Source organism: Kribbella sancticallisti, assembly GCF_039530625.1.
Lineage (GTDB): Bacteria > Actinomycetota > Actinomycetes > Propionibacteriales > Kribbellaceae > Kribbella > Kribbella sancticallisti.
Genome location: NZ_BAAAOS010000020.1, coordinates 455,327 through 509,188 on the forward strand (window position 1 = coordinate 455,327; position 53,862 = coordinate 509,188).

65 protein-coding genes and 1 pseudogene (2 of these 66 only partly in view) are annotated in these 53,862 nt (G+C 67.9%); 32 read left to right on the plus strand and 34 right to left on the minus strand.

Features of this window, described 5'->3' with window-relative positions; translation table 11 throughout:
- Positions 1 to 205 carry the start of an arsenate-mycothiol transferase ArsC gene (locus tag ABD255_RS18810; RefSeq protein ID WP_344215610.1) on the minus strand. Its footprint begins 515 nt before the window's first position, so the window shows 205 of its 720 coding nt (coding positions 1-205); its start codon is at positions 203 to 205; the stop codon falls past the left edge of the window.
- A 177-nt stretch (positions 206 to 382) separates the two neighbouring features.
- Here ABD255_RS18810 and ABD255_RS18815 point away from each other — a divergent pair, with 177 nt between their 5' ends.
- The 3 genes from ABD255_RS18815 (at position 383) to ABD255_RS18825 (ending at position 2,097) form a co-directional block, all read left to right on the plus strand.
- Complete coding sequence (locus tag ABD255_RS18815) at positions 383 to 691, plus strand: Rv3488 family transcriptional regulator (protein ID WP_344215612.1); 309 nt, start codon at positions 383 to 385, stop codon at positions 689 to 691.
- Between the two features lie 132 nt (positions 692 to 823).
- Positions 824 to 1,234, plus strand: coding sequence for an APC family permease (locus ABD255_RS18820; protein WP_344215614.1), 411 nt, complete (start codon positions 824 to 826; stop codon positions 1,232 to 1,234).
- A complete protein-coding gene (locus ABD255_RS18825; protein ID WP_344215616.1) occupies positions 1,159 to 2,097 on the plus strand; it encodes an APC family permease in 939 nt (312 codons plus the stop codon). The genes ABD255_RS18820 and ABD255_RS18825 overlap by 76 nt, the downstream gene beginning before the upstream one ends.
- A gap of 140 nt (positions 2,098 to 2,237) precedes the next feature.
- Here ABD255_RS18825 and ABD255_RS18830 read toward each other — a convergent pair whose 3' ends face one another.
- Positions 2,238 to 3,773, minus strand: coding sequence for a CehA/McbA family metallohydrolase domain-containing protein (locus ABD255_RS18830; RefSeq protein WP_344215618.1), 1,536 nt, complete (start codon positions 3,771 to 3,773; stop codon positions 2,238 to 2,240).
- Positions 3,774 to 3,997: 224 nt separating this feature from the next.
- Here ABD255_RS18830 and ABD255_RS18835 point away from each other — a divergent pair, with 224 nt between their 5' ends.
- The 3 genes from ABD255_RS18835 to ABD255_RS18845 all read left to right on the plus strand — a co-directional run bounded on the left by ABD255_RS18835 (position 3,998) and on the right by ABD255_RS18845 (position 6,160).
- Complete coding sequence (locus ABD255_RS18835) at positions 3,998 to 4,414, plus strand: hypothetical protein (protein WP_344215620.1); 417 nt, start codon at positions 3,998 to 4,000, stop codon at positions 4,412 to 4,414.
- 103 nt (positions 4,415 to 4,517) lie between these two features.
- Positions 4,518 to 5,243, plus strand: a complete 726-nt coding sequence (locus ABD255_RS18840) for a DUF3105 domain-containing protein (protein WP_344215622.1) — start codon at positions 4,518 to 4,520, stop codon at positions 5,241 to 5,243.
- Positions 5,240 to 6,160 carry a cation diffusion facilitator family transporter gene (locus ABD255_RS18845; protein ID WP_344215624.1) on the plus strand — a complete coding sequence of 307 codons (921 nt, stop codon included), beginning with the start codon at positions 5,240 to 5,242 and terminating at the stop codon, positions 6,158 to 6,160. The genes ABD255_RS18840 and ABD255_RS18845 overlap by 4 nt, the downstream gene beginning before the upstream one ends.
- Before the next feature lie 63 nt (positions 6,161 to 6,223).
- Here ABD255_RS18845 and ABD255_RS18850 read toward each other — a convergent pair whose 3' ends face one another.
- From ABD255_RS18850 to ABD255_RS18870, 5 genes are all read right to left on the minus strand, one after another.
- Positions 6,224 to 6,778, minus strand: a complete 555-nt coding sequence (locus tag ABD255_RS18850) for a vitamin K epoxide reductase family protein (protein WP_344215626.1) — start codon at positions 6,776 to 6,778, stop codon at positions 6,224 to 6,226.
- 34 nt (positions 6,779 to 6,812) lie between these two features.
- Complete coding sequence (locus tag ABD255_RS18855) at positions 6,813 to 7,436, minus strand: DsbA family protein (RefSeq protein WP_344215628.1); 624 nt, start codon at positions 7,434 to 7,436, stop codon at positions 6,813 to 6,815.
- Positions 7,437 to 7,469: 33 nt separating this feature from the next.
- On the minus strand, positions 7,470 to 8,717 hold the full coding sequence (locus tag ABD255_RS18860) for a hypothetical protein (RefSeq protein WP_344215630.1): 1,248 nt from the start codon (positions 8,715 to 8,717) through the stop codon (positions 7,470 to 7,472).
- Entirely contained in the window at positions 8,717 to 9,184 is a 468-nt protein-coding gene (locus tag ABD255_RS18865) for a hypothetical protein (RefSeq protein WP_344215631.1), read from the minus strand. Before ABD255_RS18865 ends, ABD255_RS18860 begins: the two co-directional genes overlap by 1 nt.
- A gap of 118 nt (positions 9,185 to 9,302) precedes the next feature.
- Positions 9,303 to 9,731 (minus strand): hypothetical protein, encoded by a 429-nt coding sequence (locus ABD255_RS18870; protein WP_344215633.1) that lies wholly within the window; start codon positions 9,729 to 9,731, stop codon positions 9,303 to 9,305.
- An 85-nt stretch (positions 9,732 to 9,816) separates the two neighbouring features.
- Here ABD255_RS18870 and ABD255_RS18875 point away from each other — a divergent pair, with 85 nt between their 5' ends.
- Genes ABD255_RS18875 through ABD255_RS18885 form a run of 3 tightly spaced genes read left to right on the plus strand, consistent with a single transcriptional unit; the run spans position 9,817 to position 11,768 of the window.
- Entirely contained in the window at positions 9,817 to 10,188 is a 372-nt protein-coding gene (locus ABD255_RS18875) for an ArsR/SmtB family transcription factor (protein ID WP_344215635.1), read from the plus strand.
- Positions 10,185 to 10,955 (plus strand): cation diffusion facilitator family transporter, encoded by a 771-nt coding sequence (locus tag ABD255_RS18880; protein ID WP_425554460.1) that lies wholly within the window; start codon positions 10,185 to 10,187, stop codon positions 10,953 to 10,955. Before ABD255_RS18875 ends, ABD255_RS18880 begins: the two co-directional genes overlap by 4 nt.
- 3 nt (positions 10,956 to 10,958) lie before the next feature.
- Positions 10,959 to 11,768: a methyltransferase family protein gene (locus tag ABD255_RS18885; RefSeq protein WP_344215636.1), complete on the plus strand. Its 810-nt coding sequence runs from the start codon at positions 10,959 to 10,961 to the stop codon at positions 11,766 to 11,768.
- Here ABD255_RS18885 and ABD255_RS18890 read toward each other — a convergent pair.
- From ABD255_RS18890 to ABD255_RS18905, 4 genes and pseudogenes are all read right to left on the minus strand, one after another.
- Entirely contained in the window at positions 11,750 to 12,118 is a 369-nt protein-coding gene (locus tag ABD255_RS18890; RefSeq protein WP_344215638.1) for a hypothetical protein, read from the minus strand. The two genes, ABD255_RS18885 and ABD255_RS18890, sit on opposite strands and share 19 nt — an antisense overlap.
- A complete protein-coding gene (locus tag ABD255_RS18895) occupies positions 12,115 to 12,537 on the minus strand; it encodes a MerR family transcriptional regulator (protein WP_344215640.1) in 423 nt (140 codons plus the stop codon). Before ABD255_RS18895 ends, ABD255_RS18890 begins: the two co-directional genes overlap by 4 nt.
- Positions 12,538 to 12,736: 199 nt before the next feature.
- Positions 12,737 to 12,946 (minus strand): annotated as a pseudogene (locus ABD255_RS18900) (organomercurial lyase MerB); the annotation flags it as partial.
- 131 nt (positions 12,947 to 13,077) lie between these two features.
- Positions 13,078 to 13,668, minus strand: coding sequence for a TetR/AcrR family transcriptional regulator (locus tag ABD255_RS18905; protein ID WP_344215642.1), 591 nt, complete (start codon positions 13,666 to 13,668; stop codon positions 13,078 to 13,080).
- A gap of 149 nt (positions 13,669 to 13,817) precedes the next feature.
- Here ABD255_RS18905 and ABD255_RS18910 point away from each other — a divergent pair, with 149 nt between their 5' ends.
- Positions 13,818 to 14,012 (plus strand): hypothetical protein, encoded by a 195-nt coding sequence (locus ABD255_RS18910; RefSeq protein ID WP_344215644.1) that lies wholly within the window; start codon positions 13,818 to 13,820, stop codon positions 14,010 to 14,012.
- The gene (locus tag ABD255_RS18915; RefSeq protein WP_344215646.1) at positions 14,003 to 14,521 is read left to right on the plus strand and encodes a DUF2269 domain-containing protein; all 519 of its coding nucleotides are present in this window, start codon (positions 14,003 to 14,005) and stop codon (positions 14,519 to 14,521) included. The genes ABD255_RS18910 and ABD255_RS18915 overlap by 10 nt, the downstream gene beginning before the upstream one ends.
- A 29-nt stretch (positions 14,522 to 14,550) precedes the next feature.
- Here ABD255_RS18915 and ABD255_RS18920 read toward each other — a convergent pair whose 3' ends face one another.
- Genes ABD255_RS18920 through ABD255_RS18930 form a run of 3 tightly spaced genes read right to left on the minus strand, consistent with a single transcriptional unit; the run spans position 14,551 to position 16,844 of the window.
- Entirely contained in the window at positions 14,551 to 15,105 is a 555-nt protein-coding gene (locus ABD255_RS18920; protein WP_344215648.1) for a hypothetical protein, read from the minus strand.
- A 37-nt stretch (positions 15,106 to 15,142) separates the two neighbouring features.
- Positions 15,143 to 15,400, minus strand: coding sequence for a hypothetical protein (locus ABD255_RS18925; RefSeq protein WP_344215650.1), 258 nt, complete (start codon positions 15,398 to 15,400; stop codon positions 15,143 to 15,145).
- A 1-nt stretch (position 15,401) separates the two neighbouring features.
- A complete protein-coding gene (locus ABD255_RS18930) occupies positions 15,402 to 16,844 on the minus strand; it encodes an MFS transporter (protein ID WP_344215653.1) in 1,443 nt (480 codons plus the stop codon).
- A gap of 53 nt (positions 16,845 to 16,897) precedes the next feature.
- On the opposite strand from ABD255_RS18930, the gene ABD255_RS18935 reads away from it, so the two are divergent.
- Positions 16,898 to 17,482 carry a TetR/AcrR family transcriptional regulator gene (locus tag ABD255_RS18935; protein WP_344215655.1) on the plus strand — a complete coding sequence of 195 codons (585 nt, stop codon included), beginning with the start codon at positions 16,898 to 16,900 and terminating at the stop codon, positions 17,480 to 17,482.
- Positions 17,483 to 18,149: 667 nt separating this feature from the next.
- The gene (locus ABD255_RS18940) at positions 18,150 to 18,584 is read left to right on the plus strand and encodes a hypothetical protein (protein WP_344215844.1); all 435 of its coding nucleotides are present in this window, start codon (positions 18,150 to 18,152) and stop codon (positions 18,582 to 18,584) included.
- Here ABD255_RS18940 and ABD255_RS18945 read toward each other — a convergent pair.
- Positions 18,509 to 18,823, minus strand: a complete 315-nt coding sequence (locus ABD255_RS18945) for a DUF305 domain-containing protein (RefSeq protein WP_344215657.1) — start codon at positions 18,821 to 18,823, stop codon at positions 18,509 to 18,511. The genes ABD255_RS18940 and ABD255_RS18945 overlap by 76 nt on opposite strands.
- A 105-nt stretch (positions 18,824 to 18,928) precedes the next feature.
- Positions 18,929 to 19,165 carry a hypothetical protein gene (locus ABD255_RS18950; RefSeq protein ID WP_344215659.1) on the minus strand — a complete coding sequence of 79 codons (237 nt, stop codon included), beginning with the start codon at positions 19,163 to 19,165 and terminating at the stop codon, positions 18,929 to 18,931.
- A 183-nt stretch (positions 19,166 to 19,348) separates the two neighbouring features.
- Here ABD255_RS18950 and ABD255_RS18955 point away from each other — a divergent pair, with 183 nt between their 5' ends.
- Genes ABD255_RS18955 through ABD255_RS18965 form a run of 3 tightly spaced genes read left to right on the plus strand, consistent with a single transcriptional unit; the run spans position 19,349 to position 21,784 of the window.
- Positions 19,349 to 20,209, plus strand: a complete 861-nt coding sequence (locus tag ABD255_RS18955; RefSeq protein WP_344215661.1) for an alpha/beta fold hydrolase — start codon at positions 19,349 to 19,351, stop codon at positions 20,207 to 20,209.
- Positions 20,206 to 20,655 (plus strand): hypothetical protein, encoded by a 450-nt coding sequence (locus tag ABD255_RS18960; RefSeq protein WP_344215663.1) that lies wholly within the window; start codon positions 20,206 to 20,208, stop codon positions 20,653 to 20,655. The genes ABD255_RS18955 and ABD255_RS18960 overlap by 4 nt, the downstream gene beginning before the upstream one ends.
- A 4-nt stretch (positions 20,656 to 20,659) precedes the next feature.
- Positions 20,660 to 21,784 (plus strand): FAD-dependent monooxygenase, encoded by a 1,125-nt coding sequence (locus ABD255_RS18965; protein ID WP_344215665.1) that lies wholly within the window; start codon positions 20,660 to 20,662, stop codon positions 21,782 to 21,784.
- A 179-nt stretch (positions 21,785 to 21,963) separates the two neighbouring features.
- Here ABD255_RS18965 and ABD255_RS18970 read toward each other — a convergent pair whose 3' ends face one another.
- Together ABD255_RS18970 and ABD255_RS18975 are read right to left on the minus strand one after the other, a co-directional pair.
- A complete protein-coding gene (locus ABD255_RS18970; RefSeq protein WP_344215667.1) occupies positions 21,964 to 22,245 on the minus strand; it encodes a heavy-metal-associated domain-containing protein in 282 nt (93 codons plus the stop codon).
- Positions 22,246 to 22,289: 44 nt separating this feature from the next.
- The gene (locus ABD255_RS18975; protein ID WP_344215669.1) at positions 22,290 to 22,580 is read right to left on the minus strand and encodes a metal-sensitive transcriptional regulator; all 291 of its coding nucleotides are present in this window, start codon (positions 22,578 to 22,580) and stop codon (positions 22,290 to 22,292) included.
- Positions 22,581 to 22,748: 168 nt separating this feature from the next.
- Here ABD255_RS18975 and ABD255_RS18980 point away from each other — a divergent pair, with 168 nt between their 5' ends.
- Genes ABD255_RS18980 through ABD255_RS19000 form a run of 5 tightly spaced genes read left to right on the plus strand, consistent with a single transcriptional unit; the run spans position 22,749 to position 28,693 of the window.
- Positions 22,749 to 24,371: an ABC transporter substrate-binding protein gene (locus ABD255_RS18980; protein ID WP_344215671.1), complete on the plus strand. Its 1,623-nt coding sequence runs from the start codon at positions 22,749 to 22,751 to the stop codon at positions 24,369 to 24,371.
- The gene (locus ABD255_RS18985; RefSeq protein WP_344215673.1) at positions 24,368 to 25,381 is read left to right on the plus strand and encodes an ABC transporter permease; all 1,014 of its coding nucleotides are present in this window, start codon (positions 24,368 to 24,370) and stop codon (positions 25,379 to 25,381) included. Before ABD255_RS18980 ends, ABD255_RS18985 begins: the two co-directional genes overlap by 4 nt.
- Positions 25,378 to 26,226, plus strand: a complete 849-nt coding sequence (locus ABD255_RS18990) for an ABC transporter permease (RefSeq protein WP_344215675.1) — start codon at positions 25,378 to 25,380, stop codon at positions 26,224 to 26,226. Before ABD255_RS18985 ends, ABD255_RS18990 begins: the two co-directional genes overlap by 4 nt.
- Positions 26,223 to 27,923, plus strand: a complete 1,701-nt coding sequence (locus ABD255_RS18995; RefSeq protein WP_344215677.1) for an oligopeptide/dipeptide ABC transporter ATP-binding protein — start codon at positions 26,223 to 26,225, stop codon at positions 27,921 to 27,923. The genes ABD255_RS18990 and ABD255_RS18995 overlap by 4 nt, the downstream gene beginning before the upstream one ends.
- 14 nt (positions 27,924 to 27,937) lie before the next feature.
- Complete coding sequence (locus ABD255_RS19000; RefSeq protein ID WP_344215679.1) at positions 27,938 to 28,693, plus strand: (2Fe-2S)-binding protein; 756 nt, start codon at positions 27,938 to 27,940, stop codon at positions 28,691 to 28,693.
- Positions 28,694 to 28,776: 83 nt separating this feature from the next.
- Here ABD255_RS19000 and ABD255_RS19005 read toward each other — a convergent pair whose 3' ends face one another.
- Together ABD255_RS19005 and ABD255_RS19010 are read right to left on the minus strand one after the other, a co-directional pair.
- Positions 28,777 to 30,267: a multicopper oxidase family protein gene (locus ABD255_RS19005; protein ID WP_344215681.1), complete on the minus strand. Its 1,491-nt coding sequence runs from the start codon at positions 30,265 to 30,267 to the stop codon at positions 28,777 to 28,779.
- Positions 30,268 to 30,390: 123 nt separating this feature from the next.
- Positions 30,391 to 31,434 carry a C40 family peptidase gene (locus ABD255_RS19010; protein ID WP_344215683.1) on the minus strand — a complete coding sequence of 348 codons (1,044 nt, stop codon included), beginning with the start codon at positions 31,432 to 31,434 and terminating at the stop codon, positions 30,391 to 30,393.
- Positions 31,435 to 32,440: 1,006 nt separating this feature from the next.
- Between ABD255_RS19010 and ABD255_RS19015 the strand changes: the two genes are divergently transcribed.
- On the plus strand, positions 32,441 to 33,607 hold the full coding sequence (locus tag ABD255_RS19015) for a PLP-dependent cysteine synthase family protein (protein WP_344215685.1): 1,167 nt from the start codon (positions 32,441 to 32,443) through the stop codon (positions 33,605 to 33,607).
- Positions 33,604 to 34,872, plus strand: coding sequence for an MFS transporter (locus ABD255_RS19020; RefSeq protein WP_344215687.1), 1,269 nt, complete (start codon positions 33,604 to 33,606; stop codon positions 34,870 to 34,872). The genes ABD255_RS19015 and ABD255_RS19020 overlap by 4 nt, the downstream gene beginning before the upstream one ends.
- Positions 34,873 to 35,426: 554 nt before the next feature.
- Here ABD255_RS19020 and ABD255_RS19025 read toward each other — a convergent pair.
- From ABD255_RS19025 to ABD255_RS19060, 8 genes are all read right to left on the minus strand, one after another.
- The gene (locus tag ABD255_RS19025) at positions 35,427 to 36,065 is read right to left on the minus strand and encodes a DUF305 domain-containing protein (RefSeq protein ID WP_344215689.1); all 639 of its coding nucleotides are present in this window, start codon (positions 36,063 to 36,065) and stop codon (positions 35,427 to 35,429) included.
- 56 nt (positions 36,066 to 36,121) lie between these two features.
- Positions 36,122 to 36,562, minus strand: a complete 441-nt coding sequence (locus ABD255_RS19030; RefSeq protein ID WP_344215691.1) for a DUF6153 family protein — start codon at positions 36,560 to 36,562, stop codon at positions 36,122 to 36,124.
- Positions 36,563 to 36,652: 90 nt separating this feature from the next.
- Complete coding sequence (locus ABD255_RS19035) at positions 36,653 to 37,885, minus strand: L,D-transpeptidase (protein WP_344215695.1); 1,233 nt, start codon at positions 37,883 to 37,885, stop codon at positions 36,653 to 36,655.
- The gene (gene murJ / locus ABD255_RS19040) at positions 37,882 to 39,483 is read right to left on the minus strand and encodes a murein biosynthesis integral membrane protein MurJ (protein ID WP_344215697.1); all 1,602 of its coding nucleotides are present in this window, start codon (positions 39,481 to 39,483) and stop codon (positions 37,882 to 37,884) included. The genes ABD255_RS19035 and murJ overlap by 4 nt, the downstream gene beginning before the upstream one ends.
- Positions 39,480 to 40,667, minus strand: a complete 1,188-nt coding sequence (locus ABD255_RS19045) for a lipid II:glycine glycyltransferase FemX (RefSeq protein WP_344215699.1) — start codon at positions 40,665 to 40,667, stop codon at positions 39,480 to 39,482. The genes murJ and ABD255_RS19045 overlap by 4 nt, the downstream gene beginning before the upstream one ends.
- Positions 40,668 to 40,763: 96 nt before the next feature.
- Complete coding sequence (locus ABD255_RS19050; RefSeq protein WP_344215701.1) at positions 40,764 to 41,189, minus strand: hypothetical protein; 426 nt, start codon at positions 41,187 to 41,189, stop codon at positions 40,764 to 40,766.
- Positions 41,190 to 41,454: 265 nt separating this feature from the next.
- Positions 41,455 to 42,279: a cytochrome c biogenesis CcdA family protein gene (locus ABD255_RS19055; protein ID WP_344215702.1), complete on the minus strand. Its 825-nt coding sequence runs from the start codon at positions 42,277 to 42,279 to the stop codon at positions 41,455 to 41,457.
- Entirely contained in the window at positions 42,276 to 42,920 is a 645-nt protein-coding gene (locus tag ABD255_RS19060; RefSeq protein ID WP_344215704.1) for a TlpA family protein disulfide reductase, read from the minus strand. The genes ABD255_RS19055 and ABD255_RS19060 overlap by 4 nt, the downstream gene beginning before the upstream one ends.
- A 231-nt stretch (positions 42,921 to 43,151) precedes the next feature.
- Here ABD255_RS19060 and ABD255_RS19065 point away from each other — a divergent pair, with 231 nt between their 5' ends.
- Both ABD255_RS19065 and ABD255_RS19070 read left to right on the plus strand, forming a co-directional pair.
- On the plus strand, positions 43,152 to 43,535 hold the full coding sequence (locus tag ABD255_RS19065) for a BlaI/MecI/CopY family transcriptional regulator (RefSeq protein WP_344215706.1): 384 nt from the start codon (positions 43,152 to 43,154) through the stop codon (positions 43,533 to 43,535).
- On the plus strand, positions 43,532 to 44,479 hold the full coding sequence (locus ABD255_RS19070; RefSeq protein ID WP_344215708.1) for a M56 family metallopeptidase: 948 nt from the start codon (positions 43,532 to 43,534) through the stop codon (positions 44,477 to 44,479). The genes ABD255_RS19065 and ABD255_RS19070 overlap by 4 nt, the downstream gene beginning before the upstream one ends.
- A gap of 73 nt (positions 44,480 to 44,552) precedes the next feature.
- On the opposite strand, the gene ABD255_RS19075 is transcribed toward ABD255_RS19070, so the two are convergent.
- The 3 genes from ABD255_RS19075 to ABD255_RS19085 all read right to left on the minus strand — a co-directional run bounded on the left by ABD255_RS19075 (position 44,553) and on the right by ABD255_RS19085 (position 47,801).
- On the minus strand, positions 44,553 to 46,748 hold the full coding sequence (locus tag ABD255_RS19075; protein WP_344215710.1) for a copper-translocating P-type ATPase: 2,196 nt from the start codon (positions 46,746 to 46,748) through the stop codon (positions 44,553 to 44,555).
- A gap of 180 nt (positions 46,749 to 46,928) precedes the next feature.
- Entirely contained in the window at positions 46,929 to 47,288 is a 360-nt protein-coding gene (locus ABD255_RS19080; RefSeq protein ID WP_344215712.1) for a DUF2752 domain-containing protein, read from the minus strand.
- Between the two features lie 327 nt (positions 47,289 to 47,615).
- The gene (locus ABD255_RS19085; RefSeq protein WP_344215846.1) at positions 47,616 to 47,801 is read right to left on the minus strand and encodes a hypothetical protein; all 186 of its coding nucleotides are present in this window, start codon (positions 47,799 to 47,801) and stop codon (positions 47,616 to 47,618) included.
- A 117-nt stretch (positions 47,802 to 47,918) separates the two neighbouring features.
- Between ABD255_RS19085 and ABD255_RS19090 the strand changes: the two genes are divergently transcribed.
- From ABD255_RS19090 to ABD255_RS19100, 3 genes are all read left to right on the plus strand, one after another.
- Positions 47,919 to 48,443 (plus strand): DUF3152 domain-containing protein, encoded by a 525-nt coding sequence (locus tag ABD255_RS19090; protein WP_344215842.1) that lies wholly within the window; start codon positions 47,919 to 47,921, stop codon positions 48,441 to 48,443.
- 178 nt (positions 48,444 to 48,621) lie between these two features.
- The gene (locus tag ABD255_RS19095; protein WP_344215714.1) at positions 48,622 to 49,080 is read left to right on the plus strand and encodes a MarR family winged helix-turn-helix transcriptional regulator; all 459 of its coding nucleotides are present in this window, start codon (positions 48,622 to 48,624) and stop codon (positions 49,078 to 49,080) included.
- The gene (locus ABD255_RS19100; RefSeq protein ID WP_344215716.1) at positions 49,073 to 49,591 is read left to right on the plus strand and encodes a hypothetical protein; all 519 of its coding nucleotides are present in this window, start codon (positions 49,073 to 49,075) and stop codon (positions 49,589 to 49,591) included. Before ABD255_RS19095 ends, ABD255_RS19100 begins: the two co-directional genes overlap by 8 nt.
- A 95-nt stretch (positions 49,592 to 49,686) precedes the next feature.
- On the opposite strand, the gene ABD255_RS19105 is transcribed toward ABD255_RS19100, so the two are convergent.
- Together ABD255_RS19105 and ABD255_RS19110 are read right to left on the minus strand one after the other, a co-directional pair.
- Positions 49,687 to 50,181 carry a universal stress protein gene (locus ABD255_RS19105; RefSeq protein ID WP_344215718.1) on the minus strand — a complete coding sequence of 165 codons (495 nt, stop codon included), beginning with the start codon at positions 50,179 to 50,181 and terminating at the stop codon, positions 49,687 to 49,689.
- 69 nt (positions 50,182 to 50,250) lie between these two features.
- The gene (locus tag ABD255_RS19110) at positions 50,251 to 50,841 is read right to left on the minus strand and encodes an MFS transporter (protein WP_344215720.1); all 591 of its coding nucleotides are present in this window, start codon (positions 50,839 to 50,841) and stop codon (positions 50,251 to 50,253) included.
- A 381-nt stretch (positions 50,842 to 51,222) separates the two neighbouring features.
- On the opposite strand from ABD255_RS19110, the gene ABD255_RS19115 reads away from it, so the two are divergent.
- Complete coding sequence (locus ABD255_RS19115; RefSeq protein WP_344215723.1) at positions 51,223 to 51,627, plus strand: thioredoxin family protein; 405 nt, start codon at positions 51,223 to 51,225, stop codon at positions 51,625 to 51,627.
- The gene (locus ABD255_RS19120; RefSeq protein ID WP_344215725.1) at positions 51,627 to 52,580 is read left to right on the plus strand and encodes a DMT family transporter; all 954 of its coding nucleotides are present in this window, start codon (positions 51,627 to 51,629) and stop codon (positions 52,578 to 52,580) included. Before ABD255_RS19115 ends, ABD255_RS19120 begins: the two co-directional genes overlap by 1 nt.
- A 148-nt stretch (positions 52,581 to 52,728) precedes the next feature.
- Here ABD255_RS19120 and ABD255_RS19125 read toward each other — a convergent pair whose 3' ends face one another.
- Complete coding sequence (locus tag ABD255_RS19125; RefSeq protein ID WP_344215727.1) at positions 52,729 to 53,259, minus strand: carboxymuconolactone decarboxylase family protein; 531 nt, start codon at positions 53,257 to 53,259, stop codon at positions 52,729 to 52,731.
- Between the two features lie 193 nt (positions 53,260 to 53,452).
- Between ABD255_RS19125 and ABD255_RS19130 the strand changes: the two genes are divergently transcribed.
- Both ABD255_RS19130 and ABD255_RS19135 read left to right on the plus strand, forming a co-directional pair.
- On the plus strand, positions 53,453 to 53,665 hold the full coding sequence (locus ABD255_RS19130) for a metal-sensing transcriptional repressor (RefSeq protein WP_425554462.1): 213 nt from the start codon (positions 53,453 to 53,455) through the stop codon (positions 53,663 to 53,665).
- 117 nt (positions 53,666 to 53,782) lie between these two features.
- Positions 53,783 to 53,862, plus strand: the beginning of a protein-coding gene (locus tag ABD255_RS19135; RefSeq protein ID WP_344215729.1) for a F510_1955 family glycosylhydrolase. The gene runs 877 nt beyond the window's last position; 80 of the gene's 957 nt are visible here — the first part of the coding sequence; it begins with the start codon at positions 53,783 to 53,785; its stop codon lies beyond the right edge, outside the window.

Here is a 53,862-nt window from a genome sequence, read left to right on the forward strand (position 1 = left end):
GGTCGATCGACCAGCGCTCGGCGAGTGGGACCAGGTGATGCCTGATGTGGGCGGTGCGGGCCAGCAGGTCGTACGACTCGATGGTCACCAGCTCGCACTCGTCCAGCGGGATCGCCCCGTCGTAGAACTCGAAGACGTGCTGGGCGGCGCGACGCAGTTGCGAGGAGGTGTTGAGCAGTTCGAAGTCTTCGAGGTTCCTTGGCACGGTCGTCCTCCCGGAACGGGCAGTCAGCCGGCAGGTGACTGCCGGCTCAGATATCGGCACCCGATGTCGTTTCACGATATCCGGACCGCAGCAGCCGTGGGAGACGGAGCTGTCGAGATTTTCGAGCCGGGCGTACGATCGGATTCCGATATCGGTTTCGTCAGTAAGGAGGCGGCAGTGCGGGAGTTCCAGCGGGGTGCAGTGCGGTTGCACATCTTGCATCACGCGGCCGAGGGCGAGGTCCACGGCGCGTGGATGACCGAGGAACTGGCCGGCCATGGCTACCAGATCAGCCCCGGCACGCTCTACCCGACGCTGCACCGACTGGAGGCCGACGGGCTGCTGGTGTCCGAACAACGGATCGTCGACGGCCGCATGCGGCGGGTCTACCGAGCCACCAAGGCCGGCCGGAAGGCGCTGGCGGAGGACCGTAGGGCGCTTGCGGAGCTGGCCCGCGAAGTCCTTGGCGACGACACCGAGTCCTGATCTCCGGCCGGCCTGGGCGGCCGGCCACTCCATCCCAGGGCGGTCGACGGCGGTGCAGGGGGTGACGTATCGTCTTCCGATATCGGATTCCGTTGGGAGTTCGGTTGCGCCTGACGACCTACGGAGCGAGCCATGAGCAAGCCGTCGACCGCCGCGGGGACGCCGGACGAACTCGACCGGCGGTTGGGAGTGCCCGACGCCGTCGTCATCGGTCTGGGGTCGATGATCGGTGCCGGTATCTTCGCCGCCCTTGCCCCCGCGGCCGATGCGGCCGGCTCCGGGCTGCTCATCGGTATGGCGCTCGCCGCCGTGGTCGCCTACTGCAACGGCACCTCCTCGGCGCGGCTCGCTGCCCGCTATCCGGCGTCGGGTGGCACCTATGTCTACGGCCGTGAACGCCTCGGTGATTTCTGGGGCTATTTGGCGGGCTGGGATTCGTTGTCGGCAAGACTGCCTCCTGCGCGGCGATGGCTCTCACTGTCGGTTCCTACGTTTGGCCGGACCAGGCCCACGCGGTCGCGGTCGCCGCGGTGGTGGCGCTGACCGCAGTGAACTACGGCGGGGTACAGAAGTCAGCCTGGTTCACCCGGGCCGTCGTCGCCGTGGTCCTGGCGGTGCTGGTCGCCGTGGTGGTCGCAGCTCTCAGCTCCTCTGCGGCAGACGCGGCCCGGCTCGACATCGGGGACGACGCCACCTTCGCCGGGGTGCTCCAGGCGGCAGGTCTGCTGTTCTTCGCCTTCGCCGGCTACGCCCGCATCGCCACCCTCGGCGAGGAGGTCCGCGACCCCGCGCGCACCATTCCCCGGGCCATCCCGCTCGCGCTCGGCATCACCCTGGTCGTCTACGCCGCCGTCGCCGTCGCTGTTCTGATGGTGCTCGGGTCCGGCGCCCTTGCGGATGCCGCCGCGCCGCTGTCGGACGCCGTCCGGGCCTCGGGCGCCGACTGGCTCGTGCCGGTCGTGCGCGTCGGCGCGGCCGTCGCTGCGCTCGGTTCGCTGCTCGCTCTGATCCTGGGTGTTTCCCGAACGACACTCGCGATGGCTCGTGACCGGCACTTACCGCACGCCCTGGCCGCGGTCCACCCGCGGTTCAAGGTCCCGCACCGGGCCGAACTCGTGGTCGGCGTCGTCGTGGCGGTGATCGCCGCGACGGCGGACGTGCGTGGCGCGATCGGTTTCTCGTCCTTCGGCGTGCTTGTCTACTACGCCATCGCCAACGCGTCCGCCTGGACGCTGAGTCCGGACGAGGGCCGCCCGGCGCGGATCATCCCCGCCCTGGGGCTGACCGGCTGCCTGGTGCTGGCCTTCGCCCTCCCGGCCACCGCGGTGATCGCAGGCGCCGCGGTGCTGGCCTTGGGGGCCGCCGTCTACGGCGTGCGCCGAGCCGTAGCCGCCCGCAAGTCGTAACACCCCGTTGGATCATCACCCGGCGTGCTGTACTACGCGTCCGGCTCAGCACTTGAGCCCCTGCAGCACAATCTCCCGTACGCCGTCTTCGTTGCCGTCGGCCCGCTTCAGCGATGGTGCGTCAGCTCACCGTGTCGTGTTCAGGCGACGTTGACGAAGATCGGGTTCGAGTAGAACCACAGATCCTCCCACGGGCTCTCTTTGCCGTCGGCGGCCGGTTCGGCCTCGTCCGTACTCGTGCCGCGGACCCGGATGTAGCTGCTGGCGGTGACGTCGCGCAGGGTGTGGCGAATGACGTACTCGCCGCCGACGCGGCGGAAGTCGCTCTTGCCGTAGCGGGCGACCACTCGCGTGGTGGGGTTGGTGGCGGCGTCGCGATCGGTCACAGGTCCGGTGATCTCGCCGACGATCAGGTCGACCCGATTCACCTCAGGCCGGTCTCCGTTCGCGTTCGTGCCGGTGAGCGGCCGGAAGCGGATCTCGACGACGACGTCGTTGTTCCGGCTGTCGGTCACGCTGAGCTGCTGTCCGACGGTGGCGACGTGCCGACCGTGCGTGGCGGCGATGTCGAGGCCGGTGACGAGGTCGCCGGTGGTCACGAAGATGCGCCCGGTCCGAAGCCCGTCCATCACGTCGCCGTAGTCCTGCCGCGCGTGCACGTACGTCTTCGAGTACTCGCCGGGCCAGAAGTCCGACCCACCACGGGTCCAGTGCACGTGCGAGTCGGAGGTGGCGGTGATCCACCACCGACGGCCCTCGCCCAGGAGCGAGTCCCACAGGCCGCCGACGATGGCGGTCATCTGGTCGTAGCCGCCGTGCGTCGGGTACCTGCCGTAACCGCCGCGAGCACCGCCCGACAGCGGGCCGGCCTGGTGGCCCGGTGCACCTTCGAAGCCGACGTACACGTCCGGCGCGGCGTCCTGGTTGTTCCGGAACTCCCGCGGAGTGTCCTGGCCCCACACGCCCAGTCCGGTCGCCGAACGAGAGGCGTGGTGGGCGATGACCAGCGGCTTGCCGGTGAGGTTCTTGGCGTAGTTGAGGAACTCGACCATCTTCGCCTCGGTGTCCCGGGCGGGGTCGCGGGGGAACGGATCGTGCTTCGCGAAACGCGACTCCAGGTCGTACAGCAGCTGAGCCTCGTTGTCGCGGCGCGGAATCATCAGCGTGTGATGATCCATCGCCGGCGCGTCGAACTCCATCCCCCAGAACTGCAACACCTCGGGAACCAGGCGGCGCGACTTCAGCAGATCGGGATACGCCAGCTCGAGGTTGACCTTGGAGTGCGTCGGGCCGCCGTGGTCGGTGCACATCACCCAGGTCAGGCCGAAACTCTTCGCCATGATCGCGTTGGTGACGATCGGGTAGACCGCGTCCGCGCCCTTGTGGAACACCGGCGGGGTCCTCGTGGTGTCGAACTCACCCGAGTACTCCGAGTGAATGTGGTGGTCACCGGCGCGCCAGACCCGGCCACGGCCGGAGGATCCCGCGGTGTGTGAAGGAGCGGCTGCGTGAGCGGTGACCGGCAGAGCAGTCGCGGCGGCAAGGGTCGCGCCGGCCCCGCCGACCTTCATCAACTGCCGGCGCGAGAGCCCGGCCACGGCACGGTCGCCCGGGTCGGCCATCTCGAAGTCGACGTGCTCGTGGCTGTGGTCAGGATCGTGGTCGTGGTCGCGCATGGCAGCTCTCCTACACGGAAGCGGACGGATGCAGCCATCCGAACCGCGTCCCGTGAACGTGGGCTGAACTGCCGTAGATCGAGCACCGAACGGCGCTCGTCCGGTCTGGCGACCCGCCCCGGATGCCCGTCGGCCGAGCCCGGACCGGCATCAGGCGCTTGGTCACTGCCCGGCCTCCTGCCGACACGCTTGCGTGGCGGCCGACGATCCGTAAGCTGTGCGACGTGACCAGCTCGGACCGTGCCGCTCTGCGTCGTACCGTGACGCATGTGCTCGCTGGGCTGGTCGCCGCGGCGCTGGTTGTCTTCGGTCCGCAATGCGTCGAGGTCGCTGTGCCCGCCATCGGAGCATCGGCCGTAAGCACCGCGCCGGCATCCTTCGCCATCGTGGAGGCGGATGCTCCGGACGCCGGGATGCACGCCGGCTGGCATCGCAGCGACGGTGACCGCTCCGCCGGAGATCTCCTGTCGGCCTGCCTTGCGCTGCTCCTGGTGGTCCTGCTGGGCGCCGCCGCACTCCCGCGCCGGCGGCTGCTTCCCGCTCCGCTCTCGACGGCGGGGGCATCGATCGCCCCCATACGCCGGCACGGGATCTGGCGGCCCTGCCGCACGCCGGCAGCATTGGGTATCGCTCGCATATAGGGCGGCGCCGTCCACCGCCGGGCCGTCGTACGGCGGATTCGCCCCCTCGCTCCTGAGCACGGTCGCCGTAGCGACCGCGTGTACCCACCTTGGACGGTTATCCATGAACAAGTCGAGCAGAAACAGCAGCCGCGAACGGAAGCGGCTGATCGAACAGATGCAGCAGTCCCAGGCCCGCGCCGACCGGAGGCGGACGATCTTCGTGGTAGCGGCCGCGATCGTCGTCGGACTGGCGATCGTCGCCTATCCGGCTGTGCGCCTGGTCCAGGACAGTCGCGACCGCAACGCGTCCACGGCTGAGCTCGGGGTCGCCGCCGACGCCGCGGGTTGCGACGCGGTCGTCGAGGACAAGACCCAGGGCAACCTGGACCACAAGCCGGACGGGACCCCGCTGACGTACGCCGTCTCGCCGCCGTCGTCGGGGCCGCACTACCAGGTGCCGGCGTCGTTCGAGCGCAAGTTCTACACCGCGTCCGACCGCCCGGCGATGGGCAACCTGGTGCACAACCTCGAACACGGTTACACGATCCTCTGGTACAGCGAGAAGGTCGCCGCCGACAGCGACAAGCTCCGCACCGTCGAGAAGATCGCGAAGTCGTACAGCTCGTCCGATCTGAGCGGGAAGTTCCTAGCCGCGCCGTACCAGGCCAAGGACGGCGGACCCGCATGGCCGGCCGGAAAGGATTTCGCCTTGTCGCACTGGGGCGGCGGCCCGCCGGAGGCGCAGAAGGGATACCGTCAGTACTGCGCGGACATCAGCGGAGCCGCCGTCAAGCAGTTCACCGACAAGTACCCGGCCACCGACGCACCGGAGCCGAACGCAGCATGAGCGGACACGGCCACGGTCAGAGCGAACTCACCGCCACCGGACGCCACCGCGGAGCCCTGATCGGCGCGCTGCTGTGCTCGCTGGCCATCCTCGTGGTCGAAGTGATCGGTGCGGTCGTGTCCGGCAGCCTCGCACTGCTCGCCGACGCCGGGCACGTGCTGGCGGACTCCGGTGGTGTCGCCCTCGCGCTGGGCGCGACTGTACTGGCGGCCCGCCCCGCACGGGGCAGGCGTACTTTCGGCTGGGCGCGCGCCGAGATCCTCGCCGCCGCCCTCAACGGCCTCATCCTCACCGGAATCGGGATCTACGTGCTGACCGAGGGTATCCGGCGGCTCATCAACCCCAGTGAGGTCGAGGCCGGCTCGATGGGAATCTTCGCGGCCGTCGGCCTCTTGGGCAACTTGGCCGGCATGGCGTTCCTGTTCCGTGCCCGCGGCGCCAGCCTCAACCTGCGAGGCGCCTTCCTGGAAGTTGCCACCGACACCGCCGCCTCCGTCGGCGTACTCGTGGCCGCGATCGTCATCGCGACCACCGGTTTCCTCCGAGCCGACCCGCTGGTGTCGGTCGCAATCGGCATCCTGGTCATCCCGCGGGCACTGCGGCTGCTCCGCGATGCCGCCCGGGTGCTCCTCGAAGAAGCGCCGGCCGACCTGGACCTGGAGGAAATCCGCCGACACATCGTGGAGATCGAACACATCTCCGACGTTCACGATCTGCACGTCCACACGGTCACGTCCGGGCTGCCCGTGCTCACCGCGCACGTGGTCGTCGACGACGGGTGCTTCCAGGACGGCCACGCCCCACAACTGCTGGACAGGCTCCAGCAGTGCCTCGCAGCCCACTTCGACGTCGAACACTCCACCTTCCAACTCGAACCGGCCGGCCACGCCGACCACGAACACCCCCGCCACGCCTGAGTCGTCGGCGAACCCCGAAATCGAGTCTCAGGGCCGACCGCCGCGCTGCCTGCGCCAGTGGTCCTAGAGAACCGTGCTCCAGTAGCTCCAGAAGCGTTCGGTGATCAGCGTGAGGATGACCACGAACCATACGGTCAACACGACGGAGTGGTAGCGCGTGATGACAGGCTTTCGCAGGTTGTGCAGAGTGACGTACCAGAAGATCGGGATCGTGACTGCCCAGACGGCCATGCAGTACGGGCACAAGGCACCGATGCGGTACAGGCTCTGGAAGATCAGCCAGTGCACGAACACCGCGCCGAAGGTCACTCCGAGCTGGAGGCCGATCCAGAACCACCGCCGGAATGCCGCGCCCGCAAGGAGCGCGGCACCGACGGTCGTGACGATCGCGAACCCGGCGATCCCGAGCAGCGGGTTCGGTACGCCGAACGCCTCGGCCTGTGGCGTCGACATCACCGACCCGCACGACAGCACCGGGTTGATGCTGCACGACGGCACGTACGACGGATCGCGCAGCAGCTCCATCTTCTCGACTGTCAGGACGACCGCGGCCGTCAGGCCGACGGCACCACCGATCAGCAGCAGCCAGGCCAGCGCCCGAGACGGCTCCCTGGGCACTGACACCGGGTGGCGCGGAGCCGCAACGTCCGGGCTATTCGAGAGCGGCATCGATGCTCGCCTTGAGGTCTTCGATGGACTCGGGTTCGAGCTTCGCGCCGTTCAGGAAGAACGTCGGCGTGCCGCTCACCCCGAGCGCCTGACCGTCGGCGGCGTCCTTCTTGATGCGCTCCAGCGTCGCAGGGTCGTTGTACGCCTTTTCCCAAGCGGCCATGTCTAGCCCGAGCTCCTTGGCGAAGCCGCGGAACCGGTCGTCGGCCGGGACCTGCTGCTCGCCCCACTCAGCCTGGGTCGCGTACATCTTCTGGTACATCTGCTCGAACTTGCCCTGCTTCGAGGCGGCCTCGACTGCACGCGCGGCGCGCTCGGCGTTGAAATGACCCGGCAGCGGGAAGTAGCGCACGACGAACGTCACCCTCCCGGCGTAGTCCTTGCGAAGCTGCTCCACGGCAGGGAACGCCGCACGGCAGGCCTCGCACTCGAAGTCGAGGAACTCCACGAACGTGGCCTTGCCGTCGGCCGCCGTACCGAGCCGATGACTGTCCGGCCGCACCATCCGTTCACTGACGCCCGCCGCAGCCGCCGGCTCTTCCTGCTCACGACCACTGACCGCGAGCAGCACTCCGACGACGACAGCGAACGCAACCGCAATACCCACCGAAATCCTGGCGTTGGTGCTCATACCGTTCCTTTATTGAGAGAAGAGGAGGAGAAGGCCGCCGGTGGTGTAGGCGACCATGACGATCAACAGCGGGATCTGCCCGACCAGGGCCCTCGCGCGCGGGAAGAGCGCGACCGCGCGGTCGTGGGCGGACACGACGCCGAGCAGGTGCCCGATCACGACGGCACCGACCTGGATGCTCGCGATCAAGCCGGTGAAGTTCACAATGTCGTCGTTCACGCCGAGCAGTCCGGTACCGAAGACGTTGGCGCCGTTGCTCAATGGATCGCTGAGCAGGATGACCGTGCGCTGACCCTCCAGCCACAACAGCGTGAAGTAGTGCGCAACGACGTACCCGAGCACGATCGGCACCACCGAGTGCGCGAACAGTCCCGGCAGAGCGGCGCGTGAACTGCCCGACATGCGGCCGGCCAGGATCGTCGCCGAACTGTAGGTGATGAGCACGAACAACACGAACGCAACCAGCGCGGCCGGCCCAACAGCGTCATCGAGTACCCGGAGTTCTGCGCCCACGCGATCCAGAACGTGGAGCTGGAGACGACTGTCGAGATTCTCGAGCGGACGCCGTACGACGATCGCGCCGTCGCGCCGGCCCCACACCGACAGCTTCGCCATCAGCGTCGCGTACGCCTCGAACGGATCGGCCGCCGCGAACCAGGCCTGCCCGAACAACACCGCTCCGAACCCGATGAGCACGACGTACAGCGCCAGCCACGACTGGACAACGACCAGCGTCGCCAGGTCCGGCGCCACCAGCTCGAGCCATGCGAAGGCGAGAATCCCGCCCGCGGCGGGCCAGACGCCGACCCGCGGCGAGAGCGTGAACAGGCCGCGCGCCGGATCCTGACGCAGCAGACGGCAAGCGAGCAGATGCAGGGTCCGCAACGGATTCAGTGTCCGCCATACCGGGCCGAGGAGCAGCGACAGCGGCACCAGGCCGACCCAGACGAGGATGTAGAAGAACCCGAAGATCGGGTTAGTCAGCCGATCTGCCCCGAACAGCAATGCGACCCCGGCGTACCCGAACAGCGCCAGCCCGAACCCCCGGACAGCCCAGCGGAACCAGCCCGCGTCGATCGTGCGCGTCACCGCTGCCGGCAGCGCGCGTCCGGCGGCAGCTCCACGGTACTTCGGGCTACGCCACGCCAGCCCGAGAATCACGAACGACAACGTGATCGCGACCGCGGCCCCACCGACCGCCAGTTCGAGTGGCACGGGCAGGTCCTGACGGCCGCCGATCCCGTGCAGCGGGAGCATCAGGCGACCTGCAGGCGGAAGGCGAGCTTGGCGCTCTCGTGCGTCTCGACCTCGAACGAGCCCTTCATGTCCGCCGTGAACAGCAGCGACACCGTCTTACCCGGCTCCAGGTCGAGCGTCTTGTCATAACCGTGCACGTGCAGCGAGTCCGCCACGTCACTGGTCGCGACCAGACGCACGGTCTGTCCCGCCTTGGCCTTCACCACTGTCCCGCCTGCGGTAGCGATCTTGCCTTCCTTGATCGTCACCTCGACGTTCACGCCCGCCACCGCCACCGTCGGCGCGGATGCAGTCGGCTTCGCGGCCGGCGTGCTGGCCGGGCTCGTCGGGTTGGCCGCCGGAGCGGAACTGCTGGACGCGGGCACCGATGGGGCGGCTGCCGGGGCGCCGCCACCGCAGCCGGCGAGCGACAGGCCTGCCAGGGCCGTCACAGCCAGAACGAACGTGCGAGAACGAGTGATGGACATGAGACTCCACAGGAATGCGAGGTGCGAACAGGTGGACCGGCGAAGCACCCGTCGGCAACGGCCGACGGCATGGCGAGGCGAGCACGAATGGCTCAGCCAGTTGTGCAGGTACGCCGGACTAAGTCCGCAGTACGCAGAGCTGTGTCAACGACGGAGCAGTCGGCCAGGGCGGATCAGCCGCACCGAGTCGGATCCCCCCGCGCCAGAGGTCCCCGATGCCGTAGGCAACCAGTCGCACGGCGCGCACGGCCAGCGCCAGCAGAAGTGTCAGGGAGGCACCCAGGAGGCCCACCACGAGCAAGTGCGCGTGGTGCCCTGCCGACGGAAGCGCCGACGGAACGTCGTTCATGTCCAGGTGCAACGGGCCGACCAGATCGGCCGACGGCACGACGACGGCATGCGCTGCAGCAGTCAGCGTGTCGCCCGGCTCGGAAGCCGAACCGTGGAACGCGCACACGGCGACCACCGCTGCGAGCAAGGCAAGGCCTTGCACTAGCCGACGCCGCATCCCTCCGAGCCCGTCCATGGTGCCGACCAGAGTAGCCAACCCCAATCCACACGCAGGCGAGTCCCCCACCTGCAGCACCGGAGACGCACTTCCCCTCTGCGCCCACTGGCGCTAACATCGCCATATGGCGATGACAACGCGGATTCAGGACCCTGCCGTCGACGAGACAGCTGCTCTCTCGGTGGCGGCTTGTTTGTTCCACGGCTTCAGTGATGCCTCCCGCCTGGCCATCGTGCGGCACCTCGCGCTTGGCGAGCACCGGGTCGTCGACCTCACCGAACACCTCGGACTGGCGCAGTCGACGGTCTCGAAACACCTGGCGTGTCTGCGCGACTGCGGCCTCGTCGAGTCCCGGCCCCAGGGCCGAGCGTCTCTGTTCCGGCTGACGCACCCCGATGCCTCGCTCGAACTCCTGACCGCCGCTGAGCGGCTGCTCGGGCTGACTGGTGACGCCGTCGCGCTCTGCCCCGTCTACGGCCAGGAGGCCCAGCGGTGAGCGACCGGCGCCACACCCCCGATCAGCCGCAGATCCACGCGCTTCAACTCGAGCCGGTGCGGATCACCCCACCACCAAGCTCCTGGACGACCGATCCGGAGCAGCGCCGCAAGCTGAGCCGTCGCGCACAGCTGCTCGCAGGGGCATCGGTCACGTACAACGTCATCGAAGCGATCGTCGCGATCAGCGCCGGCCTCGTCGCCGGCTCGGTAGCCCTGGTCGGCTTCGGCCTCGACTCCGTCGTCGAGGTGTCCAGCGGGCTCATCATCTTGTGGCAGTTCCGGCACCGCCTCCCCGAGACCAGAGAACGGCAAGCCCTGCGACTGCTCGCCTTCTCGTTCTTCGGCCTGGCCGCCTACGTCACCTTCGAATCCCTCCGAGCCCTGATCGGCGGCAGCGATCCCGACACCTCACCCGTCGGCATCGGGCTCGCCATCGCCTCACTGATCATCATGCCGTTCCTGTCCTGGGCACAGCGCCGTACCGGCAAGGCCCTCGGCTCCAACGCAGTCGTCGCCGACTCCACCCAAACGCTGCTGTGCACCTACCTGTCCGCCGTACTCCTGATCGGACTGGTGCTCAACGCCACACTCGGCTGGGGCTGGGCCGACCCCATCGCCGGGCTGATCATCGCCGGTGTCGCAGTCCGCGAAGGCATCGAAGCCTGGCGCGGCGAAGGCTGCTGCTCACCGATCGCCAGTACCGACGGTCACGTCGGCTGCCGTTGCAGCGACGGCACCTGCAACGACGGCTGCTGCAAGGACTGAGCCATGGCATACCTCGCGCTGGCACTGTTCGCCGTCTACTTCCTGACCGGATTCGTACTGCGAACCGTGCTCCAACTGCGCCAGACCGGTGACTCCGGCTTCCGCGGCCTGTCCGGCCGGCCGGGCTCCGCACGCTGGTGGGCCGGCGTCTCCTTCGGCATCGCACTGCTGTGCGGCCTCCTCGGCCCGGTCACCGCACTGGCCGGACTCGAACCTGTCCCCGCACTCGACCGCCCTCTGATCAAAGCCGCCGCGACGATCGCGACCGTCACCGGCATCGCCGCAACGCTGGTGACCCAGTACTCGATGGGCACAAGCTGGCGCATCGGCGTCGACCAACGCGAGACCACCGACCTGGTCACCTCGGGACCGTTCGCCTTGGTACGCAACCCAATCTTCACCGCGATGGCGCTGACCGGCACCGGCCTGGCGCTCATGACCCCGAACTGGATCGCACTCGCCGGCATCGCAATACTGATCCTCGCCCTGCAACTCCAGGTCCGCGTCGTCGAGGAACCGTACTTACTAACCACCCACGGCCAACGCTACCGGCACTACGCCGCCGAAACCGGCCGCTTCCTTCCACGCATGGGCCGACTCGACACAACGTACCCGCGGCCCGCCGGTGCAACGCAGTCCACCCGGACTGGTTCTCGCTCGCACTACGCCATCATCAAAGCGGACCCGAGGCTTCGCAGACAACCAGCTGCTGACACAGCTTCCGGTCGAGGAGCAGGTCCCCCCGCCGTTTCGGTCCGCTTCACTGATACCGGTCAGCCGACGCCACGTGGCAGTCACCCGCGAGCGCCCTGAGCACCGCACCTGGCGGCCTCGGTATCGGCTGCGGGAACGTCGACCGGCGTGGTTGCCGCAGTGATCGCGGCGCGGAGTTGCTCGGTGCTGGGCGCGGGCACGATCCGGCCTTGGTCGTCTCGGTAGAGGCGGCAGGACACGGTGCAGTCGCAGTGGTCGGGGGCGGAGAACGGGTCGACGCCGTTGATCAGCAGGGTGGGTGAGCCGGCCATGCCTGCCGCGGCGGCCTCGGTGTCGGTGCTGATCTCGCGGGTCGTGACGGGCAGGTCGGTGGCTGTGTGCAGCCGTTCGAGCATCGGTGCCAGGTTGGGACAGTCCGGCACGTGCAGCACTTGCAGGTCGAGCTTCATTCGCTCCTCCTCGCGAGTTCGCCGGATGGCTGGTTCTGGATGGCTTCGAGCAGCGGGCAGTGCCGGTCGGAGCGCGGTAGGTCGCAGGTGTCGATCAGGTCTTCGAGGGATGCGTTCATCCGCTGCAGGTCGGCGATCCGCGCGTCCAGGTCGGCCTTGCGGGCTTCGGCCAGGGCACGGGCGGTGTCGCAGCTGTCAGGTCCGCCGGTGTCGAGGTGAAGGAGTTCTTCGATCTCGTCTAGCGTGATGCCGAGTTCCTGGGCGCGTTTGATGAACCGCAGCAGCCCGACCGCATCCACGGGGTAATCGCGGTAGCCGCCCGGGGTGCGCGGCGGCTGCTCGAGGAGACCGCGGCGCTCGTAGTAGCGCAGGGTTTCGCTGTTGACTCCGGCCTGTTCGGCCAGCTGACTGGTCCGCATACCCTCGATCATCAACCCTGGACCCAACTACGGAGTCAAACGGCCGCCTGCGTCCAGCCGAGCTCGATGGCTGCCTGCCGGGTGGTTGCCGTAGAAGCACCGGGAACAACAGCGCGTCGCTGGCGCAGAACGCATAGACGGTCTGGCCCGCGAAGGTGAAGCGGCGCGCGGTGGGCCGCAGCGTGAGCCCGAACCCGGCGAGCCGGCCGTGTTCGTCGTAGTCGAGGCCCGGATGCCGACCGAGTTCCCTGCGGACCTCATCCGAGCTCCAGCCTCCGGCCGCCGCGATTTGTTCGATACTGACGGGTTGTCCGGCGGCGAGCAGCCGGTAGAGGTGCGGGAGCAGGTCCGGGATTCCGAACTGGAGACGGATCAGGGCAGCGAGGTGGTGTGCGTGGTCGGTGAACATGTCGATCGGGTCCTTCTTGGGAGTCGATGGACGTTTGACTCCAGCGTTGACTCCGTACCCGGCTCCAGAGTCAACCCCTAGGCGGACAGGCACTTTGCCGAGGTACGGCGAGGTCCGCGGGCGCGACCAGATCAGTGGGCAGAGGAGGGGCTGAAGCCCAGTCCGTCCAGGGTGACGGCTACCAGGCGCTTGACGGCGGCCTGCGCGCGGAGGTTGCCCGCGGCACCGAGGGCGTGGAGGCAGTACGTGGTCAGCTCGGCGGGAGCCACGTCGTTGCGCAGGTGGCCGGCGGCCGCGGCGTCTGCGATGAGTTCTTCGAACAGGGTGGCGAGGTGCTGCTGAGCGTGGTCGACCTGGTGACCGCGATGCAGTAGTGCCGCCAGCTCTTCGGTGCCGTGCTGAGCGCGGTGGTGGCAGATGTTGGCGTAGTGCTCGACGGCACTTCTCAAGCGTTGATCTGCCTTGGTGTGCTGGTCACGAATTTCGATCAGCCGGGCGAGGTGGCTGTCGACGTGGCGTTGGTGCTGGGCGGCCAGGATTGCCTCGACGTCGGGGAAGTACTTGTAGAGCGTCGCTCGGCCGATGCCGGCCCGCTCGGCGACCTGCGTCATCGTCACGGACAGGACTCCGTGCTCCGTCGCCAGCGTCCAGGCACTGTCGAGGATCGCCTCCCGCACGGACCGGCGGTGCGCGTCGATCGTCTCGTTCCACAACTTCGGCACCCTCGAAGCATACGCCGCGACTCTTCCTACGACACCATGTCTTAGTGTAGGCATGGTGTATCGAAAAATTTGGAGGGCGCATGGATAGCGATCCGCGTTCGCCCGGCGAGGCTCATGGTCCTCGACCGGGATCGGCAAGGCCACCGGGTGTGCCGCGCTGGGTGAAGGTGTCCGTGGTGGTCGCCGGTGTTGTGCTGGTGCTTCTGCTGGTGCTGATGCTCGCCGGAGTCGGCGGCGAGCACGGCCCCAGGCGGCACAGCGGGCTTGGTAGTGCGCAGGCCGGCGCGGTGGTCACCACGAGCGATTTCAGTGAGCCGGCCAGCGGGACGCGTTCGTGGCGCTGAGTCCGGGTCTCCGCAAAGGCGTGCTGACCGTTCACGTGGTGACGTCGGTCGGCTGGTTGGGCGCGGTCGTCAGCTACCTCGCGCTGGACGTGACAGCCGCGACGAGCACCGATCCCGAGACGGTGCGGGTCGCCTACTCGGCGATGGCGCTGCTGACAGCCGATGTCATCGTTCCCCTGGCCGTGACATCGGTGGTGGTGGGCATCGTGAACGCACTCGGCACCTCGTGGGGCTTGGTTCGGCACTATTGGGTGATCGTGAAATTGCTGCTCACCGTCTTCGCCACCGTGGTGTTGCTGGTCGAGAGCCGCACCGTCGCTCAGTTGTCCCGCTCAGCAGCCGACAGCCCCACTCCCGGTGAGCTGCCGTCGACGTTGCCGCACTCCGTCGGCGGTGTTGCGGTCCTCCTGACCGTCACGATGTTGTCCGTGTACAAACCGAAGGGCCTCACCCGGTACGGGTGGCGCAAGCAGCAGCGCTGCGACCGTCCGCAGGCCACACGTGGTTGATGCTGCTCGATTCGATGCCCGGACCACGGTCATGGGTTTTCAAGCAGTTGCCGTCTCCACGGAGGCACGACCAGCGACAGCGTAGCCACAAGCGCGGCGGCGGCAGCGATCGTGGTCGCGGTCCAGAACGGAGCGTGGTCGGCCGCCGCGCCGGCGAGTGCGCTCCCGGTGGCGAAGCCGAGCCAGTTCGCTGTCGTCAGGGCCGCGAACGCCTGGGACTGGGCGTGGTCGGGGGTGTGGTTGGCGATCAGGAGCGCTTCGATGGCGTCAGCCGGCCCGGTGGCGGCACCGACGAGCAGCAGAAGAACGACGGAAACGATCATTCCGGGACCGGTGCCGACGGCAACGATCAGGACGCCGTACAGGCCGAGCGCGACAGCGAGCTGGGTTGGAAGTGATCCGGACGAGGACCGGGCGCCGTAGACGAAACTCGCCACGACGCCGCCGCACGCCATGGCCGCGATGAAAGGGCCCGGGTTGCGGCCGAGGTGTGCGGCATGGGCCACTACACTGACCTGCAGTGCGCCGATGGCGACCGCGCCGAGCGCCACGACAGTCAGGATGTGCAACTGCCTGGCACCCACGCCCATACGGCGGCCCGGCTCGGCCGACGGGCCGTTGCTACGGGCAGCCGCGCGCGAGAGTCCACAGCGGTCCGCGGCGGTCTGCGACCCGGCCCCAGACCGGGGCGGTGACGGCGACAGCTGTCGAGTAGGCGCCGACGACAGCCCCAGCAATGGTGTAGCTGACGGTGGCCTGGGTTGCGCTGGTCAGCAGGGACAGGTTGACCATTCCGGCCAGCAGGTAGCACACCAAAACAGCGGCAATGACGCGGGCGATGCCGGGAGTGGTGAGCGCCGTGCGGTAGCTGGCGACCACCTCATCGCCCCGCGGCCGGCTGCGGGCCAGGCTTGATCAGGGTGGCTGCGAGGAGTGAAGCCACACCTGTCAGCGCTGCTGCGATGGCCAGCGCCATCCGCCAGCCGTTGGTCGTCGACTCGGCGGTCACCACGCCGGTGGTGCCAGCCGCCGCGGTACTGACTGTGGTCAGCACCGCGAGACCAAGTGCCCCTCCGATCTGCTGGGCAGCGTTGAACAGCGCAGAGGCGATCCCGGAATCGGCGGATCCAGCGCTCGACATCGCTGCAGTAGTCAGCGGGACGAACGTCAGGCCCAAACCGAGGCCGGCGACGACCAGGCCAGGTAGCAGCGTCGCCGCATAGCTGGACGCCGGGTCGATCCTGACCAGCAGCGCCAGTCCGAGCGCCACCAACGCCGCGCCGGCCGCAGACAATCGACCTGGGCTGACCCGGTCGGCCAGCGCCCCGGAGAAGCGTGCCGCGACAGCGATCGCGGCAGTCATCGGCACGAAGGCCAGGCCGACGTACACCGGATCCTTGCCCTGGATCGTGGACAGGAACAGGCTGACGAAGAAGAAGAGGGCATAGATCGCAACGCCCAGGATCAGCCCTACCACGTCGGCAGCCACAACAGTCCGGCTGCGCAGGACATCTGCCGGAACGAGCGAGGCCCGCAGGGTGGCCTGCAGGAACACGAAAGCCACCAGGAGTGCGAACGCCCCAAGCAGAACGAGAAGCGTTCCACCCGTCCATCCGTGGTCGGCGGCCCTACTCAGGCCGTAGACCAGAAGGATCAGGCCGCCGGTCGCGGTCGTCGTGCCGACTACGTCGATCCTCGAGGTCTGGACTCCGCCGGGCCTCGGCAGGGCCAGGAGGCCGAGCAGCACCACGACAGCGACGACCGGAACGTTGATCCACAGCACCCAACGCCACGAGATCGCCTCGGTCAGCACACCGCCGAGTACCGACCCGAGCGCCGTGCCGCCGGCCGTCACGCCGGCCCAGATCCCGAACGCCAGGGTCCGGCCACGACCTGGCGCGAACACGTCCATCACCAGAGCCATCGCCGCGGGAGCCATCATCGCGGCCCCGGCGCCTTGAACGGCCCGCGCACCGACGAGGACGAGCTGGTCGCCCGCCGCGCCGCCGATCAGTGACGCGATGCCGAAGGCGACGGCCCCCAGCAGGAACGTCCGGCGGTGACCGAACCGGTCCGCGACCCTGCCACCGACCAGCAGCAACCCACCGAAGGCGAGGGTATAGGCGGTGATCACCCACTGCAGTTGCGCAGCCGTGAACCCCAATCCGTCCCGGATGGGACCCAGCGCGACGTTGACGATTGTCGCATCGACGACGATCAGCAGCTGACTGCCCGACAACACCGCCAGCGCCACCGCCGCGCGCACACCGAGTGAGCCCGACGCCCGGCGCCGAGCGGCCATCTCTACTCTTCGCTCATTCACTCAACGAGCGTAGAGCGAAATGCACATTCGGTCAACGCATGTAGAGTGAAGAGGTGACGGAGGACGAGTCGATCTCACGCGCCGATCGGCGCCGACGTACGGAAAATGCGATTCTGGCGGCCGCACGCCGCCAGTTCGGCGAGCTCGGCTACGAGCGGACCAGCATTCGCGCCGTCGCCGCGGAGGCAGGGATCGATCCCGCATTGGTGATGCAGTTGTTCGGCACCAAGGAACGGCTGTTTTCGCTAGCCGCAGCATCCGGCGTCGATCTGGAGTCGCTGACCGGTGCGGCGGCGGCGGACCTGGCGGAGGCGGCGGCTGCGCACCTCTTCACCGACTTCGAAGACCCCGAGCGTCGTGGCGGCGCGTCGGCGCTGCTGAGGAGCTGTCTGACTCATCCTGCTGCTGGTGCAGTCCTGCGCGATCAGGTGATGGGGCCAACACAGGCAGCGGTCGCTGCGACCATCGGCGGTAACGACAGCGAGCTGCGCGCCGCGGTCTTGAATGCGTGCACGCTGGGAGTAACGATCGCCCGGTACCTTCTGCAAGATCCAGTCCTGGCCGGAGCCGACCGCGCCGACATCGAGCGCATCCTTCAGCCTGCACTGCGAACCATCGTCGACAGCGAACAGCGGTAACCGGGGCCCGCTGGTCGCCGGCGCCGCACCGCGAGCGGGCTTGCCCCGGGGCGATGGCAGGTAAGGCGGCCGTTCACCCGGCGCTCCAGTGGCTGCATGCACCGGTTGCGAGGCGCTCGCGACTGCTGCGCCGGCCGGTGACAGTCCTCTGGATCGGTTTGGGTGCATTGATCGACGCCTGGCGCTTCTGCCTGGGTACGTCGCCACGATGTCGTGATCGTGCCGGGCATGGGTGTGTTCGAGTCCGATCTCCAGGAGCGCTGGATGTCGACCGCCTCGAGAGACAACTCGAGGAGGTCCGGTCGGACCGAGACCGCATCGTCCGCTTACTGGCCGAGCGAAGCCGACTGCAGGCGACTCGCCTTGACGACCAGTTCGCCGAGCTGACCGCCGCGTTGTTCGAAGACACCCGATTCGGTCATCGAGGTACGCGCCGAGGATGAGACCACAACTACAGGGCGAGTGGGGGATCATATGGAGTTCTATCGCGCCATCCAGAGCCTCGGCGGCAGGGGAAACGGCTCGTACGGCGGGCGTTGAGCACAGCTGGTCTCACGCAGTCGGAGCAGCGACTCGCCGCAATCTCGATCTGTTCGACCGGAGCACCCGTCGACTCGACACACCACCACGCTGGGACTGTGTCGTCGAATGGGGCTCCGGCGGCGGCATGAACGCCGTCCAATTCGCACCGCGGGCAGGCGAGTTCGTCGGCGTCGACGTCACGAGCGCGAGCCTGCGCGAGTGTGAGCGTCAGGTCGCCGCCGTCTGCGACACACCCTTCCGCGGCATCCACATCGGGGTCGACACGCCGGAGCAGGCGATCCAAGCCGTCGGCGGTCCGTGCGACGTGTTCCTGAGTTTCTGCGTCTTCGAGCTGATCCCGACCCCGGAGTACGGCGACCGCCTGCTCCGGATCGCCTTCGAACCGCTCTCCCCGGGCGGTGTCGCCTTTATCCAGACGAAATACGACGAAGGGCGCTTCGGCACCAGACCGCTGCGCCGGTGCCGACCCTCACCGCTCGCGGCTCAAGGCTGCGCCAGGCGACCGGAAGCCGTCCCAGCAGTCGTTTCAGGGTTCCGGCCTGTGCGGAGTGGTCTGTAGCGACGTCGTGCATTTCGGTCCTCGTCGAGCATGCCGGGGATGGATTCCTCGGCATGGTGTCCGCCGTGTGACGGCGCTGGTACCGGCTTACCCCAGGAAGTCAGCCAGGCCGACATCTGCTTCTTCTGGGGTTCCTGCACCACGGTGATCGCCGCGGCGATCTTCTTCACCTCGGCGCTCTTGGCCTCCCAGCCGGCGATGCCGGCCAGCTGCAGCGCCTGCTGGTGATGCAGGATCATGTGCGACGCGAAGACTACGTCGGCGTCGTCGTAGCCGGCCGGTCAGCCAGGGACCGGACGGCCCGCTGGGGCGCCGCGCCCTGGTGATGCTTGAGCGCACCGCCGTCATTGCCGCAGGCAGCCAGGCGGGTTCAGCTGACTCTTATCGCACAGGAGCCTTCGTTGTTGATGGCAACTGTTACCGGTGTCCGGGCGCGGGGCCTCGGCCCGCTGGAGCAGGTCTGCGGCGCGAAGGTGAAGCGCGACGCGCTCGAGCCCGAGATCGTCCCCGATGCTCGGCAACGCGACCTGCACCACCGTGATGTCGACGATCAGCATGAACTGCGCGAACGCCAGCAACATCAGCGTCCACCACCGCCACGGACGACCCCCGTCTCTCTCGTCGACACCGGGCACCGCTCCTGTGTGCTGATGAGCGTGACGGCTCATCGAACTCCCCTTAACCTAGACGCTTGTGTATAGCTTAATACCGTACCCCGGTATTTGACGGCAAGACCAGCGGCCGGCAGTGGAAGGAGGGCTGGGATGGAAGGACTCGAGTGCGGTGTTGCCGAGACCGAGCTTGTGCGGTTCGGATACGCGCGTGCGGGCCACGGACCACCCGTCCTGTTGCTGCCCGGCAGCGGCGGCTGGGAGCTCACCTTCCACGCACTGCTGCCTCAACTGGCGGTTGACCACACCGTCTACGCGGTTGATCCTCCCGGTCAGGGCGGCACCCGTGTCGTGAGCAACAGCTTCGGGTACGACGTAGACGCCATCGTCCAGTCACTCGTCGACTTCCTCGACGCCGTTGGACTGAGCGAGGTCATTGTGGTGGGGCATTCCTGGGGCGGAGGTTTCGCACTACGGCTGGTCGAGCTGTTCCCCGATCGGATTCGGCGGCTCGTCCTGCTGGCTCCGGCCGGACTCACCGTCAGGGACGTGTGGGAGTTCCGGGCACTGCGCGTGCCGGTCGTCGGCGAAGTGGCCGCGCGGTTCACCACGAATGCCGCTGTGCGGCACATGCTCCACAAGTCGTTCGTCGATGCTGACCGGCTTCCGTCGCCTGAACTCACACGGACGGCCGCACGCACCTTACGCAGCAGGCCTGGACTCCGGCGCGATCTGCTGCGCGTGGAGCGCACCGTGAAGTGGACCGCCACCGAGCGGGACCTCGGGCTCGTCCGGTCGCCAGTGCTGATCGTGTGGGGCGCTCGCGATCGCTACTTTCCGGTCCGGCTGATCGACCGCTTTACGAGCGCGCTGCCGCACGTCAGGACTGAGGTGATCGCCGATGCGGGCCACTCCGTCCACGACGATCGCCCGGCTCAGGCCGTGCCACTTGTCCGGCAATTCCTGACCGGCACCAGCCGAACGACACTACGAGACGAAGCGAGACAGCGATGAACACTTCTCCTCAGCAACGCAGGTCGGCACTCGTCGACGGCTTGGCAGTCTCCGGGTTCGTGCAGATCGCCGCCGGTGCGCTCGCCGGCTATCCGTACGCGGCGGCGTCGTACAAGCCGGAATGGGTCAAGGGACTCGGCATCCAGGCGCCTGGACGGATCCGCCAGCTACACCTCGACCTCATCATGATGGGCGGCCTCACCACAGCCACCAGCGTCGCGCTCCCCAGGTTGCCGCGCGCAGTCGCCGTACCCCTCGCGATCGGCACCTGGACCAACGCACTCGCCTTCGCACCTCTCGCGATGCGGCCTTCGCTCGACCGTTCCAGGCCCTTCCGCGCCTTGGTCGGCACGTCCTTCACCGTGACCGCCGTGAGCTGGGTCGGCGTGGCCGCTGTCGCGCTCCACCGCTGGTCGCGACGGCCGCCGCACACGACAGAAAGGTAGCGCCATGCAGGACAGAAGAGCTGTGATCGTCGGAGCCGGGCTGGGTGGTCTCGCCGCCGCCATCGCACTGCAGGGGCGTGGATGGCAGATCACGGTCGTCGAACGCGCGCCCGCGCTCACGGAGGTCGGCGCCGGGATCTCCCTGTGGCCCAACGCGGTCCGGGCGCTCGATCTCCTCGGCGTCGGCGACGAGGTACGCTCCGCGGGCGGGATCGAGGCGGGCGCCGGCTTCCGTGACGCGCGCGGGCGCTGGCTGTTTCGCTCCGAGCTCGGCGCGATCGAGAAGCGCTACGGGCCGACCGTGATGATCCGCCGGCCGGCTCTGCTCGACATCCTGCGAGCGGCTGTTCCGGATGACGCGCTGGTTCTGGGCACAACCGTCGAGGACGTCCACGGCCTGGCGACGATCGAGTACGGCGGCGGTCGGCGTACCGCTGATCTGCTCGTCGGCGCCGACGGAATCCGCAGTACCGTTCGCGCCCGACTGTGGCCGGACGCGAAGCCGCCGGTGTACGCCGGCTACACCACCTGGCGCTTCATCACCCCACCACTGGGCCTGACCCCCGAGGCCAGCGAGAGCTGGGGCCGCGGCGAGCGGGTCGGGATCATTCCACTTGCCGACGGATCGATCTACTGCTACCTCAGCGCGAGTACGCCGGCAGGTCTGACGTACGACGACGACCTCGCCGAACTGCGGCGCCGCTTCGGGCACTGGCACGACCCGATTCCGGCCATGCTCGAGAGCATCACCCGGGCCGACATCCTGCGCCACGACATCTACCAACTGCCGCCGCTCCGGAGTTACGTCGCCGGCCGGACGGTCCTGCTCGGGGACGCTGCGCATGCGATGACGCCGGACTTCGGCCAAGGCGGTGGCACTGCACTCGAGGACGCCGTCGAGCTCGCCGAGGCGCTTGAGGAGAGCCACGACCTGGATCTGGCGCTGCGCAGGTACGACGCGCGTCGCCGACACCGGACGCAGACCATCGCACGGCAGTCCGGCTTGTTCGGCACCTTCGCGCAAGCGTCGTCACGCCCGGCGGCTGCACTCCGGAACACCGTGGCGAGGCTTCTTCCGGACGGGGTAATGCTCCGCTCCCTCGAGCCAATGCTCACCTGGCACAGCTGACTCCACACGGCTGCCGTCGCATTGTCTTCGCTGCCTTCGACCTCCTCTGGCCGTCCGGCAGGCTGCTGTCCCTGTTGGCCGGCGGGATCCTCGCCGGCCAACTCGGGATCCGAGCCGTACATTATCTGGGAGCCGCGCTGCTCGTCGCGGCCGCCGCCACCGGCTGGTCCGGCCTGCGGTCAGCTGTTGGCTAGTTCGTAGCCGGCTTCCTCGACGGCGGCGCGGACGGAGTCGCGGTCGAGCGGCGTGGTGCTGGCGATCTTGACAGATCCCGTGGGCAGGTCGACGTCGACCGACGTGACGCCGGCGAGCTTTCCGACCTCGGCGCTGACCGAACTGACGCAGTGGCCGCAGGTCATTCCGACAACGGTGTAGGTGTCGACGGCCGGCGCCGCGGCACCTTCGATGGACACGTCGGTCGTGGACTTGGTGTCGGTGCCGCAGCTGCAGGAGTCACACATGAGGGGTCCTCTCAGGAGAAATCGTTCAACAGTCAGCGCGAGGGTCAGGAGCGGACGAGACGAGCGATCGCGTCACCCGCTTCCTTGACCTTGCGGTCGGCCTCGGGACCGCCGGCCGCCGCGGCTTGGACGACGCAATGGCTCAGATGCTCGTTGAGCAGGCCGAGAGCGACGGACTGCAACGCCTTCGTCATCGCCGAAACCTGCGTCAGGATGTCGATGCAGTAGTCCTCGTTCTCGACCATCCGCTGGAGACCGCGGGCTTGACCTTCGATGCGCTTCAGACGCCGGAGGTAGTCGTCCTTGTTCTCGATGTAGCCGTGCACCTCGTCCATGTGACCTGTTCCCTCACGCTCGCCGACACAATACCCCCCTATGGTACCAATCGCCAGATCCCGCCCGGCTACTAGGGAAGTTCGTAGCAATTTTGCGTTACCTCTTTGAGTCACGCCCGTCGGTCTATACAGTCATGGCCCTCAGCAGGCATACCTACCGGAGGTATCATGCGCGGGACAGTTCTGAGGCCACTCATCGTGACGGCAGCACTGGCAGCCGTCACCGCCGCCTGCAGCGCCGACGCTCAGCCGTCGCAGAGCGCAGCGAGCAAGGCGACCGCGAGCAGCGTCACCATCGCGATCTCGTCGGACGAAGGCACGCTCACGCCCTTCACCAACCAGACCGGGTATCCGGGCAACAACCTGGTCAAGCTGATCTTCGACCCGCTGGCCATCGTTGAGGGCGAGAACGTCGTACCGCTGCTGGCCAAGGAGATCAAGACGACCGACAACAAGGTCTTCACGCTGCCGCTGCGATCCGGTGTCACCTGGCACGACGGCAAGCCGTTCACCGCCGGCGACGTCGCGTTCAGCGTCGAGTTCTACCGCAAGAACATGGAGGGTGACTCCGCGATCGACGTCCGGCCGATCCAGTCCGTCACAACGGACGGTGACACCGTCACGATGACGCTGAAGGCGGCAGATCCCGAGTTCCCGCGGCGGCTCCTCGCCGACATGGCGATGCTGCCCAAGCACATCTGGCAGTCGGTGACGAAGGTCGGTACGGCGGGCGCCGACAAGGCGATCGGCACCGGCCCGTACAAGCTCACGAAGTACGACAACGCGCGCGGGTACACGCTCACCGCCAACACGTCGTACGCGATGGGCAAGCCACGGGTCGAGACGCTCAAGGTGGTCGTGATCCCCGAGGAGTCGACCCAGTTCGCCGCGCTGCGCACCGGCGAGATCCAGCTGTCGTCCCGGATCGTCCCTCCGCAACAGCTCGCGGCCCTCGAGAAGCAGCCGAACATGGGGGTCGTGAAGGGCACCGAGTTCGCCTCGACGCTGCTGGCGTTCAACAACTCCAGGCCGCCGTTCGACCGGCCCGAGGTACGACGAGCGCTCGCGAAGGCGATCAACGTCGACGACCTCGTCAAGACGTCGCTGCTCGGCCAGGGCAAGGCCGGCAACCCGGGATTCATCCATCCCGAGTCTCCGATCAAGGCCGATCAGCAGTCCTCGCTGTACGACGTCGAGGCCGCCAAGCGGGAGCTGGATGCGCTTGGTGCGAGCCCGGGCGCGGACGGCGTACGGATGCTCAACGGCAAACCGATGTCCTACGAGCTGCTGGTGCAGAGCACCTCCACGGACCGGCTGCGCAGCGCCGAGTTGATCCGCGACATGTTCAAGGCGATCGGGGTCGCCGTCAAGATCACGTCGCTGGACTCCGACTCGCTGGACGCCAAGGTGTGGCCCGGGTACGACGTGTCCAAGGGCCGGAACTACGACATGTCCATGTGGGGATGGTCGGCGCCGGTGATGCTCAGCAGTGGAACCATCGCCCAGCTGTTCGACTCCGATCCGGACGACGGCTCGCTGAACATCGTCGGCTACAAGGACGCCGAGACCGACACCATTCTGGACGAGCTGAGGTCGGCGCCGACCATGGAGGGCAGGACGGCGGCGGCCAAGAAGCTGCAAGCGCGCGTCGTCGACCAGCTGCCGTTCGTCACGCTCTACTACCGCAACGGCGCCTACGCCTTCCGGAAGGACGCGTACGACGGCTGGACCTGGCAGAACGGGTCCGCGGTACTGAACAAGTTCTCGTTCGTCGACTACAAACTCACATGACGCAGCTCGACATCTCGGCGCCGTCCGATGGACGGCGGGCGTACTCGCGGTACCTCGCCGGCCGGATCGTCGAGTACGCAGCCGTCCTCCTGATCGCCCTGACGCTCAACTTCGCCCTCCCCCGGGCGCTGCCCGGCGGGCCGCTCAAACTCTTCGGCAGCCCGGAGGCACTCGCCCGGCTCACCGAGGACGAGCGAGCACAGATCGCCACCCAGTACGGCTTCGGCCGCCCGATTCCCGAGCAGTTCCTCGACTACCTGAAGGGAGTCGTCACCCTCGACCTCGGTACCTCGCTCTCCGATGGCCGGGAGGTCGCCGACGCGCTCGGCGGCGCGCTGCCCTGGACCCTGCTGCTGGTCGGCTCCAGCATCGTCATCACCGCCACACTCGGGGTGGCGCTCGGTGTGGTCGGCGCACTCCGCCGTCGCCGCGGCAAGGGCTCCGGGCTTCTGGCCGGCGCGATCGTCGTGGACTCGCTCCCGCAGTTCTGGCTCGGAATGCTGCTCATCGTCGTGTTCGGAGTACAGCTCAAGGTGCTGCCCACGTTCGGAGTGTCCGGCATCGACGGGGTGACCGTCGGCGGCGTACTGCAACACCTGGTCCTCCCCGTCACCACCCTCGTCGTCACCGGTATGGGCTACCTGTTCATGTACACCCGCTCCTCCTTACTGACCGTGCTGACCAGCGAGCCGGTGCAGCACGCGCACGCGCGAGGTGTGCCGTACGGACGTCTGATCCGGCGTCACGTGCTCCGTCCGGCACTTCTGCCCGTGCACACGATCCTGATGCTCGAGATCGGCTTCCTCGCGGCCGGCTCGATCGTCGTCGAGACCGTCTTCGCCTACCCCGGCCTCGGCCGGCTCACGTTCGACGCGATCTCCGCCCGCGACTATCCGTTGATGCAGGGCGCCTTCCTGGTCCTCACGGTGATGGTCGTTCTCATGAACGCGCTGGCGGACGCGACGTATCCGCTCCTCGATCCGCGGGCCCGGACGGGAGGCAGCCGATGATGCTGCAGCGCATCGCTCGTCGCCGCCTGCTGGGCACGCAAGGTTCGGTCGGCGCCGCGATCCTCGCTGTCGTCGTCGCCGTCGCGATCTACGGCGTCGCCCTGCCCGACAGCGCCGGCCGGGAACGGGTGGCCGAACCGTACGCACGGCCCGGTCCCGGGATCCCGCTCGGCGCGGACGACCTCGGGCGCAATCTGCTCGAGCAGCTGATCGTGGGCGCCGGTACCTCCTTGAGCCTGGCCTTCATCGTGGCGGCGATCACCACGGCGATCGCCGCCGTCGTCGGCGGAGCCGCCGGGCTGGGCCGCCGCTGGTTGTCGACCACGGTGATGCGTGGCATCGATGTCATGCTGATCCTGCCCGAGCTGATTCTCTACATCCTGGCCGCCGCCTTCCTCGGACAGTCGTTCGGCATCCGGGTCGCGATCCTCTCGCTGATCCTCTGGCCGGTTCCCTCCCGGGTGCTGCGCGCTGCCGTGCTGACGGCCTGGTCACGCGGGCATCTGGAGGTCGCCCGCGCGATGGGTGCCGCGCGGTGGTGGCTGCTCGCCCGGCACGCGTCGTACCTGATCGGTCCGCTGCTCGTGCCGATCTTCGTCCGCACCGCCATGCGCGCGATCATCTACGACGCAACGTTGTCCTTCCTCGGCCTCGGCGATCCGACCACGCCGAGCTGGGGTACGACGCTCTACTGGGTTCAGGTGAACGGCGTGTTCCTCTCCGACGCGTGGACCTGGTGGGCGCTGCCGCCCGGTGCCGCGATCACCCTCACCGTCCTCGCCCTGGCGCTCATCGGCATCGCCGTCGAGGACCGGCTCAATCCGGCGCTCAAGGAGGCCGCATGACGCTGACAGTGCGTGACCTCTCAGTGAGCTACTCGGGACTGAGCGCGGTCGACCAGGTCAGCCTGGAGGTCGCCGACGGCGAGATCGTCGCGCTGGTCGGAGAGAGCGGCTGCGGCAAGACCTCGCTTGCCCGCGCTCTCCTGGGTCTGCTGCCCGCAGCTGCCGAAGTCACCGGTTCAGCCCTGCTCGGCGAGACGGAACTGGCCGGACGTGCTGACTGGGGCGGTGTGCGGGGCAAGCGCATCGCGATCGTTCCGCAGGGTGCGATGAGTGGCCTGAGCCCGGTTCACCGCATCGGTGCCCAGCTCGCCGAGATGATCACGCTGCACGGCGGTGCCGCCGCACCCGACGCCCTCCTCGACCGGGTCGGCCTGAGCCCGAGCATGCTGCGAAGCTACCCGCACGAGCTGTCCGGTGGTCAGCGCCAGCGGGTGGCGATCGCGCTGACGCTGGCCGGTGCTCCGGATCTCCTGGTCGCCGACGAGCCGACGACCGGTCTGGACGCCATCACCCAGCGCCAGGTCCTGGAACTGCTCGCATCGCTGCAGATCAGCATGCTCGTCGTCTCTCACGACCTGGCCGGTCTGATGCCCTACGCCGACAAGGTCGCCGTCATGTACGCGGGCCGGCTGGCCGAGATCAGGCCGACAGCCACCGTCCGGCGGGAGAACGTCCATCCCTACACCGCCGGACTGCTCACCGCCACGCCCGCAGCCGATCGAGCAGTCCCCTGGGGAAGTATTCCCGGCTCCGCACCGACGCTGGCACGGATGCCCGAGGGATGCAGGTTCGCACCCCGATGCCCTCTCGCGGTCCCTCGGTGCCGCGAGGAAACGCCGGCACTTCGCCCGTACGGCGAAGCCCTCGTCGCCTGCCACCGGTACACAGAACCCGATCAGCCGATCTACCCCGTCGTACCCCGCGCGCAAGGCACATCGGCTACGCAGGTCGCGCGGCTCACCGGGGTCCGCCACCTGTATCGCAGCCGAGCGCGCAAGGTCGAGGCGCTGCGCGGAGTCGACCTGGACATCGCCGCCGGCGAGATCGTCGGGCTGGTCGGCGAGAGCGGGTCGGGCAAGAGCACCCTGGCCCGGATCATCCTGGGCCTGATCCGGCCGACCGCGGGACGCGTCGAGATCTCCGGTCAGCACCTCACTGCGACACGCGGCAAGGGGCTGCGGAAGCTCCAGCACCGCATCGGCTTCGTCCACCAGGACCCGTACGACGCTCTGCACCCCGGCATGCGGGTAGCGAGCATCGTCGCCGAGCCACTCGTGGTCGCAGGTGTCCCCCGCGCTGCTCGCGCCGAACGGGTCATCTCAGCACTCGCAGCCGCCGGCCTGCCGGACGATCTGCTCCCCCGGTTCCCCGGACAGTTGTCGGGCGGTCAACGGCAACGCGTCTCCATCGCGCGGGCACTGGTCTGCGACCCGGTCCTGCTCATCGCGGACGAGGCGACCTCGATGCTCGACGTCTCGACCAGAGCCGGCATCGCCACCACTCTCCGCTCGGTCGCCACCGATCGGGGACTGGCCGTCCTCTTCGTCACACACGACCTGGGCGAGGCGGTGCAGTCCTGCGACCGGATCGTCGTACTCCGGGCGGGCGTGGTCGTCGAGCACGGTGCGTCGGCTGAGCTGTGCCGGGCCCCGGAGCACCCGTACACCGCCGAGCTGCTCCAGGCAGCGCACTACTGATGAAGGACGGACGAGTGCCAGACATCTTCTCCAGACTCGAATCCTTCGGCGACCGCTACCGGCTCGAGACCGACCTCACGTCCGGAACGGACTGGATCGGCTGCGACACACTCCTCGATCCGTGGTCCGACGAACTCGGCCGGGTTCTCGAGGCGGAACGGGTGGCGAGCGGGCAGGTGTCCGACCACGCAACTGCTCTCACCGTCATGGCGGTGTACGCGGGCACCGTCACGGCTTCCGCGCTGCTCGCCTGGGCGCTCGATGACGTCGTGCTTGACATGCGCCCGTCCAACGTCGCGATCAGATTGTCACCGCACCACGGATTCGAAGCGGTCGGCCTGCGCAAGCCCCTCGTCGTGAACGAGGACGTCGGAACGCTGGTCTCCTGGGTCCTGAACGAGCACCTGCTGCCACTTGCCCGGGCGATGCGCGTGAGGACCAGAGCCGGGCTCCGGCAGCTCAACGGGGGCGTCGCGCACGGCTGCGCGGCGGCGTTCTGCATCGCGAGCCGAAAGGGTGGCGATGTGGACCTTCTCGAGCGTCGCTACCAGCAGTTCCTCGCTGCTTCCACGGGTGGACTAGATGCCCTCGGCAAGGTGATCAGGCTCCGCGAGAACGACCGCGAAGGCCTGTTCTACCTCCGCAACACCTGCTGCCTCTACTACACGTCTGCCGAAGCCACCAAGTGCTCGAGCTGCTGCCTGGACCCGGTCGACGACCGCATCGCCGCCTACCGCCGAGTGCTCGCAGCCGGCGTCGTGCCGCACTGATCCCGCAGCTCGATGTCGGTTTGTCAGTTGTCCCAGGCGACGAACGCCGCCACTAAGCGGCGCGCTCCGTCCGACGCGCCGGCTCAAGCCTGGTAGGCGACCAGAGCCATCATCCCCGCCTCGCCGTGGTACGTGTTGTGACAGTGGAGCAGCCACTGCCCGGGATTGTCGGCATCGAAGACCACCGACAACGTCTTCCGCGGCAGCACGATGGCGGTGTCCTTCCGCGGGCCGGCCTCGCCGATCTGGAACGTGTGACCATGCAGGTGCATCGGATGCCACATCTCCGTTTCGTTGACGAAGTCCAGCCGCACCCGCTGCCCCTCGCGGATCAGCAGCGGACTCGCCGTAGGGTTCTCCATGTCGAAGCGCTGACCGTCCACAGACCAGTCGTACTTGTCCATCCCGCCCGTGAGCTTCAACTGGTGCGTCACGTCGGGCTGTGCCTGTGTCAACCGGACTTGCTCAGCGGCCTTCATCAGACCTGCCTGCAGCACCGAGCCGGCAAGCTCCGGCGGCCGGAACGTAGTCGCCGGCCGCCGGCCGCTTCCAGATCGAACCAGCGCCATCCCGGTCTGATCCTTGCCCTCAGCAAGTGCAACGAGCGGGAAGATGCCATCGCCGAGCGTCACGAGCACGTCGTACCGCTCCCCCATCCCGATCAGCACCGTGTCAACCTGGACAGGCTCGACCGGAAATCCGTCGGTGTGCGTGATGGTGAGCCTGTGACCGGACAGCGCGACCCGGTAGGCGGTGTCCGAGCCGGCGTTGATCATCCGCAGCCGGACCCGCTCGCCGGGCTTCGCCGTGAAGACGTCCGGGTCGGCCGCCACCCCGCCGTTGACCAGGTGGTACGGGTAGCTCACGTCCCCCGCATCGCCGCCGAGCAACTTGCTCGTGGCGCCCATGAGCATGTACTTCGTCGAACTACCCGCCATCCCCTGCCTGACCTCGGCGAAGACGTCGTCAGGCGTGCCGTTGACGCCGTCGATCCAGTCGTCCAGCAGGACGACCCACTCGGCGCCGTACGCGAGTGGCTCCTTCGGGTCCTCCACGATCAAGGGCGCGTACAGCCCCCGATCGAGCTGAACGCCCACGTGCGGATGGAAGAAGTACGTGCCAGGGTCCGGAGCGATGAAGCGATAGGTGAAGTCGCCACCCGACGGTACGGCGGCCTGCGTCACGCCGGCCACACCGTCCATGTCGTTGCGCAGGGCAACGCCGTGCCAGTGGATCGACGTCGAACTTCCGCCGGGAAGCCGATTCGACACAGCGGCGACGAGAGTGTCACCGGCACGCATCCGGACCGGTGTCCCGGCTGTCCGGCCGTCGAACGTCCAGGTTGCCGCGCGCAGACCGGCTCCCAGATCCTGCCGAGCCGCCACGGCGGTCAAGGACACCCGCTGTTCGCGACCCGTGCCTCTTCGACTGCTCTCGACGCGTCGCACCGCGGGATCCGACGGTCCGACGAGCGATGTGCTGGACGAGGTGGTGCTGCCGCCGGTCGTGCTGCAGCCGGCCAGAACGCCGGCACCGCCCAGCAGCACCGACCGGCGGTTGATCTCGGTCTTCATGAAGGCGTTCCTTCCTCGAGGTGTGCGCCAGGTCTCGGGAGCGAAGCGGTGACCTGTCTGCGCAGCACAGAAAGGACGGACAGTTCGGCGCCGAGTGCGTCCACCCGACGGACCCGTGGTGGATCAGCCGGGGCGTACCGCGCCGACGTACGGCATCTGCCCGAACGCCGGGTCGATCTTGACCGGCTTGCCGGGCCGGCTGGCGTGAACCGCCTTGCCGTTGCCGATGTACATGCTGACGTGGGAAATCGGGGTGTAGTAGAACAGCAGGTCGCCGGGCTGCAACTCCGCGCGGCCCACCCGGCGGCCCTCGTTGTACTGCGCCTTCGACGAGTGCGACAGCGAGACACCGGCCTTGCCCCAGGCGGCCATCGTCAGCCCCGAGCAGTCATAGGAATCGGGACCGGCGGCAGCCCACAGGTACGGATCGCCGATCTGGTCCAGCGCGTACGCGACGGCGACTTTCGCGCGCCCTGACGCGGCGACATTGACCCGGGGGTCGGGTCGCTCGCTGTCGCGGCTCGTACGGCGGCGCTCTTCCTCTGCCTCTGCTTCTTCCTGGCGGACCTCCGCCGCGTCCTCTGCGGCAAGCCGGTCGCGTTCGGCCTCGGTGAGCTGCGCCAGAACCTTCTCGGCGGCGGCGAGCTTGACGGAGATGGTGGCCTTCAGGCCGTTCTGCTGTGCCTGTACGCCGGCCAGCGTCCGCAGTTCGCCTTCCTCGCCGGCTTTCAAGTCAGCCAGTTTGCCGCTCGCGGCCTGGTAGCGGCGCAGGATGGCCGTCTGCTGAGTCGAGAAGGCTTGTGCGGTCGACGCCTGCCTCAGGAACTCGTCCGAGTCCGGGGACAGCAGCAACTGGACAGTAGTCGTCATTTGTGAGCGCTGGTAGTTCGCGACCGCGAACGCGCCGATCTGCCGGCCAATGGCGTCGACCTGGCGCTGTTGGGCGGCGACCGCGGCGTTGAGCGTGGACAGGCGGCGTCGTGAGGCGGTGATGCTACCGGTGAGGTCGTTGGCTGCCTCGCCGGCCTCTTCGGCCTGGTGCTGCAACGTCGCCACTTTCGTCCGTGCTTCGTCGAGCGTCGGCTTGGGCTCGGCGAAAGCTGAGCCGGCGACGAAGGTCAAGGCTGCGGCCGCAACGGCAGCAGGCAGTGTGCGCGAAACGCGCATGAGAACTCCTGAGATGTGGGTTTACTCGTCGGGCGGCGGAAACGGACCCGACTCTCAGCACCTCAGTGGCGTGGTGGCGATCGATGACGGAAGCAACAAAGAAGCCGGCCTCGGCCAACGGGGCCGGTGTCGATGGGCCGGCAGGAGCCAGCCCGCACCGCGGCGGCGAAGAACGACCGCCGCGAAGAGGAGGGCGATACAGGTTGCGACCAGGGCGCAGAGTACAAGATCGCCGCCCGCAGTCGATTCCGTCTGCTGAGACAGCGTCTCCCACTGTGCGCCGTGGTGGTGCGACGCCTGGTCCGGAGTCGTGTGGACGCTCTGTACCGGATGCTCTCCGGCCGTCTCCGAGCAATGCAGCTCGAGACCGTAGAGGCCGACCAGACCCAGCACGAGCGCACACAGAACACCGACGAGTCCCCAACGCGGAACTCGACGCGTTTGTCCGGTCTCCCTGGGCATCGGGCACGATCTTAGAGCACCATCACGACGGCTCCACGGGTCGATGCGTTCAATGACTCTCAGTATCAGTTATGGTGCTGTGTGTGATTGCGGCGTGCAGGGGCGGACGAGGTCGTCTGACCGTCTCGTTCCTCGCCGTCCTGGCACTACTCCTGGCGACCGGCCCGTGGTGCTCCAGCCACGTCGATGATCATCGTCACTCTTCGGATGCTCAGGTGTCCGCCGAACCGACTGCCGAGCGGCCGACCGACGAATCTGAGCCCCACTGCACCGCAGCAGGGCCGGTCGACACGCTCGCACGTGGCCAGCAGGGCGATACGGCCCCGGCATTGGCAGCCATGCCTGACGATGCACTACCAGCTTCGGTGTCGCCGCAGACCGCCGTACGGCGACCACGCGCCCAGAGAGGCCGCCCTGTCTCGATCCAGTTGCTCGGCCAACTGCGTATATAGGCATCCCTTCCCGGCTCCGGCCGGACACGGACCTTGGTCAGTGGATCGCCCTGGCGCGCCTGAGCGCGGGGCTTCAGAAGGGATCTCACGACGTGAACAGCACGATGGTCGCGCAACCGCGCGCCCACCAGCTCGAGCCGGCAAGCACCGGCACAGCGGCATTGTCGGCCGGTGTCGCCTGGCGCACTCCCGCCGGCATTGTCGGGAACACACCTACTCTCTGGATCGGCGCCACCCAGCAGGGCGGCGGACCCGAGCACGGCTACTGGGCCAAGCTCGAGGGTCACAACCCCGGTGGGATCAAGGATCGCGCCGCCCTCCACATGGTCGCTCGTGCCCGTGCCCGCGGTGAACTGAGACCCGGCGCCCGCATCATCGAGTCCAGCAGCGGGACGCTCGGTCTGGGTCTTGCGCTGGCCGGCGTGGTGTACGGACATCCGGTCACCATCGTGACGGACCCTGGAATGGAACCCCTGGTCGTCCACATGCTCCGCGCGTACGGCGCCGACGTCGACATGGTCGACGCGCCGGACCCCGTCGGCGGCTGGCAACAGGCCCGCCGCAACCGCGTCCAGCGCCTCCTCGCCGCGGACGATGATGCCTGGTGCCCGGATCAGTACAACAACCTGGACAACGTCGACGCGTACGCCGGGCTGGCCGGGGAACTGGTCGCACAGGTCGGGCGCATCGACATCCTCGTGGCCAGCGTCGGGACAGGCGGCCACTCCGCCGGAGTATCTCGGGTTCTGCGCGAGTACTTTCCGGACCTGTCGGTGGTCGGCGTCGACTCGATCCGGTCGACCATCTTCGGTCAGCCTGCAGGCACCCGGTTGATGCGCGGGCTGGGCAGCAGCATCTATCCAGGGAACGTCGACTACTCGGCCTTCAGCGAGGTGCACTGGGTCGCTCCGGGCGAGGCCGCCTGGTCGTGTCGCCAACTGGCGTCGAAGGCAGGTACGACGGGCGGCTGGAGCGTCGGCGCGGTCGGCCTCGTCGCGGACTGGACAGCTCGCGTCTCCCCTGCCGGAACCCGAATCGTGGCGGTGTTTCCCGACGGGCCGCAGCGGTACTGGGACACCGTTTTCAGCGACGAGTACTGCGACCGGCACGGCCTCACCGGCGTGACGCCGGCCCTGGAGCCGGATGAGATCGCTCACCCCACGGCGGGCGTCCCGCACCGGTGGACCCGCTGCACGACCGTCGTCGACCCGCGCTCACTGGTCGAGCAGGAACGCGAGTCAGTGGTGATCGGTTCATGACTCAGTTCCTGACGCAGTACCAAGCCATGCCCAGGGTGACGAGACTGCTGCTGATCAACCAGTTCACCATCAACTTCGGCTTCTACATGCTGATGCCCTATCTCGCCCAGCATCTGGCGGGAACTCTCGGACTCGCCGCCTGGCTGGTCGGCCTGGTGCTCGGAGTCCGGAACTTCTCCCAGCAAGGCCTGTTCGCACTCGGAGGCGCACTTGCCGACCGCTTCGGCTTCAAGCCGCTGATCGTCGCCGGTTGCCTTCTCCGTACGGCGGGATTCGCCATGCTCGCCGTGGCCGACTCGATTCCTGTCCTGGTGGTCGCCTCCGCCGCGACCGGGCTCGCCGGGGCGCTGTTCAATCCCGCCGTACGGGCCTATCTCGCCCTCGACGCCGGCGAGCGGCGGGTGGAGGCCTTCGCGCTGTTCAACGTGTTCTATCAAGCCGGGATCCTCACCGGACCGCTCGTGGGGCTCGCGTTGACCGGGGCCAGTTTCCGCCTCACCTGCACCGTGGCAGCAGTGGTCTTCGCCGTGCTGTCCGTGGTACAGATCCGTTCACTGCCGGCTCAGGCAAAGGAGTCCGGCGACCGGGTGGGCATTCTCGCCCAGTGGCGCGTCGTCGTGGCAAACCGGCCGTTCCTGCTCTTCGCGACGGCGATGATCTGCTCGTACGTCCTGTCCTTCCAGGTCTATCTCGCGCTCCCACTGGAAATCCGGCGTACGGGAGGCGATGGCAGCGGATCGACGCTCGGCGTCGCCGCTCTGTTCGTGGCGTCGGGCCTGGTGACGGTGCTCGCGCAGACAAAGGTCACGGCCTGGTGCCGATCACGCCTCACGGGAGGGCAGGCACTTGTCCTGGGGCTCGTCGCCATGGCGACCGCCTTCGTCCCGTTGCTGATAGCAACGGCATTCGCGGATGCGGCCCCACCATGGTTGATCAGCCTGCTGCCTGGTCTGGCCGCGGCCGTACTACTCGCCGTCGGCACAATGGTGGCATTCCCGTTCGAGATGGACACCATTGTCGCCTTGTCGGGCGGCCGCCTGGTCGCGACCCACTACGGCGTCTACAACACCATCTGCGGCATCGGCATCACGGCCGGCAACCTGCTCACCGGAGCCGCTCTCGACGAGGCCCGGAATCGCGGGCTTCCCACACTGCCCTGGCTGTCACTGGTGGCGCTCGGCGTATTCAGCGCGGCGATGATCGCCCTCCTGCAGCGCACCGGGCGCTTGAGCCCGGCCGAGGTGAAGGTCGCCGCCCGCGCATAGGTCTGCGGTGGGAGGCGAGATCACCGAGGATCGCCTCCCACCTCGCCTACTGCCTCCGGACAGCCAGCAACTCGTGCTGCCACCGCTCAGCGGCGCATGGTGGCTGCCGATCAGGGTCAGGCCGCGGCGCTGCAGCAGCTCGATCGTCCACGACCGCGGAGTGAGCAGATAGAGGGTGAGGTTCTGAGCGATCCAGGACTTCAGCACCGTGTCGTCGACGCAGTCCTCGGTGACGATGTCGAACGCAACGATCCCACCTGGCCGGACGACGCGCATCGGCCGGAGCCTGGACCGATCTCGCAGACGCGAGCAACATGATCACCCAGTTCGGCTATCTCCAGCAACGCCGCTACGGTGTCCTCGGTCGCGCCGGGTTTCGCACTGAACGCATCCAGGTAGTCCGACACGGATACACCGTCGCGTTTGGCCGCCGCGAGCGTCTTCTTCGCCGGCAGGAAAGGCTGGATCGCGGGCAGCGCGTGACCGTAATGCTCCTGGCGGTTCTCGAAGTACGGAGATCCGCCTGGAGCCGCAGCTCCAGGCGGATCGCTGTGTCACGGCAGCTGGGTCAGAAGTTTCTGCATCGTGGCGATCTCAGCTGCCTGCCCGGTCTCGATCTGCTTCGCGAGCGCGATCGCCGTCGCAGCCTTGCCTGAGGTCTGCTCGGTCTTCGCCATCGCGACCGCGCCCTGGTGGTGCTTGATCATCATCTGCACCCACATCTTGTCGAAGGCCGCGCCGGACGCCTTGCCGAGCGCCGTCATCTCCTCCTCGGTCATCATCCCGCCGCCCGGCATCGAGTGCCCCATGCCCGGAGTCGGGACCGGCTTGCCCCAGTCCTTGAGCCAGCCCGACATCTGCTGGATCTCCGGGTCCTGGGCAGCCTTGATCGCCGTGGCGAGCTGCTTGACCTGCGCGTTGGTCGCCTTCTCGAGCGCCATCGTGGCCATCTCGACGGCCTGCTGGTGGTGCGGGATCATCATCGTCGCGAACATGACGTCCGCGTCGTTGTGATCCATCGGTGCGGTGTTGGTCGCGGCGGTGCTCGGGTTCTTCGAGCCGTGATCCATCCCCGGCATAGAGCTGGACGATCCGCCGGGCTGGGCGCCGTCGTCGTTGCCGCAGGCAGCCAAGGTCAGCGTGGCCGCCAGCGTCAGTGCGGCCACGGCGGTACCACGGGTGATGCGCTTCATGTTTTCGTTGTTCCTTTCGATCGCCGAAGAGGTGTACGGAGGCAGGCCGAACCGGCCTATGTCCGCAGCACGCACAGCTTCGACAAGGAAGGAGTGAGCCAGGGCGGGGATCGTCCCGGCAACAGCGACAACTGAACCGGCAGAACCCCGGGCAGCCAAGGCGCCGACCTCGCCGAACGCAGCCAGGCACACGTCAACGCAAACCCCAGCAGCATGAGCGAGACCGCCAGAACGGCCACACACACCTCGCCCAGGTGATGCCCGCCTGTGCTCGCGAGCGTCGGCCCGGCCGGCGCTCGGTCCGGCTCCACCGTGACATGCACCGGCATCTCGTCATGCGCCCCAGAAGAAGACATCACGACACTCGCCGCCGGCATCGCCATCATTGCGGAGTCGTGGTTCACCGTCAGCGCGTGCATAGCCAGCACACCGCCGAGCAGCCACACCGCCGTCAGGGCACGAACGAGCCCGGACACCACGACACCCCGATTGTTCATCCCCTCCAGACTATCGACTGTGACGACGCCGCAGACCAGCGAGGGCTGCCAGTAGGCCTGCCGCACGGTCAGGAGTGACTCGTCCAGCTCTCAACGGAGTGCACTGCCGGCTCGCCAGGCCTGCCACGAGAGGTTCCAGTCGCCGAAACCGTTGTCGAGCTCCATCGTCCGGGTCGTCGGCGAGTTCACGACCTTGATGACGTCGCCCCGCAAGGACTGACCGAAGTACCACTGTGCGTTCTCCAAACTCATGCCTACACACCCATGGCTCACCCGGGCCGTGCCCTGCGATGCGGTGGACCACGGGGCCCCGTGCACGAACTCACCGCTCCAGGTCATCCGGACGGCCCAGCGCACGTCGAGGCGGTAGTACTCGGGGCTGTTCTTCGGGATCCCGAGCGTCGCGCCGTCCATCACCTTGAGCGGGAACTTCTCCAGCACGACCTTGACCCCGTTCCTGGTCTCCCAACCCTTCTTACCCATCGTCACCGGGATGGTCCGGACCGGTTTGCCGTTGACGAACACCGTCATCCGCAACCGCTTGCCGTCGACGACACTCACCACCGAACGCCCGACCGTGAACGAAACCTCGCGCTGTTCGTCGCCGTACACGCCTCGGCCGAGGTTGACGCCGCGCAATCCGACCTTGAGCGTGACCTTGGTGCCGGCCGGCCAGTAGACCTGTGGCCGGTAGCGAATCTTCCGGTCGCTGATCCAGCGCCACGATCCGGCGACGGCGGGCGTGGACACGACCTTCAGGTTTCGTTCGGCCGCGGCGCGGTCGGTCACCGGAGCGTTGAACGACACCTGGATCGGCAGGCCGACGCCGACCGTCTCCCCGTTCAGCGGCACCACCGCGGTGTGCACCCGCTTCTTCGGCGTGACCGTCGTGAAGGTGGACCGCTGCTCGGCCGCCCCTTCCGCCGCGCTGACCGCGACCGTGTAGCGGGTGGCGAACTTCAGCGGCGCCTCGGAGATCCAGGACGTTCCGTCTGCCGACAGCCGGCCGGAGACTCGTTGACCGGCGGCATCCGTCACCGTCACGGCGCCGAGCCGACCACTCCGCGCCTTCACCTGCACGCCCTCGGCCGGGCTCACCTTCGTGGCCTTGTCCTTCGGCGTCACATCGATCGACACCGTTCCCGGCGTCGACGCGGTCGGAGTCGGCCCCTGTGACTCCGGTTGCTGCGATTCCGGCTGCTGCGATTGGCTGCTTGCCGCGGCACCGGGTTCGGCCTCCGTGTCCTGACAGGCGCTCACTACGAGCAGCACGGCCGCGAGGGCGAGCGCGGTGAGACCTCGGCGGGAGAGCCTGCCAGTCATGTCGTGACCTCCTTGTGGGTTCGGAGCGGCCGGGCGAGTACGACGAAGCAGGCCAGGAAAACCAGACCGCCGCCGGCCAACGTGACCGCTGGCCCTGGGAACGCCGTACCCATCGCCTTTGTCAACACGTTTGCGATCGCGAAGGTCACGGCACTCGCCGCCGCACTCGCGATGATGAGACGAGTGTAGGTACGACGCACGCCGCGGCCGCCGAGTTGACCGAGTCGCCGGCGCAGTTTTCTGGCGGTGATCCACAGGCCGGCCGCGTACGCGACGCCGTACGCGGCGGCCATTCCCGTGACGACCCAGCGGGCCGGGAGGGTAGCGAAGCAGATCACTGACAGCAGGACGTGAATGCCGGTGATCCAGGCGGCGACGACAACCGGGGTCCGGGTGTCCTCGAAGGCGTAGAAGACGCGCACCAGCAGGTACTGTGCGGAGAACGGGATCAATCCCAGTGCAAAGGCCGACAGCATCTGCCCCATGACCAGGGCATCCCCGTCGGAGACGTTCCCGTACCTGAAGACCACGGTGGTGATTTGCGGGCCCAGCGCAACGAAGACGAAGGCGGACGGGACGATGAACGTACCGGACACCCGCAACGCCTCTGAGAGGTCCGCCCGCATGCTGGTCAGGTCACCGGCCTCCGCCTGGCGGCTCAGCCGCGGCAGCAGCGCGGTCAGCAGGGAGACCGTGACGACACCTTGCGGGATCATCCAGAGCAGGTGCGCGTTGCTGTAGGCGCTGTACCCGACGCCGTACCCGAGGTGTTGCTGGTCCGCCAACTGCGACACTTTTGTGGACAGTTGGATCACCACCCAGTACCCCAGCTGATTCACCACGACCACCAGAACGGTCCAGCCGGCCAGTCGTGCCGCCTTGTCGAGTCCCGATCCACGCCAATCGAATCGAGGGCTCCATCGGTAGCCGACTCCATGCAGGAACGGAATGAGGACCGCCGACTGCAGGGCCACACCCAGGGTGCTACCCAGTCCCAGTAGGCCGGCTGCTTGCGATCCGGGGTCCCCGGCGTTGCGAGCGTTCGCGGCCAGTACGAGGTACGACGCTGCCACGCCGATCACGACCAAGTTGTTGACGATCGGCGCCCACATCATCGGACCGAACCTGCCGTGACTGTTGAGGACCTGGCCGGCGATCGTGAACAACCCGTAGAAGAAGATCTGCGGCAAGCAGTACCTGGCCAGCATGACGGTCAGCTCGCGTTGCGCCCCGGTGAAGTCGGTGTACACGTCGACGACGACCGGTGCCGCCGCGGTCGCCGCCACCGTGATCACCAGCAGCAACGCCCCAGCGGCCGTGAGCAATCGGTTCGTGTAGGCGACACCGCCGTCCCGATCCCTCGTCATCGCGCGGACCAACTGAGGCACGAAGACGGCGTTCAAGGCGCCACCCAGCAACAAGATGTACAGGATGTTGGGAATCGTGTTGGCGACAGTGAACGCGTCAGCGAACAACGCCGATCCCAGCGCGGCAGCGAGCAGCGCGCTGCGCACGAAGCCGGTGAGCCTCGACACGACGGTCCCGAGTGCCATCGCCGTACTGGAACGCCGGACAGAGCCCGCGAGAGTTGTGGTCACGCGCTACGCCGCCAGGCCAAGTACACGCCGAACAGCTTGTGGAGCGGCTGGTTCAGAGGAAAGTCCCACTCCCCCAGATACTCCACAGCGCGGCCGCCCGTGCCGAGCTTCCATTGCAGGAGACCGTGCTCGCGCCGTGTGACGTCCAGCGTGTCGTCGAAACCACGCATGTCGTACACCGAGCAACCGGCCGCTTTGGCGGCCTGGATCATGCGCCACTGCAGCAGATGGCTCGGACACAGCTCGCGCCGGTGGCTCGCTGACGCGCCGAGCTGGTACCACGCGCGATCGCCCACTCTGTTCAGCGTGTGCGCCGCGAGGGTCTCGCCGCGATAGCGCGCCAGGAAGAGCCGCATCCGCTCCGGATCCTCGGCCGACAGCGACCGGTACTGACGCCGGTAGTATTCCAGCGAGCGTCCCAGGTCGAAACCGTCGCGCCGCTGGGTCTCTTGGAGCAATCGGTAGAACTCCGGCAGGTCGTCGTACCCACCGATCGTCACCTCGACACCGGCCCTCTCCGCCTTCCGGATGCTCCGCCGCCACCGCTGACTGAGGCCGGACCAGATGTCGTCCCGGCCACGACCGGCGAGTGGTACCTCGAAGACGAGACGCGACTGGGTGCTACCCCGGCTGGTGGAGCGCGTCGGCGACCATCCCATGCTCTGCAACTGCTCACCGATGTCCAGAGCCGCCTCGTTGGTGAAGTCCGGCGGTACGTCGCCGAGGCGCGCCGCGCTCCCGTCGGCTGCTGCACGTTTGAGCGTGGCGGCCTGCCAGCCGCGAACGACCAGCGGAGGACCCATCGTCACGCCGAACGCGCGGCGCCGCCGCAGATGGGCGAACAGCGGCTCGAGCCACCGGTGCAGGAGGCCGTCGGACCAGTCGATCAGCGGTCCTTCAGGAATGTAGGCGAGGTAGCGGTCGACTCGCGGCACCCGCCGGTAGAGCACCTGCCCGGCGCCCACCACGGTGCCTGCTCCGTCGACCCAGCCGAGCCGCTCGGCCGACCACTGTGTCTTGAGGTCCGCCCACGAAGGGCACTGGAGAAAGCTGGCCGATCCGTGCTTCGTCACGAAGTCAAGGTGCTCGGCGGGTTTGAGGGGCATCATCCGCAGCTGCTGATCAACGGATTTCGGGGGCGGCGAAACGAGCCGCGTCGAGCGGCCCGGAAATGCGAAGCTCATCAAGTACTCCTCGGACGTCCTCGACTGCACGCACCGGCACGCGCCGATGGTGAGGAGGAGAGTGACGACGGATTGTGGAGATGACTTGAGAGCGGCCTAGATCAACAATCGCGAGAGGCGAACCACGTCAGGCGCCTGCAGAACGGCGCTGATCGACTCCAGTCGCACTCGCAGGGGCGACGGTCGTCGCATCAGCCATTTCGGCGCGGAAGAGACCAACAGCCTCAACCCGGCAAGCAGTCCCCCGATCACGACCAGCAGGGCAGCCAGGCACAAGGCAACATTCGAGTGGCCGCCCGAGTCGGACGCCGGATCGAGGACCGGGATCGCCTCATGGCCCATCGGGTCCGATTGCCCGACCGCCGGCGCGGCCGAACAGTGATGGCCGCCGGCCACCGCGCTCACAGCCGGGTGGTCCCCCGCCCCGTGATCCGGCGAATGCGCAACGGTGGCCAACAGGCCGACAGACACCGCGAGCGCGAGGACGACAGGCAGCAGTCGCATGGTCCAGTACGCCCGCACGCCGCCTCCCACCCATCAACTCGCGATCTCCTAGGCAGGATAGTAGATCACCGGCTCAACGAGAACCCTGGCACATCGAGACCAGGTCCGGAGCTGTCAGCTGTGCGACCCGATGCCGCGCGACGCTGGAGCGCCTCCGGGCACGCTGGGCGGGCATCCGCTGGGTCGGAGTGCGCTCAGGCACCGAGGATTGCTGCACAGGGGACCTCGTCATTTCAGGGGCGGGAACTCGGGCTTGGTTGCCGTTCAGGTCCTGCTCCATCCGTCACAGCGGCGGCTGCCAGGTGACCACGAGGACCTGCAGGCGGGAGATGAGTTCGGCCCAGAGACCGCTGACCTCGAGCAGACCCACAAGGATCAGGAGGCACCCTCCGATCCGCATCACCGACCGGGCGTGGCGGCGCGCCACGGCGTACAACCTGAAGGCGCGCTGGGCACCGGCAGCAGCCAGCACGAACGGGATGCCGAGACCGAGGCTGTAGGCGAACGACAGCGTGGCGCCGCGCGCCGCACCGCCGGCACCCGTCGACAATGCGAGGATGGCGGCCAGCGTCGGCCCGATGCACGGCGTCCAGCCGACGCCGAACAACACACCCAGCAGCGGTGCACCGGCTAGGCCGGCCTTGGGCCGGTACCCGATCCTGAAGGTGCGGCCCATGATCGGAATCCGGCTGCCGAAGCCGGCAAACATCAACCCCAACAGGATCGTGACCACACCGAGCACTCTGGTCACCGTCGTCTGATGAACCAGCAGCACAGTCCCGATCGCGCCGAAGGCTGCGCCGTAGCTGGTGAACATCGCCGCAAACCCCAGGACGAACAACACCGTTCCCGTCACCGTACGGCCGGGCATTCGAAGACGGCGCCGGGCCACCGCTGGGCGATCCTGTGCCGGTCCGGCACCGACGGTCACTGGCACCGGCTTCGCCGGCTCGTTCGCCTCGGCGCCCGCGTTGCCGGTGACGTACGCCAGATATCCCGGCAGGAGCGGCAGGCAGCAGGGACTGAGGAACGAGACGAGTCCGGCGGCCGCGGCGATCGGGATGGCAACCAGCAGCGGGCCGTAGTACACCAGCTCACCCGGGTTCACCGGGGACCACCTCGAGCAGCGGCCTCCGTGGATGGTTCCGCAAGGAGGTCGTCCACCAGACCTCGAACAGTCGAGTAGTCCGTCCGGCCGATCACGCGAGCCGCGATCCGGCCCTCGCGGTCCACTACCAACGTGCTCGGCACCGCACTCATCGGCAGGACCTTGTTGAACGCCGGCAAGACCTGACCATCGATGTCGACGACACTCGGGTACGGAACGGTGTAAGTGCGGACGAAGGCGCGCGCAGCAGCCTCGTTGTCGCGGGTGTCGATGCCAACGAAGCGGACAGGCAACGCGGCCGTTTCGCGGGCCACCCGCACCAGATCGGGCATCTCGGCCCGGCACGGGTTGCACCACGATCCCCACACGTTGATCACGACAACATTCCCCCGCAGTTCTGCCAGATCGAACCGCGCGCCGTCGAGCGTCGTACCCTCCAGCGGTGGGCTCACGGAACGGCCATACGGATAGCGTGTCAACCCCGTCTGTGGGCCGCGACCGTCGTCCGGCGCGGGCCCACGCTTGAGCTCCCCATGGCCGAACAGTCCGGCCTCGGCGGTCATGAACAAGCCGAGGGCCAGGAGCCCGAGCAGGAACACGATCCGTACGAGGACGATCCTGCGGCGGCGCACCGAGCTCATAGCGCCTACTATGCATCATAGTTGTTGATCGGCGACACCGGGATCCGATCACGCCCTCGGCAGGAGACCGTCAGCGATGACCAGAAGGACAGCGACCGATCGCCGCCCGGCGGCCAGGCCGCTTGCCACGCCGCCGGCGAGGCCAGCACCGATTCCGGAACGACATGGTCGGCCTAGTGACCGCCGCACCGGTACAGTCGGCAGGACTGCAGCTGAGGGGACGATGGCACGATGCGTGGATTCGGTGAGCTGGAATCGGTCATCATGGACCACCTGTGGAACCAGGACGGCCCGGCGACGGTCCGAATGGTTCTGGACGGCATCCGGACGCCTCGGCCGCTGGCCTACACGACGGTCCTGACCGTCATGGACAACCTGCACGGCAAGGGGTTTCTCGCCCGCGAGCGGGAGGGCCGCGCACACATCTACTGGCCGACCAGAAGCCGGGCGGACTACGCCGCCGAGCTGATGGGTGAAGCACTGGCGGACAGTGGGGACCCAACGGCCGCGTTGCTCCGCTTCGTCGAGCAGATGCCGGCGAACGAGGTCTCGCGGCTCCGTAGGATGCTGCGGACCACAGCCAGCTCCGACCAGTCCAGCGGACGCAGACAATGATCGTCGCCGTTACCCTCTTCGGGTACGCCGCGTTGATCGCGACCGCCGGCGCCTGGCTGCTCCGAGAGGCCAGGTGGCCCACCCGCGCACCGATGCTGGCCATCGCGGCCTGGTTCGCCATCGCCGTTTCGGTCGTGTCCTCGATCGTCCTGGGCGCAGCCGCACTCTCGGTGAGGCTCCACCTGGAGAGCACCGACCTCGCCGAAATCTTCCACATCTGCGTGACCAACTTGCGCAAGGCGTACGCGACGCCGGGCGGAGCTGTCACCACGACCGTTGCCTTGGCAGTGCTGGCAATCGTGTCGACCAGGACGGTCTGGGGTCTTGCGGCCACCCTGCGACAAGCCGCTCGGCACCGCCGGCGTCAACTGCAGGTGCTCGACCTCGTCGCGAGTCGCGACGCCGAGCTCGACGTACTCGTCCTGGACCATCCGGCGCCCGCGGCGTTCTGCCTGCCTGGCCGCGGTCACAGCATCGTCGTGACCAGCACTGCCCTCGCGGTGCTCAGCCGAGACGAGCTGGCCGCAGTGCTGGCACACGAGCGGGCGCACCTGCGCGGCCGCCATCATCTGCTGGTCGCCTTCTTCGACGGCCTGCGCCGCGCATTCCCCCGGATCCCCGTCTTCGTGTGGGGCTCCGTCCAGGTCCGGCGACTGGTCGAGCTCTCGGCCGACGACCGTGCAAGCTGCCAGCACACCCGCTCGGCCATCGCGAACGCCATCCTGCTGCTGGCCGACGCCACTCCCCCGGCGGCTGCCCTCGCCCTCGGCAGCGAAGCGATCCAGCTCCGCCTCGAGCGGCTCACCGAACATCAGACCCCGCTGCGCCGCGGCGCACGCGGCACACTCCGCGGCCTCGTCATCGCCGTCGTCCTGGCCCCTGCGCTGGTCGCTGTCCTCCCCGCCCTCATTGCCGCCGGCATCGACTACTGCGGCGTCGGCTGAACTGCCAACGCTTCCCCAGCACCCGAGCGGCTGGGGCGGCTGCCCTGTACGGACAGCCGCCCCGATCGACTGCTCAGGCGCGGTCAGGCGCCAGCCGAACCCGGCGCAGCAACTGCGCATTGAGCGCGACCACGATGGTCGAGACCGACATCAGTACGGCGCCGACGGCTGGGCTGAGGGTGAGACCTGCCCAGGCGAACACGCCTGCCGCGAGCGGAATCGCGGCGATGTTGTAACCGGCCGCCCAGGCGAGGTTCTGGATCATCTTGCGGTACGACGCCTTCGACAACCGGATCACGCCGGTCACTCCGCGCGGGTCGGACGAAGCCAGCACGACGCCTGCGGATTCGATGGCGACGTCCGTACCGGCCCCGATGGCGATGCCGACATCGGCGCGGGCGAGCGCCGGCGCGTCGTTGACACCGTCGCCGACCATCGCCACCGTCAGGCCGCGTGCCTGCAGTTCGGCCACCGCCTGGTCCTTGTCGGCCGGCAGCACCTCGGCGAACACCTCGTCGACACCCTCGCGGAACCCGAGGTCCGCGGCGACCGCCTCGGCCACCGGCTTCGCGTCACCGGTGATCATCACGATCTTCGTGACACCGATCGCCCGCAACTGCTCGATCGCCTCGCGTGCCTCCGGCCGGACCTCGTCCTCGAGCGCCACAGCTCCCATCACCGAACTCTTGCCGTCGGCACCGAGCTCCAGCAGGTACAGAACCGCGGCCCCGCGACCCGACCACTCCTCGGCGGGCCGGCTCAGCTCCTCCGGCACCGTCGCACCCAGCTCCCGCAGCAGCGCGGGCCCGCCGACCGCGTACGTCGTACCGTCGACCTCGGCCTGGACACCACGACCGGTCAACGACCGGAACTCCCGAGCCGTCGCGCGTCCTGCGCGCGCGTCGGCCGCTGCCACGATCGCGCGGGCGAGCGGGTGTTCGCTGTCCGCCTCCACCGCGCCGGCGATCCGCAGTACGTCGTCCTCGGTGACGCCTCCGCCGGCAGCGACCGCGGTGACGGTGTGAGCGCCCTTGGTCAGGGTCCCGGTCTTGTCGAACAGGACCGCGTCGACCGTCCGCATCCGCTCCAGCGCGAGCCGGTCCTTGACCAGGATCCCGTTCTTGGCCGCGACGGCCGTCGACAGCGCGATCACCAGCGGGATGGCCAGACCCAGCGCGTGGGGGCAGGCGATGACCAGAACCGTGACGGTTCGGACCACCGATTCGCTCAGGCTGCCCAACAGCCACCAGGCGGCGAAAGTGATCGCCGCGGCGGCGGTCGCGATGTAGAACAGCATCGCGGCGAACCGGTCGGCCAGCACCTGCGCGCGGCCACTGGACGCCTGAGCCTGGGCAACCAAGCGCTGGATACCGGCCAACGCGGTGTCGTCGCCGACGGCGTCGATGCTGACCCGAAGCGCCGAGTCGGTCGCCACGGTGCCGGCCACCACCCGGTCGCCCACCGCCCGCGACACCGGACGCGACTCACCGGTGATCATCGACTCGTCCAGCTCGGCCGCACCATCCACGACCGTGCCGTCCGCAGGGACCCGTGCTCCCGACCGCACCAGGACCACGTCTCCGACCCGCAGGTCGGCCACCGAGACCTTCTCCACGCCGTCGTCGGTCACCCGCTCGGCGTCGTCGGGCAAGAGCGCAGCCAATGCAGCCAACGCGCCCTGTGCCTGACCGATCGCCTTCATCTCCTGCCAGTGACCGAGCAGCATGATGGTGACCAGCGCCGCCAGTTCCCACCAGAAGTCCAGATCGAAGACCCCGAGGCTGGTGGCCAGCGACGCCACATAGGCCACCGTGATCGCCATCGAGATCAGCAGCATCATGCCGGGCGCCTTGTCGCGCGCCTCCCGTACGCCGCCGACCAGGAACGGCCAGCCGCCGTAGAAGAAGACGAACGAACCGAGTAGCGGCCCGACCCAGGCCATGCCCGGGAAGTCCAGGGTGTAGCCGAACCAGTCCATCACCATGTGACTGGTCGCAACGATCGGCAACGTCAGCAGCAGGCTCAGCCAGAACTTCCTGCGAAACGCCTCCGGGTCATGGCCCGCGTGCTTGTCATGCCCGCCATGCGCACCATGACCCGCGTGCGCGCCGGAGTGAGCTGCCATCTCGTGGTGCCCTGGATGCCCGTGGTCTGCATGGCCGTAGCCGCTGTGCCCGTGAGCTGCGTGCTCGCCGTGAGCCGCGTGCTCGTGAGCCGCAGGAGGACCGGACGTCTCATCGGCCGGCAGGGACTTGCTGACCCGCGCCATGGTGGTTCCTTTCGAAGTACGTCTCTTTGGTTGATGCATATCCGCCGCGATACCCCCTAGGGGTACTATACATATACACCCTAGGGGTATATGTCAAGCCTCCACGCAGGGCGGGATCCCCTTGGAGACCACGCGACAGCCATGGTCGGCGCCTTGCGACCGGCCGATGCCCAGATGGGTCTATCGGTTCCAGGCCTGCATGAGCAGGTCCGCGTGCAGTTGCTGGCGGATCTCCAAGGCGGCGAGGGCGAGAATACACACAGCGATCAGCGCACGACGCCAGTTTCTGGACAGGCGCACATCCACCCACCGTCCAGTCGACCAGCCGACACCGATCCGTACGATCGCCAGCACCGTCATCGCAGCGAGTGGGAACACGATCGGGTTGTATGTCGCGGCCTCAGCAGGGTGCCCGGAGAGGAGCAGGAACATCGCCCGGGTTCCGCCGCAGAAGGGGTCCATCACTCCGAGGTAGTGCAAAGGACCGTGCAGGTCCACCCGCGGGACGCCGACGACCAGCAGGGCAATCGCAGCAGCCACGCCACCCAACGTCGCCTTACTGATCCGATCCCAGCGATCACGGCTCGTAAGGCCTACCCGAACTCCGCTGACCACCGGTCGACCTACCGCCCCGGACTCCACCACTACCTCCCCACCTGGATCACGCTGGTCGCGACCAGCCCGTCATCGATTCGATTCAGCCGGCAGGGAGTTGGCGCAGGAGACGCTGCAGTGACGACGCCTGCCCACCTATGGTCGCGCAGCTCTACCGACCTCCCGCAACGACCCCGCCACAATTACTATCACCTCTAGGAGCTGGCCATGGATGCCGCCCGGCACCGTCTCCGTCCTGGCGACGGGCCTGCCCTAGAGTGAGGTGCCATGGCCTCCAGTCCACGGCACCGCCGCCAGGCTCGCCGTGCCGCGGGAGCCAAGCGTCGTCCGGCCGGCGTCGTCCTGACGGCTGTCGGGGCCGTCCTCCTGGCCCTCGCCGGCACGGGTCTGCATTTCGGCGACGTCGGCTCCGGCCTGGCCATTTCCTTCGTCACGCAACCCAGCACGGCGGCACCGTCACCCCACACCGCCGTTTCCCAACAGCCCCGGACCACTGCCAGTACTCCCAGTCGGCCATCTCGTGGCGGGGCCCGCCTGCCGGTTGCCACGATTCCGATTGCCGGCAGCGGAAAACTTCGAACGTTTTCCGAGCCTGCTGCAGCCAAGGGACCTGGACGCCGGTTCACCTATCGAGTGGAGATCGAGGAAGGCGTTCCGTTCGATCCCGCAGACGTAGCGGCCACCGTCCACGGCACCTTGACCGACCCGCGCGGCTGGCAGCCGATCCACAAGATCGCATTCGAGCGCACCGGGCGCGCGGCGCAGCTGCGCATCATCGTGGCCTCGCCGGCGACCACCGACAGGCTGTGCAAGCCACTCGACACTGACAGGCAGTTCTCCTGCCGGATCAATGATCGAGTGGTCCTGAACGCACAGCGCTGGGCGAACGGCACCCCGGACTACCGAGGGCAGCTCTCGGCTTACCGCGCCTACCTGGTCAACCACGAAGTCGGCCACGCACTCGGAAACCAGCACGCGACCTGTCACACACCCGGCGAGCCGGCTCCGGTCATGATGCAGCAAACGAAGGGACTCGCAGGCTGCCGTCCCAACCCCTGGCCCGGCGTGCGCGCACTGTAGACGTCGCCCGCCGCGCCAGCTGTGGGCGGCGGGCTCCCTCGTGGACCCGCCGACGATCGGACGCGCCTGGTACGACGTCCCGGCCCGGGCCGAAGCCGCCGGCCTCACCGTCGCCGGCGTACTCCACCATGTCGTCAACTAGTTGTGTCATCGAACTTTCTAGTTGTATGGTCGAACTATGTCTGGCGAGCAGAACCGAACGGTCAGCGGATCCGAGGTCAACGAGTTGCAGGCCGGCATCGTCTCGTTCGTTCGCGAGTTCGGCTTGCACCAGGCGGAGATGACGCCGTGCGGTGTTCCACTGTCGGTCTCGCAGGCGCATGCCCTGACCGAGATCGGTAACGCCGGATCGCTCACACAATCGGACCTGGGCGCCGCGCTGCGGCTGTCGAAGAGCACGGTCAGCCGGCTCGTCGGGCAGCTGCTGGAACACGACTGGGTGCAACGCGATCGCGGTCAGCCGGACGACGGCCGCGTGGTGCTGCTTCGGCTGACCGAGTCCGGCACCCTCCTGTACGGGCGTCTCACCCAGGCTCGGCGTGACCGCATGTTCCGGTTGCTCGAGCGCGTACCCGAGGCCGAGCGGCAGACGGTCCTGCACGCTCTCAAACTTCTGACGGAGGCAGCCTGTGACTGACCCGAAGCTCTCGCCCCTCAGCCGAGGAGTGCGGCGGAAACCATGGCCGCTGGTGGTGATGGTTGCCCTTGTCGCCGTGGCTGCCACGGGATGGTGGCTCGCTACGCGTGGCGGCGATCTTGCCGATCGGCGGGCGGAGGTGGCAGCCCGAGGTGCCGACGTGATGCCGTTCGATCTCACCAGGACGACGCATGTGTTCAGCAAGAACGCGACCGGCGGCGTGCAGACGGTGACCGCGAACGACCCGGCCGACACGACCCAGATCGAGCTGATCCGCGGGCACCTGCGCGAGGAGGCCACAAAGTTCACCCGCGGCGACTTCGCGGATCCGGCGGCCATTCACGGCCACGACATGCCGGGACTTGCCGAGTTGCGCGCGGGAGCCGCACGCGTCGACGTCCGTTACGAACAGCTCGAGGACGGAGCGACCCTCAGCTACTCCACGGAGGAGCCGCAACTCGTCAAGGGCATCCACGCGTGGTTCGAGGCCCAGTCGAGCGATCACGGGTAGCAGCTGCTCGCCGGCCCTGGTTGCACCCGACTACCAGGACCGGCACTGCTGACGGTTGCTGTCAGCAGTGCCGGCCGGGTCATCATGTCGAGTTCTCAGACGCGCTCGGCGCTGAGTTGTTGCCTCCGGGCCGCGGCGACCGCCTCGGAGGGGATGACAAGGATTGCTCGGCGGGTGTGGTGGAGCACATTGGTCGACGTACTCCCGAGCACTGCCGCCCGCAGTCCGCGGCGGCCGCGGGAGCCGAGCACGATCAGGGCGGCGTCGACCTCGTCCGCGGCGTCGACGATCGCCTCCGACGCGGTGGCCAGACTGGACGAGACCCTGGGCTTGGCATCCAGGCCGGCGGCGCGGGCCAACTCGGCGCCTTCGTAGGCAATGCGTTCTGAGGCGTCGAGGGTGGCTTCCTCGATGCCGTTGAGATTCTCGAGGGCGGGGTGGCCCTCGACGTGAGCGGCGAGGCCTTCGATCGGCTGGCGGGCGTACAGGACGATCGCCCGGGAGCCCGGGAGGAGCCTGGCGACTTCACTGATGGCCGCTCGCGCGTCGGGCGACCCGTCGTACGCGATGAGGAGTGGTCCTGTGGTCATGGTGTTCTCCTATCTTTCTGTTGGTGGTCGGGGACGCTCAGGACTGCGCACCCCAGACCGCGGGCTTGATCAGTGCTCCGACCTGCTCGCGCATGGTCGGACCGTGTCCGCCGCCGCCCAAGTGAGCCAACGCGTGGTCGTCGAGTCCGTCGAATTCGCTGCCCGGCTCGGCAGCATCATGACCGTGATGGTCGGCCTGCCCGTGACCATGCCCGCCGAGTTGTGGTCACCGTGACCGGCCGGGTGATCACCGGTCGACGTGGCCGACTTTGCCGGGAGCGGGGCCATCAAGCCGACCAACGCGATACCGCCGAAGACCACCATCGTCCAGAAGGTGTACCGCCATCCGAACAGCTGGCCGACCGCGGCACCGATCGGTGCACCCAGAACGGTCGAGGCGGTCAGTCCTGAGAAGACGATCGCCACAGCACGGCCCTTGCGTGCCCGGTCGACAAGCTCCACCGCGTAGACCGCCGCGATCCCGAGGAACGCGCCGTGCGCCGCGGCCGACACGATGCGCCCGGCCATGATGACTTCATAGTTCGACCCCAGTGCCGATAGGATGTTGCCGAGCAAGAAGCTCGTGGTGGTGAGCAACAACATCGAGCGCCTGCCGAACCGGATGCCGATGGCGGTGAAGACCGGGGCACCGATCGCCACCCCAGGGCATAGACGCTCTCCAACCCCCCGACGGCACCGTAGGTCACCTCGAGATCCGCCGCGATCTCCCGGACCACGCCGGCGACGATGAACTCGTCAGCCCCCATGGCGAACGCGCTGATCACCATCGCCCAGATGGCCAAAGGCAACTTTCTCATCGCGAAACTCCCTTCTTCTTCGTACGGCGCGGGCCGGTCGATGGTGCGGCCGGGGCGCCGATACATCCGCCCCGATGCCTTACCCTCCTAGGGTATTCCCGGTATCGGGGATTTCGGGAGCGGTGTCAACCTCGGAGCCTAACGATGTCCGCTTGATACCCTATAGGGGTATGATGTACGTTGCCACAGCAGCTGACGTCCGAACATGAACCGGAGGGGTCACATGTCTGACTGGATCGACATCAGGGACGAAGCGGCATTTGCCCGGCTCGTCATGGACTCCCGGGCACCGATGGTCGTGGCCTTCGAGAACGAGGCCTGCACCGGCTGTCACGAGCACCGGGCAAGGCTGTCGGCCGCCTGGCGTCTTCTGGGCCGACCCGGCCGCAGCGTGCGTGTCGATGCCGACCGGCTGCCGGATCTCGCCAGCCGCTTCCGCATCGTGGGCTTCCCCACGGTTGCTCTCTTCTCCGGAGGGCAGCCGGTCGAGCGCTTCCTCGGATGGCGCAACCAGGCCTCGCTGACCAGACGCATCGCGGGCCTCCTCGACGGGGTTCCGGACAGGCGTCGGCGGTCCGGGGTGAGCAGCTCCCGCCAAGGCGCCCGGCGCTCGCGGGGAGCTGCTTGATGACGCGCCAGGTCACGGCTGCGGGCAGGCCGGGGTGGCGGGTATTCGCTGCGGTTGTGCTGCTGGGCGGTCTCTGGGGCAGTTCGTTCCCGCTGATCCGGGTCGCCGCTCCGAGTCTCGGAGCGGCTGGAGTGACGCATGGCCGGGTGCAGGTGGCCGCGACGATTCTGGCTGCAGTCATCACCTTGAACGTGCGGACGGCGAGAACCGCCTGGCGCGCTGTGGGAGGCGCGATCGGCCCACTGTTGCTGCTCGCCGCGTTCAACGTGGCCCTGCCGCTGACCCTTGTCGCGACCTCGATCGTCTCGCTCAACGCGTCCCTTGCCGCGGTACTGAACGCGTCCACTCCCCTGTTCGCGGTGGGTGTCGCCGCCGTCTGGCTGCACCAAGCGGTGAACCGTCGGAAGGCCGTCGGTGTCGCCATCGGGATCCTCGGGGTCGTGATCCTGGTCGGCGGGGCTTCGCTCGACCTCGACTGGTCCACTGCGCTGGCCATCGCGGCCTCGCTGACCGCGGGTCTGCTCTACGCGCTGGGTGGCGTCTACACGCAGGTACGGTTCGCCGAGACACGCCCGTTGGTACTCGCCACGGGACAGCAGTTGGCCGCCGCGCTCCTGCTGATCCCGGCCAGTGCCATGGCGCCGCCACGCGGTCCGGTGACCGCCGCGGCGGCATCGGCCGTCCTCGTGGTCGGGGCCGGCGCCACGGCCGGCGGGTACCTGCTCTATTTCTGGATCATCCGCGCGGCAGGCCCTGTAGCGGCGTCGACCGTGACCTTGATCGTCCCGATCGCGGGTTCTGTCATCGGCGTGCTGTGGCTCGACGAACCGCTGACGCTTGGTCTGGTGCTGGGCACGGCCGTGATCCTCACCGCTGTAGGCCTTCTGATCGGCCCTGCCCGAACCCAGTACAACTCCACGGATGCCGCCGAGCGTACGGAAGTCACGGCATAGACAGCGAGGCGATCGACGGGTTCACCTGTTCGGTAACCCACGCGAAGGGCTCGGTTCGGGGCTCCCGGCGGTACTGCAGTGACGGCTGCAGACCCGGAGCAAACTGGCCGCCTACCGCCGGCGCACGCCGGGGCAGGTCACGTAAGCATCAGGCCGGCTTCGCTTCTTCGGGATGCAGACCGGCCACCAGGTTGAACGCGCCGGTGAGAAGGTTGAGGCTGACCAGCCCGACGACTTCGGTGATGACCCTGTCGCTCCAGCCGTTGTCGCGCAGGACGGTCAGATCCTCGTCGCCGATCGAGGAGGGCTCAGCCAGGACGCGGACCGCGAAGTCGAGCAGCACGGCCTCCCGCGCGTCGACCGATGTTCCTTGCCGCGCCAGTTCGATATCGGTGTCGGTCAGGCCCACCTTCCGCCCCGCCGCACTGTGCGCCTCGAGGCAGAGATCGCAGCCGATCCACTCCTGAACGGCGAGCGACAGTTTCTCGCTCAGGGCCCGCGGGATCTTGACCCGTTTGATCGCTGCGGAGAGATCGAGGTACCCGCGCAGTACCGCGGGCGAGTGCGCCATGGTGGCCACCATGGCGCCCAGGCCGCCGTGCCTGGAGGCGATGTCCGTCAGGATCTCGCTCGATCCGGCGGGGGCTTCGTCCGGCGTCAGTGGTTGCAGGCGTCGCACTTGTGTCTCCTCTTGCGGAGCTGGATGATCGATGGTCATACCATACCAGGGTATGGCAGCCTACCTACGGTAGCTCGAAGCAACGATCGGCTGAGCGATCTCCAAGTACCCCCATGAGTAATCTGGATCACAGGCGTTATGGTTGCTTCAGATACCCGAGGGGGGTACGGTTCTCGGCAGGAAGGGAGCGGACATGAGCGACACGGAATCCAGCCACGGTAACTGCATCGACGTCCTCGCACAGGTGCCGGCGATGACGCAGGCACTGGAAGCAGTCGCGATCGGCCTGCTCGACGAGCACCTGGCGCACTGTGTCGCCGGGGCCGCTGCTGCCAACGATTCGGAGGCCGCCGAGCTCAAGGTGAAGGAAGCCTCCGACGCCATCGCTCGCCTCGTCCGCTCCTGAGTTGCGACACGCACGACCCGCGTTGCTGATGCAGCGCTGGCCATGAATCGTGGGAACTGACGGCGATCTACTATCGTCCTTCGTATGTCGACGCGACGAGGCCAGGGAGCTCCGTAGATGGCACGCACAGGACCCAAGGCGACCGGACAGGGGAAGGCCCCTGCCACGTCTGCGCCGGGTGCGGGCACCAGCAAGAG

Coding starts and splice junctions, on each gene's coding strand:
- ABD255_RS18965 (WP_344215665.1), top strand. CDS start 20,660: ATGCAGGACAGAAGAGCTGTGATCGTCGGAGCCGGGCTGGGTGGTCTC.
- ABD255_RS18955 (WP_344215661.1), top strand. CDS start 19,349: ATGGAAGGACTCGAGTGCGGTGTTGCCGAGACCGAGCTTGTGCGGTTC.
- ABD255_RS18890 (WP_344215638.1), bottom strand. CDS start 12,118: ATGAAGCTCGACCTGCAAGTGCTGCACGTGCCGGACTGTCCCAACCTG.
- ABD255_RS18830 (WP_344215618.1), bottom strand. CDS start 3,773: ATGCGCGACCACGACCACGATCCTGACCACAGCCACGAGCACGTCGAC.
- ABD255_RS19120 (WP_344215725.1), top strand. CDS start 51,627: ATGACGCGCCAGGTCACGGCTGCGGGCAGGCCGGGGTGGCGGGTATTC.
- ABD255_RS18940 (WP_344215844.1), top strand. CDS start 18,150: ATGAACGCCGTCCAATTCGCACCGCGGGCAGGCGAGTTCGTCGGCGTC.
- ABD255_RS19005 (WP_344215681.1), bottom strand. CDS start 30,267: ATGAAGACCGAGATCAACCGCCGGTCGGTGCTGCTGGGCGGTGCCGGC.
- ABD255_RS18970 (WP_344215667.1), bottom strand. CDS start 22,245: ATGTGTGACTCCTGCAGCTGCGGCACCGACACCAAGTCCACGACCGAC.
- ABD255_RS18840 (WP_344215622.1), top strand. CDS start 4,518: ATGAACAAGTCGAGCAGAAACAGCAGCCGCGAACGGAAGCGGCTGATC.
- ABD255_RS18875 (WP_344215635.1), top strand. CDS start 9,817: ATGGCGATGACAACGCGGATTCAGGACCCTGCCGTCGACGAGACAGCT.
- ABD255_RS19075 (WP_344215710.1), bottom strand. CDS start 46,748: ATGGCGCGGGTCAGCAAGTCCCTGCCGGCCGATGAGACGTCCGGTCCT.
- ABD255_RS18975 (WP_344215669.1), bottom strand. CDS start 22,580: ATGGACGAGGTGCACGGCTACATCGAGAACAAGGACGACTACCTCCGG.
- ABD255_RS18985 (WP_344215673.1), top strand. CDS start 24,368: ATGACGCAGCTCGACATCTCGGCGCCGTCCGATGGACGGCGGGCGTAC.
- ABD255_RS18950 (WP_344215659.1), bottom strand. CDS start 19,165: ATGTTGCTGGCGTTCGCGCAGTTCATGCTGATCGTCGACATCACGGTG.
- ABD255_RS19010 (WP_344215683.1), bottom strand. CDS start 31,434: ATGCGCGTTTCGCGCACACTGCCTGCTGCCGTTGCGGCCGCAGCCTTG.
- ABD255_RS19130 (WP_425554462.1), top strand. CDS start 53,453: ATGAGCGACACGGAATCCAGCCACGGTAACTGCATCGACGTCCTCGCA.
- ABD255_RS19020 (WP_344215687.1), top strand. CDS start 33,604: ATGACTCAGTTCCTGACGCAGTACCAAGCCATGCCCAGGGTGACGAGA.
- ABD255_RS18820 (WP_344215614.1), top strand. CDS start 824: ATGAGCAAGCCGTCGACCGCCGCGGGGACGCCGGACGAACTCGACCGG.
- ABD255_RS19060 (WP_344215704.1), bottom strand. CDS start 42,920: ATGAGCTCGGTGCGCCGCCGCAGGATCGTCCTCGTACGGATCGTGTTC.
- ABD255_RS19025 (WP_344215689.1), bottom strand. CDS start 36,065: ATGAAGCGCATCACCCGTGGTACCGCCGTGGCCGCACTGACGCTGGCG.
- ABD255_RS18995 (WP_344215677.1), top strand. CDS start 26,223: ATGACGCTGACAGTGCGTGACCTCTCAGTGAGCTACTCGGGACTGAGC.
- ABD255_RS18980 (WP_344215671.1), top strand. CDS start 22,749: ATGCGCGGGACAGTTCTGAGGCCACTCATCGTGACGGCAGCACTGGCA.
- ABD255_RS19045 (WP_344215699.1), bottom strand. CDS start 40,667: ATGAGCTTCGCATTTCCGGGCCGCTCGACGCGGCTCGTTTCGCCGCCC.
- ABD255_RS18895 (WP_344215640.1), bottom strand. CDS start 12,537: ATGCGGACCAGTCAGCTGGCCGAACAGGCCGGAGTCAACAGCGAAACC.
- ABD255_RS18825 (WP_344215616.1), top strand. CDS start 1,159: ATGGCTCTCACTGTCGGTTCCTACGTTTGGCCGGACCAGGCCCACGCG.
- ABD255_RS19115 (WP_344215723.1), top strand. CDS start 51,223: ATGTCTGACTGGATCGACATCAGGGACGAAGCGGCATTTGCCCGGCTC.
- ABD255_RS18865 (WP_344215631.1), bottom strand. CDS start 9,184: ATGTCCATCACTCGTTCTCGCACGTTCGTTCTGGCTGTGACGGCCCTG.
- ABD255_RS19030 (WP_344215691.1), bottom strand. CDS start 36,562: ATGAACAATCGGGGTGTCGTGGTGTCCGGGCTCGTTCGTGCCCTGACG.
- ABD255_RS19070 (WP_344215708.1), top strand. CDS start 43,532: ATGATCGTCGCCGTTACCCTCTTCGGGTACGCCGCGTTGATCGCGACC.
- ABD255_RS19065 (WP_344215706.1), top strand. CDS start 43,152: ATGCGTGGATTCGGTGAGCTGGAATCGGTCATCATGGACCACCTGTGG.
- ABD255_RS18860 (WP_344215630.1), bottom strand. CDS start 8,717: ATGCTCCCGCTGCACGGGATCGGCGGCCGTCAGGACCTGCCCGTGCCA.
- ABD255_RS18960 (WP_344215663.1), top strand. CDS start 20,206: ATGAACACTTCTCCTCAGCAACGCAGGTCGGCACTCGTCGACGGCTTG.
- ABD255_RS19095 (WP_344215714.1), top strand. CDS start 48,622: ATGTCTGGCGAGCAGAACCGAACGGTCAGCGGATCCGAGGTCAACGAG.
- ABD255_RS19105 (WP_344215718.1), bottom strand. CDS start 50,181: ATGACCACAGGACCACTCCTCATCGCGTACGACGGGTCGCCCGACGCG.
- ABD255_RS18945 (WP_344215657.1), bottom strand. CDS start 18,823: ATGATCCTGCATCACCAGCAGGCGCTGCAGCTGGCCGGCATCGCCGGC.
- ABD255_RS18845 (WP_344215624.1), top strand. CDS start 5,240: ATGAGCGGACACGGCCACGGTCAGAGCGAACTCACCGCCACCGGACGC.
- ABD255_RS18990 (WP_344215675.1), top strand. CDS start 25,378: ATGATGCTGCAGCGCATCGCTCGTCGCCGCCTGCTGGGCACGCAAGGT.
- ABD255_RS19035 (WP_344215695.1), bottom strand. CDS start 37,885: ATGACTGGCAGGCTCTCCCGCCGAGGTCTCACCGCGCTCGCCCTCGCG.
- ABD255_RS18885 (WP_344215636.1), top strand. CDS start 10,959: ATGGCATACCTCGCGCTGGCACTGTTCGCCGTCTACTTCCTGACCGGA.